This is a genomic window from Streptomyces sp. NRRL WC-3618 (genome assembly GCF_001280005.1).
GTDB lineage: Bacteria > Actinomycetota > Actinomycetes > Streptomycetales > Streptomycetaceae > Streptomyces.
The window spans coordinates 114,171-171,841 of the sequence record NZ_LGDW01000236.1; the positions used below are offsets into that span (position 1 = coordinate 114,171).

Annotated in this window: 46 protein-coding genes (2 of these 46 cut by a window edge); 9 read left to right on the top strand and 37 right to left on the bottom strand. The window is 70.4% G+C overall.

Annotated features, from left to right (window positions below; translation table 11 throughout):
* From ADL01_RS20775 to ADL01_RS20795, 5 genes are all read right to left on the bottom strand, one after another.
* Positions 1-385 carry the 5' portion of a DUF485 domain-containing protein gene (locus ADL01_RS20775; RefSeq protein WP_053743522.1) on the bottom strand. Its footprint begins 182 nt before the window's first position, so only the first 385 of its 567 coding nucleotides appear in the window; it begins with the start codon at positions 383-385; its stop codon lies beyond the left edge, outside the window.
* A gap of 68 nt (positions 386-453) precedes the next feature.
* Positions 454-1,137, bottom strand: coding sequence for a response regulator transcription factor (locus ADL01_RS20780; protein ID WP_053743523.1), 684 nt, complete (start codon positions 1,135-1,137; stop codon positions 454-456).
* The gene (locus ADL01_RS20785) at positions 1,134-2,285 is read right to left on the bottom strand and encodes a sensor histidine kinase (RefSeq protein ID WP_053743524.1); all 1,152 of its coding nucleotides are present in this window, start codon (positions 2,283-2,285) and stop codon (positions 1,134-1,136) included. The genes ADL01_RS20780 and ADL01_RS20785 overlap by 4 nt, the downstream gene beginning before the upstream one ends.
* Positions 2,282-2,845 carry a hypothetical protein gene (locus ADL01_RS20790; protein ID WP_053743525.1) on the bottom strand — a complete coding sequence of 188 codons (564 nt, stop codon included), beginning with the start codon at positions 2,843-2,845 and terminating at the stop codon, positions 2,282-2,284. Before ADL01_RS20790 ends, ADL01_RS20785 begins: the two co-directional genes overlap by 4 nt.
* Positions 2,846-3,042: 197 nt before the next feature.
* Complete coding sequence (locus ADL01_RS20795) at positions 3,043-5,163, bottom strand: DNA gyrase/topoisomerase IV subunit B (protein ID WP_053743526.1); 2,121 nt, start codon at positions 5,161-5,163, stop codon at positions 3,043-3,045.
* Positions 5,164-5,614: 451 nt separating this feature from the next.
* Between ADL01_RS20795 and ADL01_RS20800 the strand changes: the two genes are divergently transcribed.
* Positions 5,615-5,845 carry a DUF7455 domain-containing protein gene (locus ADL01_RS20800; protein ID WP_044471628.1) on the top strand — a complete coding sequence of 77 codons (231 nt, stop codon included), beginning with the start codon at positions 5,615-5,617 and terminating at the stop codon, positions 5,843-5,845.
* Between the two features lie 166 nt (positions 5,846-6,011).
* On the opposite strand, the gene ADL01_RS20805 is transcribed toward ADL01_RS20800, so the two are convergent.
* The 8 genes from ADL01_RS20805 to ADL01_RS20840 all read right to left on the bottom strand — a co-directional run bounded on the left by ADL01_RS20805 (position 6,012) and on the right by ADL01_RS20840 (position 19,895).
* Entirely contained in the window at positions 6,012-6,878 is an 867-nt protein-coding gene (locus ADL01_RS20805; RefSeq protein WP_053743527.1) for a S1 family peptidase, read from the bottom strand.
* Positions 6,879-7,099: 221 nt separating this feature from the next.
* Entirely contained in the window at positions 7,100-8,635 is a 1,536-nt protein-coding gene (locus ADL01_RS20810; RefSeq protein WP_053743578.1) for an RNA polymerase sigma factor, read from the bottom strand.
* 517 nt (positions 8,636-9,152) lie between these two features.
* Positions 9,153-10,040 carry a FadR/GntR family transcriptional regulator gene (locus ADL01_RS20815; protein ID WP_199834880.1) on the bottom strand — a complete coding sequence of 296 codons (888 nt, stop codon included), beginning with the start codon at positions 10,038-10,040 and terminating at the stop codon, positions 9,153-9,155.
* A 162-nt stretch (positions 10,041-10,202) separates the two neighbouring features.
* Entirely contained in the window at positions 10,203-12,176 is a 1,974-nt protein-coding gene (locus ADL01_RS20820) for an ATP-binding cassette domain-containing protein (protein WP_053743529.1), read from the bottom strand.
* A gap of 84 nt (positions 12,177-12,260) precedes the next feature.
* Positions 12,261-13,019 carry an NUDIX hydrolase gene (locus ADL01_RS20825; protein WP_053743530.1) on the bottom strand — a complete coding sequence of 253 codons (759 nt, stop codon included), beginning with the start codon at positions 13,017-13,019 and terminating at the stop codon, positions 12,261-12,263.
* A gap of 129 nt (positions 13,020-13,148) precedes the next feature.
* On the bottom strand, positions 13,149-15,323 hold the full coding sequence (locus ADL01_RS20830) for a glycogen debranching N-terminal domain-containing protein (protein WP_234354733.1): 2,175 nt from the start codon (positions 15,321-15,323) through the stop codon (positions 13,149-13,151).
* Between the two features lie 542 nt (positions 15,324-15,865).
* The gene (locus ADL01_RS20835; protein ID WP_053743531.1) at positions 15,866-17,431 is read right to left on the bottom strand and encodes a DUF4192 domain-containing protein; all 1,566 of its coding nucleotides are present in this window, start codon (positions 17,429-17,431) and stop codon (positions 15,866-15,868) included.
* A gap of 304 nt (positions 17,432-17,735) precedes the next feature.
* On the bottom strand, positions 17,736-19,895 hold the full coding sequence (locus ADL01_RS20840; protein WP_053743532.1) for a RecQ family ATP-dependent DNA helicase: 2,160 nt from the start codon (positions 19,893-19,895) through the stop codon (positions 17,736-17,738).
* Positions 19,896-20,429: 534 nt separating this feature from the next.
* On the opposite strand from ADL01_RS20840, the gene ADL01_RS20845 reads away from it, so the two are divergent.
* Positions 20,430-21,071 (top strand): hypothetical protein, encoded by a 642-nt coding sequence (locus tag ADL01_RS20845; RefSeq protein ID WP_053743533.1) that lies wholly within the window; start codon positions 20,430-20,432, stop codon positions 21,069-21,071.
* Between the two features lie 284 nt (positions 21,072-21,355).
* Here the strand turns inward: ADL01_RS20845 and ADL01_RS20850 are convergent, their stop codons facing one another.
* From ADL01_RS20850 to ADL01_RS20860, 3 genes are all read right to left on the bottom strand, one after another.
* Positions 21,356-22,039 (bottom strand): hypothetical protein, encoded by a 684-nt coding sequence (locus ADL01_RS20850; RefSeq protein WP_078960656.1) that lies wholly within the window; start codon positions 22,037-22,039, stop codon positions 21,356-21,358.
* Positions 22,040-22,107: 68 nt separating this feature from the next.
* Positions 22,108-22,809, bottom strand: a complete 702-nt coding sequence (locus tag ADL01_RS20855) for a ribonuclease HII (RefSeq protein ID WP_053743535.1) — start codon at positions 22,807-22,809, stop codon at positions 22,108-22,110.
* A gap of 60 nt (positions 22,810-22,869) precedes the next feature.
* Positions 22,870-23,493, bottom strand: coding sequence for a TetR/AcrR family transcriptional regulator (locus tag ADL01_RS20860; RefSeq protein WP_078960657.1), 624 nt, complete (start codon positions 23,491-23,493; stop codon positions 22,870-22,872).
* 226 nt (positions 23,494-23,719) lie between these two features.
* On the opposite strand from ADL01_RS20860, the gene ADL01_RS20865 reads away from it, so the two are divergent.
* Entirely contained in the window at positions 23,720-25,276 is a 1,557-nt protein-coding gene (locus ADL01_RS20865) for an MFS transporter (protein WP_053743537.1), read from the top strand.
* 515 nt (positions 25,277-25,791) lie between these two features.
* Here ADL01_RS20865 and ADL01_RS20870 read toward each other — a convergent pair.
* The 3 genes from ADL01_RS20870 to ADL01_RS20880 all read right to left on the bottom strand — a co-directional run bounded on the left by ADL01_RS20870 (position 25,792) and on the right by ADL01_RS20880 (position 28,102).
* Positions 25,792-26,697, bottom strand: a complete 906-nt coding sequence (locus ADL01_RS20870; RefSeq protein ID WP_053743538.1) for an ADP-ribosylglycohydrolase family protein — start codon at positions 26,695-26,697, stop codon at positions 25,792-25,794.
* Positions 26,698-26,709: 12 nt separating this feature from the next.
* The gene (locus tag ADL01_RS20875) at positions 26,710-27,369 is read right to left on the bottom strand and encodes a histidine phosphatase family protein (protein ID WP_053743539.1); all 660 of its coding nucleotides are present in this window, start codon (positions 27,367-27,369) and stop codon (positions 26,710-26,712) included.
* A gap of 127 nt (positions 27,370-27,496) precedes the next feature.
* Entirely contained in the window at positions 27,497-28,102 is a 606-nt protein-coding gene (locus ADL01_RS20880; RefSeq protein ID WP_053743540.1) for a YdbC family protein, read from the bottom strand.
* Between the two features lie 152 nt (positions 28,103-28,254).
* On the opposite strand from ADL01_RS20880, the gene ADL01_RS20885 reads away from it, so the two are divergent.
* Positions 28,255-28,788: a TerD family protein gene (locus tag ADL01_RS20885; RefSeq protein WP_053743541.1), complete on the top strand. Its 534-nt coding sequence runs from the start codon at positions 28,255-28,257 to the stop codon at positions 28,786-28,788.
* Here ADL01_RS20885 and ADL01_RS20890 read toward each other — a convergent pair.
* The 3 genes from ADL01_RS20890 to nrdR form a co-directional block, all read right to left on the bottom strand.
* Positions 28,779-29,594 (bottom strand): DUF2785 domain-containing protein, encoded by an 816-nt coding sequence (locus ADL01_RS20890; protein ID WP_053743542.1) that lies wholly within the window; start codon positions 29,592-29,594, stop codon positions 28,779-28,781. The two genes, ADL01_RS20885 and ADL01_RS20890, sit on opposite strands and share 10 nt — an antisense overlap.
* A 101-nt stretch (positions 29,595-29,695) precedes the next feature.
* Positions 29,696-32,593 carry a vitamin B12-dependent ribonucleotide reductase gene (locus tag ADL01_RS20895; RefSeq protein ID WP_053743543.1) on the bottom strand — a complete coding sequence of 966 codons (2,898 nt, stop codon included), beginning with the start codon at positions 32,591-32,593 and terminating at the stop codon, positions 29,696-29,698.
* A gap of 168 nt (positions 32,594-32,761) precedes the next feature.
* Entirely contained in the window at positions 32,762-33,313 is a 552-nt protein-coding gene (gene nrdR / locus ADL01_RS20900) for a transcriptional regulator NrdR (protein ID WP_053743544.1), read from the bottom strand.
* A 518-nt stretch (positions 33,314-33,831) separates the two neighbouring features.
* On the opposite strand from nrdR, the gene lexA reads away from it, so the two are divergent.
* Positions 33,832-34,611 (top strand): transcriptional repressor LexA, encoded by a 780-nt coding sequence (lexA, locus tag ADL01_RS20905; protein ID WP_053743545.1) that lies wholly within the window; start codon positions 33,832-33,834, stop codon positions 34,609-34,611.
* Positions 34,612-34,756: 145 nt separating this feature from the next.
* On the opposite strand, the gene ADL01_RS20910 is transcribed toward lexA, so the two are convergent.
* From ADL01_RS20910 to ADL01_RS20925, 4 genes are all read right to left on the bottom strand, one after another.
* Positions 34,757-36,769, bottom strand: a complete 2,013-nt coding sequence (locus tag ADL01_RS20910) for an ATP-dependent DNA helicase (protein ID WP_053743546.1) — start codon at positions 36,767-36,769, stop codon at positions 34,757-34,759.
* An 84-nt stretch (positions 36,770-36,853) separates the two neighbouring features.
* Complete coding sequence (locus ADL01_RS20915) at positions 36,854-37,603, bottom strand: GNAT family N-acetyltransferase (protein WP_053743547.1); 750 nt, start codon at positions 37,601-37,603, stop codon at positions 36,854-36,856.
* 80 nt (positions 37,604-37,683) lie between these two features.
* Positions 37,684-39,693, bottom strand: coding sequence for an IucA/IucC family protein (locus ADL01_RS20920; RefSeq protein ID WP_078960658.1), 2,010 nt, complete (start codon positions 39,691-39,693; stop codon positions 37,684-37,686).
* A gap of 76 nt (positions 39,694-39,769) precedes the next feature.
* Positions 39,770-41,284 (bottom strand): diaminobutyrate--2-oxoglutarate transaminase family protein, encoded by a 1,515-nt coding sequence (locus ADL01_RS20925; RefSeq protein ID WP_078960659.1) that lies wholly within the window; start codon positions 41,282-41,284, stop codon positions 39,770-39,772.
* Between the two features lie 347 nt (positions 41,285-41,631).
* Here ADL01_RS20925 and ADL01_RS20930 point away from each other — a divergent pair, with 347 nt between their 5' ends.
* Positions 41,632-42,867 carry a trypsin-like serine peptidase gene (locus tag ADL01_RS20930; RefSeq protein ID WP_053743549.1) on the top strand — a complete coding sequence of 412 codons (1,236 nt, stop codon included), beginning with the start codon at positions 41,632-41,634 and terminating at the stop codon, positions 42,865-42,867.
* A gap of 112 nt (positions 42,868-42,979) precedes the next feature.
* Here the strand turns inward: ADL01_RS20930 and hflX are convergent, their stop codons facing one another.
* The 6 genes from hflX to miaA all read right to left on the bottom strand — a co-directional run bounded on the left by hflX (position 42,980) and on the right by miaA (position 51,129).
* Entirely contained in the window at positions 42,980-44,476 is a 1,497-nt protein-coding gene (gene hflX, locus ADL01_RS20935) for a GTPase HflX (RefSeq protein ID WP_053743550.1), read from the bottom strand.
* A 177-nt stretch (positions 44,477-44,653) separates the two neighbouring features.
* Positions 44,654-46,108: a M1 family metallopeptidase gene (locus ADL01_RS20940; RefSeq protein ID WP_053743551.1), complete on the bottom strand. Its 1,455-nt coding sequence runs from the start codon at positions 46,106-46,108 to the stop codon at positions 44,654-44,656.
* A 69-nt stretch (positions 46,109-46,177) separates the two neighbouring features.
* The gene (locus tag ADL01_RS20945) at positions 46,178-48,400 is read right to left on the bottom strand and encodes a RelA/SpoT family protein (RefSeq protein ID WP_078960660.1); all 2,223 of its coding nucleotides are present in this window, start codon (positions 48,398-48,400) and stop codon (positions 46,178-46,180) included.
* Positions 48,401-48,697: 297 nt separating this feature from the next.
* A complete protein-coding gene (gene dapF, locus ADL01_RS20950) occupies positions 48,698-49,567 on the bottom strand; it encodes a diaminopimelate epimerase (protein ID WP_053743553.1) in 870 nt (289 codons plus the stop codon).
* A 23-nt stretch (positions 49,568-49,590) separates the two neighbouring features.
* Positions 49,591-50,082 carry a hypothetical protein gene (locus tag ADL01_RS20955; RefSeq protein WP_053743554.1) on the bottom strand — a complete coding sequence of 164 codons (492 nt, stop codon included), beginning with the start codon at positions 50,080-50,082 and terminating at the stop codon, positions 49,591-49,593.
* Between the two features lie 108 nt (positions 50,083-50,190).
* Positions 50,191-51,129 (bottom strand): tRNA (adenosine(37)-N6)-dimethylallyltransferase MiaA, encoded by a 939-nt coding sequence (gene miaA / locus ADL01_RS20960; RefSeq protein ID WP_053743555.1) that lies wholly within the window; start codon positions 51,127-51,129, stop codon positions 50,191-50,193.
* Positions 51,130-51,310: 181 nt separating this feature from the next.
* Between miaA and ADL01_RS20965 the strand changes: the two genes are divergently transcribed.
* Both ADL01_RS20965 and ADL01_RS20970 read left to right on the top strand, forming a co-directional pair.
* Positions 51,311-51,586 carry a hypothetical protein gene (locus ADL01_RS20965; RefSeq protein ID WP_053743556.1) on the top strand — a complete coding sequence of 92 codons (276 nt, stop codon included), beginning with the start codon at positions 51,311-51,313 and terminating at the stop codon, positions 51,584-51,586.
* 23 nt (positions 51,587-51,609) lie between these two features.
* Positions 51,610-51,879: an antitoxin gene (locus ADL01_RS20970; RefSeq protein ID WP_053743557.1), complete on the top strand. Its 270-nt coding sequence runs from the start codon at positions 51,610-51,612 to the stop codon at positions 51,877-51,879.
* A 95-nt stretch (positions 51,880-51,974) separates the two neighbouring features.
* Here ADL01_RS20970 and ADL01_RS20975 read toward each other — a convergent pair whose 3' ends face one another.
* The 3 genes from ADL01_RS20975 to ADL01_RS20985 are packed head-to-tail and all read right to left on the bottom strand — an operon-like array spanning position 51,975 to position 54,706.
* A complete protein-coding gene (locus tag ADL01_RS20975) occupies positions 51,975-52,688 on the bottom strand; it encodes a class III extradiol dioxygenase subunit B-like domain-containing protein (RefSeq protein WP_053743558.1) in 714 nt (237 codons plus the stop codon).
* A gap of 25 nt (positions 52,689-52,713) precedes the next feature.
* The gene (miaB, locus tag ADL01_RS20980) at positions 52,714-54,225 is read right to left on the bottom strand and encodes a tRNA (N6-isopentenyl adenosine(37)-C2)-methylthiotransferase MiaB (RefSeq protein WP_078960661.1); all 1,512 of its coding nucleotides are present in this window, start codon (positions 54,223-54,225) and stop codon (positions 52,714-52,716) included.
* A gap of 40 nt (positions 54,226-54,265) precedes the next feature.
* Entirely contained in the window at positions 54,266-54,706 is a 441-nt protein-coding gene (locus ADL01_RS20985) for a MazG nucleotide pyrophosphohydrolase domain-containing protein (RefSeq protein ID WP_053743559.1), read from the bottom strand.
* A gap of 120 nt (positions 54,707-54,826) precedes the next feature.
* On the opposite strand from ADL01_RS20985, the gene ADL01_RS20990 reads away from it, so the two are divergent.
* Positions 54,827-55,822 carry a TAXI family TRAP transporter solute-binding subunit gene (locus ADL01_RS20990; protein WP_053743560.1) on the top strand — a complete coding sequence of 332 codons (996 nt, stop codon included), beginning with the start codon at positions 54,827-54,829 and terminating at the stop codon, positions 55,820-55,822.
* A 25-nt stretch (positions 55,823-55,847) separates the two neighbouring features.
* Here ADL01_RS20990 and ADL01_RS20995 read toward each other — a convergent pair whose 3' ends face one another.
* Together ADL01_RS20995 and ADL01_RS21000 are read right to left on the bottom strand one after the other, a co-directional pair.
* Complete coding sequence (locus tag ADL01_RS20995) at positions 55,848-57,260, bottom strand: sensor histidine kinase (RefSeq protein ID WP_053743561.1); 1,413 nt, start codon at positions 57,258-57,260, stop codon at positions 55,848-55,850.
* 9 nt (positions 57,261-57,269) lie between these two features.
* A protein-coding gene (locus ADL01_RS21000; RefSeq protein WP_053743562.1) for a response regulator transcription factor crosses the window boundary here: on the bottom strand, positions 57,270-57,671 show its 3' portion. The gene runs 285 nt beyond the window's last position; the window shows 402 of its 687 coding nt (coding positions 286-687); its start codon lies off the right edge, out of view; the stop codon is at positions 57,270-57,272.

The following is a 57,671-nucleotide window of genomic DNA, read 5'->3' on the forward strand; positions in this document are numbered from 1 at the left end:
CCATGAATCCGGGCGCCGTGGTCGCGGTCACCACATAGCCCACGTACCAGGAGAAGAAGACCGCGACGCCGGGGATCACGAACCTGCGGTACCGGCGGCGAACCTCCTGGAAGGCCGCGCTGCGCTGCACCTCCAGATAGACGTCGGCCGCGCCACCGCCCCGGCCCTCCTGCTCCCGGCGCATAGGCGGGACAACGGGAGCGGGCGCACCCGTGCCGTCCAACTCGCCCCAGCCAGAGGCGAGCGCGTCGTACCAGGGGTCGTCGAACCGCGTGTCCCCGCCCGCCTCCGCATGGGCGGGGGCGGCGGCATGACCTTCACGGGTCTCGGCCGAACTCTCAGGACCGCCCCCGCGCCTGCGAGGACGACCGGTGCTTGACTGCATGCCCAAGCATGGACAGAACAGGAAGATCCCTGACTCTTCTTCGCCACGCTGTCACCCCATTAGGTGACTCACCCCGTGGGAGGCCGCACCAACCCCTTCCCATAGGCGTAACGCACCGCCTGCGCACGGTCCTTGATTCCCGTCTTCGCGAAGAGGTTGTTGATGTGGGTCTTCACAGTCGCCGTGGAGACATGCAACTTGAACGCGATCTCCTGGTTGCTGAGGCCGTCCGCGATCAGCATCAGTACCTCTGCCTCCCTCGTGGTGAGCCCGTCGGGCGGCTCGGCGGGCGGAGCCGGCTTCTTCTCGGACTCCGTCAGCCGCTCCAGGAGCCGCCGTTGGATACTCGGCGCCAGCCCCGCGTCCCCGGACAGCACGCTGTGCACCGCTCTGACGATGCCGTCGCCGCCCGCGTCCTTGGTCAGGTATCCGCGCGCGCCTGCCCGCAGCGCGCGGAACAACGACTCGTCATCCGCGAACGTCGTGAGCACCACGACCTGAGTGTCGGGGCACTCCGCCCTGATCCGGCGGGTCGCCTCGACACCGTCACAACGCGGCATACGCAGGTCCATCAGCACCACGTCCGGTGCGAGTTCGGCGACGAGCCGCACTGCCTCGTCCCCGTCCCCAGCCGCTCCGACCACCTCGATCCCGGGCAGCAGGCCGAGCAGCATCACGATGCCTTCACGTACGACGGTCTGATCGTCCGCCACCACGACCCGCGCAGGCTCCCGCCCGGCCTCCGCCGTCATGTCGGCACCCTCAGCGTCACCACGAACCCCTTCTCGTCCGGCCCCGCGTCCAGCGAACCGCCCAGCAGCTCGGCGCGCTCCCGCATGCCCAGCAGACCGTACCCGCCGCCCATCCCGGTGAGTTCGCCCACCGACCCGCCCGAGTCCCTTACGTCCAGCGTCACTTGGTGTTCGCTGTAGTCCAGCCGCACCTGGACCTTGGCGCCCGGAGCATGCTTGCGGACGTTGGTCAGCGCCTCCTGGGCCACCCGGCGTACGGCCTGGGACGCCTCCGCCGACAACGGTCTGCGCTCACCCGTAATGGTGACGCCCCCGTCGTCCGTCGCGCCGACGATCTCGCTCAGATAGTCCTCCAGCGGGGACATCTCGCCCCTCAGCGCGGACAGGGCCTGTCTCGTCTCAGCCAGACCGTCGCGGGCCATTCCCCGCGCCGCGACCACCCGTTCGAGTATCCGGTCCCGGTCGGCGCCCCGTTCGATCAGCAGGCGGGCCGCCTCCAGGTGCACCAGTTGCGCCGAGAGGCTGTGCGCGAGTACGTCGTGGATCTCCCGCGCGATCCGGGCGCGCTCCGCGAGCGCCCCCGACTCCGCTTCGGCCGCGCGTGCGGCTCGCTCCTGGGCGAGGAGCCGCTGGGCGTTGCCGCGCGCTTCGGCGTCGAGCCGCAGGACGTATCCGGCGAGTGCGAGACCGACGCTGGTGACGGTCGTGGTGAGCAAGGGGTCGTCATCGACCACCGCGTACGAACCGAGGGCCACCACGCTCATGGGCAGTGCGGCTGACAGGGGCATTCTTTCCAGAGCCGTGATCGCGCACCCGCACCACAGGACGAGTGCCGGTACCCGGAACCCCGCGGCCTGACCTGCGACCGCGAGACCTTGGAGCAGAAGCAGGAGCGCCGCAGAGGGCCACAGTCGGTGCTGAAACGTGGTCCGGTAGAGCGCCCAGGCGAGCAGTGCGGCACACAGGACTCCCCCGACGGCCAGAGCCGAGTCCCAGCCCCGGGGCGGCTCGCTGCTGACGGCTCCCCACAGCAGCATGCCGAGGACGAGCAGCCGGGTGACCCAGGCGAGCCGACGGCGGTTGCGTGAGATTCCCTCGCGGCCGAGCGCCTCCCTGGTTGGCCAGCGCAACCAGTCGTTCTTCGTCACACGCGCTCCTTCCACAGCCGCACGCCGTCACCGTAAGCCGTGGCCTGCCGGTGCGCCGAGGGAGTGGACGCCGGGTGGAGCGAATCCGGGTGCGGGGATGTCATACGCAGGGAGTTCGTTCGCCAGTGCAGGATTCCGGCGCGGACCAGCAGGGTCGCCGCGAGAGCGAGGAGCAGGGCCGAGGTGTCCTGGTGGACGCCGAGCGCCGCGCCCACGGCGAAGAGGCCGACGCGGAGGCCGATCCCTGTGATCCACACGGCGACGCTCGCCTTGGTGCTCCGGCTCCACACCTCGCCGTCCGGCTCCGCCCAGACGCGGGTGGTCCAGGCCCAGCCGGCTCCGGTGGCAAGGCCGATGAACAGTTCGGCCGCGAGCAGGCTGATCGACGCCGCACGGTGGTGGACGTCGATCAGGCCGGGCTCACGCACTGCCACGACCGCCAGGACCACGGGCACGACCCCCCAGCGCCGGCCCGCGTCTATCCGACGTGTGCGGAACTGTCGTACGACCACCAGGGCGACGACGGCGACGATCAGCAAGGCATCAACGAGCCCGGACATCAGGCCTCCGTGGACGAAGAAGGGGAGAGGCCGGCAGCGAGTGCTGTCGACGCCTTCGACGCTACGGAAAACGGCACGTCACAGGATCGGAGCAGGGGTGGACCGAGGGTGGATTCGCAGCGGGCCCGGCGTCCACCCCAGGGTGGAGAAACGGGGTCGGGGCGGCACGTACGAGCGCCGCCCCGACCCCGGACGCATCACGCGTCGATTCGAGACCTGTCCAGCGTCGCCGCCGAGCTGGAGATGAATTCCTTGCGAGGAGCGACGTCGTTGCCCATCAGAAGGTCGAAGACCTGCTCGGCCGACTCCAGGTCGGACAGGTTGATCCGGCGCAGCGTGCGATGGCGTGGATCCATCGTGGTCTCGGCCAGCTGGTCGGCGTCCATCTCACCGAGGCCCTTGTAGCGCTGGATCGAGTCCTTGTAGCGGACACCCTTGCTCTGGAACTCCAGTAGCTTCTCGCGCAGTTCACGGTCCGAGTACGTGTAGACGTACTTGTCCTGGCCCTTCTTCGGCTGGATGAGCTCGACGCGGTGCAACGGCGGCACGGCGGCGAACACCCGGCCCGCTTCGACCATGGGCCGCATGTAGCGGTGGAACAGCGTCAGGAGCAGAGTGCGGATGTGCGAGCCGTCGACGTCGGCGTCGGTCATCATGATGATCTTGCCGTAGCGGGCCGCGTCGATATCGAACGTTCGACCGGACCCGGCCCCTATGACCTGGATGATCGCGCCGCACTCGGCGTTCTTCAGCATGTCGGTCACGGACGACTTCTGGACGTTGAGGATCTTGCCCCGGATCGGCAGCAGGGCCTGGAACTCCGAGTTCCGGGCGAGCTTTGCCGTACCGAGCGCGGAGTCGCCCTCCACGATGAACAGTTCGCTGCGCTCGACGTCGTCGCTGCGGCAGTCGGCGAGCTTGGCGGGCAGCGAGGAGGACTCCAGAGCCGTCTTCCGGCGCTGCGCGTCCTTGTGCTGACGAGCCGCGATGCGCGTGCGCGCGGCGGCCACAGCCTTCTCCATGACGACCCGGGCCTGGGCGGCGGCGTCCCGCTTGGTGGTGGTCAGGAAGTCCTTGAGCTCCTTGGACACCACATTTGTCACGATGCGCCGGGCAGCCGACGTACCGAGCACCTCCTTGGTCTGCCCCTCGAACTGCGGTTCGGCGAGACGCACCGTGACGACCGCGGTGAGGCCCTCAAGGGCGTCGTCCTTGACGATGTCGTCCTCGGCCACGCGCAGCAGCTTCTTGGTGCGCAGCACCTCGTTCATCGTCTTCGCGACAGCCTGTTCGAAGCCCGCGACGTGGGTGCCACCCTTGGGCGTGGCGATGATGTTCACAAACGACTTGAGGTTCGTGTCATAGCCCGTCCCCCAGCGCAGAGCCACGTCGACAGCCAGCTCGCGCGTGACCTCGGTGGGTGTCATCTGGCCGTGGTCGTCCAGGACCGGAACCGTCTCTTTGAAGACGCCCTGTCCGGAGAAACGGAGGACGTCGCAGACCGGCTTGTCGGTCGCCAGGTACTCGCAGAACTCACTGATGCCGCCGTCGAAGCGGAACGACTCCTCGCCCTTGCTGCCGCCCTCGCCGAGCCCGAACTCGTCACGCACGACGATGGTGAGGCCGGGCACCAGGAAGGCGGTCTGCCGGGCACGCTGATGGAGGTTCTCCAAGGACAGCTTGGCGTCCTTGAGGAAGATCTGGCGGTCGGCCCAGTACCGCACGCGCGTACCGGTGCGCGTTTTGGGGATCCGCTTGGTCTTGCGCAGGCCCCCCGTCTCGAACGTGGCGTCCGGACCGACGGCGGCGAAGGAGCCGGGCACGCCGCGCCGGAAGCTGATCGCGTGAGTACTCCCCACGCGGTCGACCTCGACGTCCAGGCGGGCCGAGAGGGCGTTCACCACGGACGCGCCCACGCCGTGCAGGCCGCCGGAAGCGGCGTACGAGCCACCGCCGAACTTGCCGCCGGCGTGCAGCTTGGTCATGACGACCTCGACCCCGGAAAGGCCGGTCTTGGGCTCGACATCCACCGGGATGCCGCGGCCGTTGTCCCGCACCTCTACGGAGCCGTCATCGTGCAGGATGACGTCGATGTGGTCGCAGTAGCCCCCAAGGGCCTCGTCCACGGAGTTGTCGATGATCTCCCAGAGGCAGTGCATCAGGCCACGACTGTCGGTCGACCCGATGTACATGCCCGGACGCTTGCGCACTGCCTCGAGCCCCTCGAGGACGAGCAGGTGCCGCGCGGTGTAGTTGGAACCGTCCCGGTCTGCTCCTGCCAGCAGCGCTGTGGACGGCACGGACTTATCGGCGGTCACGCGGTTCGCTCCTCGCTGAATTTCAGTTGTGGTCCTGGTGGGTAAGGACCCGGCTTCGGTCGCCGCTCAGAGGGTACCGAGGCCTGGTAGAGCCGATGTAACGCCACCCTCGTCTGAAACTCAGACTAAACCAGGGTCGCATACTTGTTCGATCCCTCGAAGGAGTGAAGTACATATCACGTTCCCTTCCAGGCATGAACCATTTAGGCTCCGGGCACGTCCTCAAGAACAACCGGCAACCCAGCCGGGAGGACCGACACCCCTACAGACGACAGACAGCGCGAACCCGTACAGACACATAGACACGCAATACGGCACATTCGCCGCCAACCGGCAGCACACAGCCGTCTCGAAAAGATTTTTTCGAGGAAGAGCCTCGAGCGGGAACGTTTTCGGCCTGGTTGGATGTTGACCCTGGTACGACAGCTCGTCGAGCTAGAGAAGAGGCGACGTGACTACTGTTCTGACCCCCGCGAGCCCGCTGACGGCCGCGGATCGCTGCGACCGCTGCGGCGCCCAGGCATACCTTCGCGTTGTCTTGGCGAGCGGCGGAGAACTGCTCTTCTGCGCCCACCACGGTCGCAAGTTCGAGCCGGAACTCAAGAAGATCGCCGCTGAGATACAGGACGAGACGGAGCGACTGACGACCGTTCCGGCCAGCTCCACCGAAGAAGACCGCTGATACCGCGCTTCGACGACGAGCCAACCCCGGCACAGGCCGGTTGATTCGGGCGGCCACTCCTGCACTCAGGAGTGGCCGCCCGCTTCACAGACCGTTCACGAGCCGTCGGGCGCCACTACCGGGCCCGCCCCCTCGTAAAACCCCTCAGGAAGCTACCCACGGCCCCTCAGCCGCCGTTCCCGGTAGCAGCGGGCACATCCCACCCCATCGTGCGTACGACGCTCGAGAGGCGCGTATAAACGCCCGGGCTGCCGGGCCGCCCGCAGCCGCTCCCCCAGGACACGAGCCCGACCAGCCGCCCCTGGGCGACCAGCGGCCCTCCACTGTCCCCCTGGCAGGCGTCCGGGCCCCCGGCTGCCTCACCGGCGCACAGCATGCTGTCGGCTCGGTACGTCCCGTCGGCACTGCCGGGATAGGCGCGCTCACAGAGCGCGTCGGACAGCACGTGCACGCGTGCGGCCCGCAGACCGCGCGCGTAGTCGCCGCCGCCCGTGACATCGCCCCAGCCGTAGACCGTCGCGCTCGTACCGGGTTGGTAGGCCGGGTCACCGGCAGCCGCCATCCCGATGACCGAGCTCTGCGGGAGGGCCTCCGCGAGGGTGAGCACGGCGAAGTCCCCGGCGTTGCTGATCTGGTCGTAGCCGGGATTGACCCAGGTGTCGCGGACGGCGATCTCCTTGCCCTGGGGCGACGTCAGGTCGGTGCGCCCCGTGATGACCTTCAGGTCCTGAGCGCGATGGGGTGGCGCTCCCAGGACGTCCTCACCCATGCAGTGGGCCGCAGTCAGCACGGCGGTCGGGCCGACGGCCACGCCGCCGCAGAACTCACCCGCCCGGGTACCCCCGAACCGGTCGCGGCTGGACAGCGCCACCGCCCACGGGCCTTCGGACACTTCGACCGGGAATCCACCGACGACGACGCCCTCGGCAGCCACAGGGGTGGCGGACGCCAGCGGTATCACGGCTGCCGCGGCCGCCGACACCAGCGACCGGGTCAGCGCCCGGGACAGGGCCCGGACAAAGGGGTGACGCATGCGCGCTCCTCACTCTGGGGTGGTCACGAGAAACCCAGAGTGATCCAACAGGCTCCGCCCCGCACGCGCGGGCCACGAAAGAGGGACGCCGCCGACTGGAGCACCTCACGCCGCGCACGCCGGGCCGCACTCCCGCACGCCGGTGCCAAAACCCGCCGTCGCTCAGCACGAAGGCCCGGTCCCCTGAGGGAGCCGGGCCTTCCGTGTCGTACGACCGCGACCTAGTCGAGGTAGTCGCGCAGCACCTGTGAACGCGACGGGTGACGCAGCTTCGACATGGTCTTGGACTCGATCTGGCGGATGCGCTCGCGGGTGACGCCGTACACCTTGCCGATCTCGTCGAGGGTCTTCGGCTGACCGTCGGTGAGACCGAAGCGCATCGAGACGACGCCCGCCTCGCGCTCGGAGAGGGTGTCGAGGACCGAGTGCAGCTGCTCCTGAAGGAGCGTGAAGCTGACCGCGTCGGCCGGGACGACCGCCTCGGAGTCCTCGATGAGGTCACCGAACTCGCTGTCGCCGTCCTCACCCAGGGGGGTGTGGAGGGAGATCGGCTCGCGGCCGTACTTCTGGACCTCGATGACCTTCTCCGGGGTCATGTCGAGTTCCTTGGCCAGCTCCTCCGGGGTGGGCTCGCGGCCCAGGTCCTGGAGCATCTGGCGCTGCACGCGCGCGAGCTTGTTGATGACCTCGACCATGTGCACCGGGATACGGATGGTGCGGGCCTGGTCGGCCATGGCCCGGGTGATCGCCTGACGGATCCACCAGGTGGCGTAGGTCGAGAACTTGTAGCCCTTGGTGTAGTCGAACTTCTCGACCGCGCGGATCAGACCGAGGTTGCCCTCCTGGATCAGGTCCAGGAAGAGCATGCCGCGGCCGGTGTAACGCTTGGCCAGGGAGACCACCAGACGGAGGTTGGCCTCCAGGAGGTGGTTCTTGGCGCGGCGGCCGTCCTCGGCGATGATCTCCAGCTCGCGCTTGAGCTTCGGGGCCAGCTTGTCGGCGTTCGCCAGCTTGTCCTCGGCGAACAGACCCGCCTCGATGCGCTTGGCGAGCTCGACCTCCTGCTCGGCGTTGAGCAGCGGGACCTTGCCGATCTGCTTGAGGTAGTCCTTGACCGGGTCGGCGGTGGCACCGGCCACGGCGACCTGCTGGGCCGGCGCGTCGTCCTCGTCGTCGTCGGAGAGGACGAAGCCCTTGTTCTCGGCCCCCTCCTCTTCCTCTTCGCCGGGCTTGACGTCCTCGAGGACCTCGTCCTCGATGCCTTCGGCGTCGTCCTTGCCCGCGGTCGTCTTCTTGGCGACGGTCTTCTTCGCAACCGTCTTCTTCGCGACCGTCTTCTTCGCGGTCGTCGTCTTCTTGGCGGCGGTCTTCTTCACGGGTGCGTCGTCCTCGGCGGAGGACTCGGCGACGGGCGCCGCCGGGGTGGCGGTGGCGGTGGCCTTCTTCGTGGTCACCGTCTTCGCCGCGACCGTCTTGGTGGCGGTGCGCTTGGCGGGACTCTTCGCTGCGACGCTCTTTCGGGTGCGCTTGGGCTCCGCGGCACTGACCATCAGCGTCACACCCTCTTCCTCGAGGATCTGGTTGAGGCTGCGCAGTACGTTCTTCCACTGAGTGGCCGGAATCTGGTCAGCTTCGAAGGCCCGACGCACGTCGTCGCCGGCGATCTGCCCCTCGGCCTTTCCCCGCTCGATGAGCGCCATGACAGAGACGGACTCGGCGATCTCGGGCGGGAGCGTACGGGATGTGCTGGCCGACACGAACAACCTCTCGGAACGTTGGAAAACGGCTTCCGGCCCCGTCCACTACAGACAGGGGCCGACGACCGCCGACTGGGGATGGGCCGACGGCGCGGGCAAAGGGCCGGGAAGATGCACAGCGCCTAGAACGGCGTCCGTATTCCTTCCGCGGCTGTCACCTCTTAGGTCATCGCGCTGCTTCCGCGAGCGTTACGCCCAATCTGCGTGGCCCGAGTCACACCCCGTAAGCACTCAAAAGCGATCAGACATGACTAAAGGCGGTCAGCCCTGGTCACGACCAGGCCATCCCGACTGCTCCGCGCCCGCGCCGGCAACTATTTTCACGGCCAGGGCAGACACGTGAAGAGGTTCGCAGCCTCTCCGTCCCACCGCTGCTCACCGCGTGATCGCCCGGTCTCACCGCCGGACCCCACCGAGTCCTCTCGGGATCCGGCAGGGCCCGGCAGTGACAGTTCGCGAGCGAACGATGCATCCGGGGAGTGACAGAGCCCCCGATGGCGCCGCCCTCGGCGCGCGGTCAGTGCTCGCGCGGGGCCGGGACCACGCGCTCCACCTCGGGGTGCACGATGAGAAGCTGCCGCATGGCCGCCTCCGCCGCCGCGCCGTCGCCCGCCCCGAGAGCGTCGACGATGCGGGCGTGGTGCGCCAAGGATGCCTCAGTGGGCCGGTCACAACCGGTGATCGGACCACCGGATACCTGGAGGGCGGCGGACACGATCCCGGAAAGGTGCTCGAGCATGCGGTTGCCGGCGAGCTGGATGAGCAGCGAGTGGTACTCGGCGTCGGCGCGGGAGAAAGTCAGCGCGTCACCCTGACTCATGGCGTGGCCCATGATCTCGACCATGTCGACGAGCCTCTGCTGAACCTCCTCGCGTCCGTGCCCGGCTGCCAGGCGAGCGGCGAGCGGCTCGATCGTCCAGCGCAGCTCGCTGAGCTCGCGGCGCTGGTCGTCGCGCTGCGGCCCGAAGGCCCGCCACTCGATGATGTCGGGGTCGAGGAGGTTCCAGTCGCTGACGGGACGCACGCGCGTGCCCACGTTCGGCCGGGCGCTCACCAGGCCCTTGGCCTCCAGGACGCGGAGCGACTCACGGACGACGGTGCGGGAGACCTCGAAACGCTGGCCGATCTCCTCGGGCACGAGGGGACGGTCCGCGCCCAGGTCGCCGGAGACGATCATCTGGCCCAGTTGCTGGACGAGTTGACCGTGCAGCCCGCGACCGCGGCTGCCCGCGGTGCGGCGGCCTACGCGGCCCAGCTCCGGGTCCGCGGCGTCCCAGGAAGGGACTCCCACGCGGCCGGCGCCGGGGGCCTCGGCGTAGGGGTAGCGGTCGAGCCCGCCCGGGCCGACGAGACCGGAGTCTGCGGAGCGGGCGGCGGTCATCATGGTGTGCGCAAGGGTACTCACGGATCCTTTGTCGGCTCCGCCTTCAACTCCCTTGAGGTCTTTGGTGAAAAGCACACGAAAGGGTGATCGCTCACCTCGTCGCAATTGACGCCTTATCGGAAAGAAACGGGCGTTCTCCGGGGAGTTGTGCGCAGGGCAGGACTGGAAGGGTACGGACGATCGTCATCGGACCCGGCTGCGCAGAGTCGTGAGCAGATACGCACACAGCAGAGCAGCCAGTGACAACGCCAGCGCGCCACCCACGGGTTGGGCGATCACGCGCGCTCCGGCGGCCAGATACCGCTCGCCCCCGAACGGCCACTGCGCCAGGAACAGTTCCCGCAGCCGCACGGAGAACCCGGCCGCGCTGCGCACGGACGGGCCCCCCAATGTCTGCTGTACGAGGGGCACCACGAGGACCGGTACCGCGACCACCGCCGCCAGCCCGGCTGTGGTGGACCGGAAGATGCCCGCGGCCAGCACCCCGGCCCACGCACAGCCGATCACGAGGCCGGTCCAGCTCGCGGTCAGTGCGAGCCAGTCCGCGGGAACCTTCGCGAGCTCCGGTCCGTAGACGAGGTAGAGGACTTCGGCGTCGCAGCCCACGGTGAGGAAGGCGAGCAGCAGCCCGGTGGTCGCGGCGACGAACAGCTTGGCGGCGAGCAGTCCCAGCCGGCGGGGCACGGTGCCGCGGTCCACGGCCAGGGCGGGATGGCGGAACTCGTCTCCGAAGGCGATGGCGCCGAGCAGTCCGGCGCCGAGTGCCGCGGGCGGCAGCGGCAGCTCCTGCGGCCAGGCGGCCAGCAGACGGTGCTGTGGAGTGTGACCGATGCGGGCCAGGAGTACGGCGACGAGCGCGGACGTGACGAGCACGACGGCCCCGGCCAGAAACCCGGTGCCGACACCGCCGGCGCGACGCAGCTCGTAGCGGAGAGGACGCAGTGGACTCGGAGCGGGGCGGACGGAGATGGGCGGTGGAAGCGGAGGCAGGCTGTCGGAGGTGAGGGCGTCCGAGGGGCGCGGTCGGGCGCCCTGGGGGCTCGCGAGCGCGGATGTCGCCGACGTGCGATCGGCGGTCGGCTCTGAACCCCGGGCGGCCGTCGGCAGGCCGCTGGGGATCCCGATCGGCGCGGGGGGACTGGCCGCCAGGGCTGCCTCGGTTGACGCCGAGGTTGCAGAACCCTCGCGCACATCAGCGTCCTCGGGCGTGGCCCCATCGGCCACCGACCCCTCGCCGGGTGTCCCGGGCGGCTGCACCTCTCGGCGGGCCGAGGCGGCGCCGGGCCCCATGTCACCGACTTCGTCGGCGAGTTGGTGTACGAGGATGCCGTGCCGGAACGCGGTCTCGCCGATGTCCGGGCAGGTACTGCCGTACACGGAAAGCCGGTTGTCGGCCTCCTGCACGACCTCCACGGAGCGCTGCGTCGTTCGGGCCTCTTTGGCCAGCAGTGCCGCGAGACGGGTGGCGTGCGGGCTGCGGACGACGACACGTGGGCGCAGCCGGGTGCGGGAGAAGTCGGCGACCGCCTGGTCGGCGACGAGTCGTCCCCCTTCCAGGGTGATGATCCGGTCGGCGGTGCGAGCCGCCTCCTTGGGATCGGTGGTGGTGCACAGGACGGTGCCGCCCTGGGCGGCGTGGGCGCGCAGCAGGCCGTGCAGCCAGTGGCGTTCACGGACGGACAGCCCGTCGGTGAGGCCGTCGAGCACAAGGGTGTGCGGGTCCGCCAGCAGGGCGCAGGCCAGGCCGAGCCGGCGGTCCATGCCACGCGCCAGGGTGCCCAGGCGTTCGCCGCGCAGGCTGACCATGCCGACCACCTCGAGGACTTCGTCGGCTCGGCGGACCGGGACGCCTGCGGCCGCGCACAGCATGCGGAGTTGGCCTCGGACGGTGCGCGCGGGGTGCCCCGGTACATCACCCAGAAGGACACCGACCTCCCGTGACGGATGGGCGATGCGGTGCAGAGGGCGGCCTCTGAAGTAGGTGAGTCCGCGGCCCTGTTGGAGTTCGAGCATGAGCCTGAGCACCGTTGTCTTGCCGGCGCCCGGGGTGCCGAGGAGCGTGGTGACGCAGCCCGCGCGTGCCTCGAAGGAGACATCGTCGACGGCGGGGGGAAGCTCCTTGCGAGGGTTGCTGGTCAGTCCGAAGGCCTGGATCACCCGTAGCAAGATAGCGCGTTATGTCCGTTTTATCGGGTGTGGCGGGCCCACTGAAAGACAGGCGTTGTCCCAGCGGGGGCGGTGTCAGACCTCGGGACGCAGCATCGGAGGGTTGAGCAGGGTGGCGCCTCCGGCTCGGAAGAGCTGGGCCGGGCGACCGCCCTGCCGGGTGGTGGTGCCTCCAGTGGGGACGAGGAAGCCCGGGGTGCCCGTGACCTTGCGGTGGAAGTTGCGCGGGTCGAGGGCGACGCCCCACACCGCCTCGTACACCCGGCGCAACTCGCCGACGGTGAACTCGGTCGGGCAGAACGCCGTGGCCAGCGACGAGTACTCGATCTTGGAGCGGGCGCGCTCCACCCCGTCCGACAGGATCTGCGCGTGGTCGAAGGCCAGTGGTGCCGCCTGTTCACCGTCGCGGCCGTAGCCGCCCTGCTGCAGCAGTTCCTCGACGGGTGCCCAGCGCGCGCTGTTGGCGTCGCCGCCCGCCCGGGGAGCGGGCAGGTCGGGGGCTAGCGCGAGATGGGCGACGCTGACCACCCGCATCCGGGGGTCGCGCTCGGGGTCACCGTAGGTGGCGAGTTGTTCCAGGTGAGCCCCGTTGTCCTGCGCCGGGGCAATCGGGTCGTGGGCGTGCAGGCCGGTCTCCTCGGCCAGTTCCCGCGCTGCGGCCTGCGACAGGTTCTCGTCGGCCCGCACGAAGCCACCGGGGAGCGCCCAGCGGCCCTGGAAGGGCGGCTCACCCCTGCGTACCGCCAGCGCGCACAGGGCATGACGACGCACGGTCAGCACGACCAGGTCCACGGTGACGGCGAAGGGCGGGAAGGCTGACGGGTCGTAGGGCATGGCGCGATCATAGTCGTCTGCCTGACGATAAACACTCCTCTCTCCGGTCGCGCCCATGGCTGATCCACGCTGGTCGGGCACGCGTGCCACCGGCCGCTTCCGATCGTCTCCCGGGACCTGTCGACGAGGTCACGCTCCCAATTGCAGTCCTGCGGCAGCCTCCTCGACCATGGCGACGCCGAGACGGCCGACCCGTACGGAGAAGGGCGCACCCGCCATCCGCAGCCCGGTCAGGCTGATCTCGCCCAGGGGCACGCTGCGTACCGGTCGGAGCATGACCGTGCTCGCCGGGGCGTCCGGACGGATGCCGGCCAGGGCGGCGAGCAGCAGCACCCCCGAGGCCGCGGCGGTCGCCGACGGCCGGCAGGCCGCCGGGTGGGGCAGCGGAGCGCCGGTGTCCGTGCGCTGCTCTCCCGCGTACATCTCCGGCAACCGGTACTGGAACGCCTCGGCTGCCGCGAGGAGGCCGCGCAGCAGCGCACTCGCCTCCTTCTCGTACCCGGCGGTGGCCAGGCCCGCGACGGCCACCGCGGTCTCCTGGACCCGCACCGCACCGCTCCGGTGGCCGAACGGGTTGTACCCCGCCTCCTTGACGCCCAGGCCGCGCAGTCCCCAGCCGGAGTCCATGGCCGGGCCGCCGAACAGCCGGGCGAGCTGTTCGGTCTGCACCTTGTCGAGCAGCCCGGGGGCCGGCTCGCCCGCACCCAGCAGACCGGTGTCGAGGAGATGGGCGGCGATCGCACCGAAGTGCGGCACAGTACGCCCGTCCGGAGTGCGGGCAGCAGTGGGTCTGCCACCGCTCCGGTCGTCGAGCCAGAAGTCGGACCGGAACGCGGTGCGCAACCCCTGGGCCCATTGCCGCAGCCCGGCTCCGCCCGGTCGGCCGTACGCGTCGAGGAGGTCGGCGCCAAGCAGGGCGGCGCGGTGTGCGTGGGCCTGCGTCTCGCAGCGCAGCGGGCCGCCCGGTTGCGGATCGGGCAGGTAGGTGCCGTCGCCCACGGTCGCGCGTAGCCAGGTCAGACAGCGCTCGGCGGTCGGCAGCAGTTCCTCCGTCGTCTGTTCCGGGAGCCCCCAGCGACGGGCCTCGGCGAGGAGCACGGGGAAGAGCAGTGTGGCCTCCGTACCCGTGCAGCCCGGTGGCAGGTGTGGGCCGGCGTCCCTGCGGGGGCCGGGGAGCATGCCGGATCTCGGGCCCGGCCCCGGGAGCTGGGTGCGGGCGAGGGTTCGCAGCGTGCCCGCCGCGAGCCCGGTGCCCAGGGGCAGGGTCATGCGGGCGGCGGCGAGGGCCTCAGCCGGGGCCATGCCGCAGCGCCACGGCGCCCCTGCCGCGAGATGGGTGTCGGAGGGATGCGCCGGGTCTCGCAGGAGCAGGGCCTGCAAGTCGTCGATGCTGGTCCTGAGGAGCACTGCGACGCGTGGATCGTCGCCGTGGGCCCGTGCCGACGCGAGAGGGCTGGTCGCCGCGCGACCCACGGCTCGGACGGGTCCCGCCCCGTCCTGTCGTATGCGCAGCTCCAGGGTCATGGAGCCGCCAGGAGGCAGTTCGAGTTCCCAGCGCAGCAGGCCGGCGGAGGCCAGCGCGTCGGCGGGTGGCGGGTCCGCCGTGACGGCGGCGCCGCCGGTGGCACAGGACCAGCGCAGCCCGGAGGCGTGGACGCTGGCGGGCAGTTCGGGGCCTGCGGTGCCGGAGGCGATGGTGCCCAGGTCCGCCAGGTCGGTACCGAGTGACACCTCGACCGGCAGGCGCAGTGGGCGCGGCGCCGAGCTGTACAGGGTGATCCGCTCTGTGCCGTCCGCGTGCCGGATACGCTCGACGACCACATCGGGGTCCGGCCCGCCGTCCGGCGACGCACGTAACGTCCCCACGAATCGGGCGCGGTCGGCGGCGGTCATCCGAGCCTGTACCGGGAGCGGTTCGCGTCCGGCCACCCGAACCTGGCACCGGGCGAGCACACGCCTGCCTCCCCGATAGAAGCCCTCCAGCCCGCGTCCGGTGAGCTGCCCCTGGTCCGTGGAGATCGCGAGCCCGGGGAGGGCGACGCAGATCAGGGTGGTGTGGGTCGGGGGCAGTTGGGCGGGACGGCGGGCCGCAGGTGCTGCCGCGGACGGTGTTCGTGAAGGGGGAGACGGCGCGCCCCTCGGCAGGGGTGCGGAAGGGGGCCCGCTGCCCAGGAAACGTTGCGAGCCGCGTGGGTCCCCTGCGCTGCCGGGCACTGCGCCGCCACCTCCTCGCACGGGCGGCGTGAGTGAGCTTGCGGCCCGCCGGTCGTCGTCGGCGGCCGCGGGCGGGGGCGGCGGATGCATGGGCGGCTTCTTCTGCTCTCGGGGCGCCGAGGGCGCGCTCTGCGCCTGACGGGGGACTTCGGCGGGACGGGGGTGATGCGGCGGCTCGGCCCGTCCAGGGTTTCCGCCACTCAGGTGAACGGACCAGGGCTTCCCCGAGTCACGCCTTCGGCGGGACAAGCCGACCGAATGGCGGTGAGGCGGAGCATGCGTCCGGCCAGTGCCGGGACGACCGCACCGGCTGTCCACTGCGGTCGGGGCGATGAGGTGTCCGTGAGCCGTCCTGGCATCGGTCAGTTGTACGTGGGAGGTACTGACGCTGCTCAATCGCCGATGTCGTGTTCCACCGTGGCCGGACCGGCCGTCCACCGGCGCCCGACCGGCCGGGCGCCAGGCAGCCGTCCCGTCACCGGCCGGTCGCTGCTCAGGTGTCCCGCCGCCGCACAGCCGTGGGCCGCCCGTCCCCTCGTCGTACGCACCCCCGTCGGCTGTCCCGCCCCTGTCGATCCACCCGCCCGGCGCCCGCGTCCCGCCCGGGCGCCCGTGAACTGCCCCGCCCCTGTTCACGCATCGTTCCCCTTCGTCCGGCCGCGGCGAAGAGCAGCTCCTTCCGTGTCGGCGCTACGCCGACGTACGACGGGCCTGCCCGAGATCTGGGGACGAGTGCCGCCCGTCCCTCCGGCGCGGGGGCGGTTCTCGGCTCCGTCTGTCGGGCCCACCCGACGTCGACGCCTCGTAGCCGACCCCAGCGCCCGGGTGGCGCCACTGACCGATGTCGAGCAGGACGGGGGACCCGCGACGTCGGACGGCGTGGCGCGTTCGGTGCCGTCGATCCGGCCGTCGCTGTCGATCACCTGCGCGCGATCGGCCCCGCCCGTTCCTCCGAACCGTTCCATGGCCTCGAACCCTTCCGGGTCCTCATCCCAGTCCAAGCCCGTGTCCTCGCCCGCGTCACCCGTCCCCGTCCGCTCGATGGGTGGCGTCGTCCGGGGCCGTCCGGCGTCCACGTGTGCTCGGCCGCCGCGCTCCGCGCGCAGACAGCGACGGATCGACTCCGGGTCCAAGCCCTCGTTGCAGGCCTGGTGCAGCAGTCGGGCGAACAGGTAATCCGGGTCCGCGCCGAGCGCCATGGCCAGGGCTTCCCTGGCCTCCAGATCGTCACCGGTCGACCAGGCGACCCAGCCGGCGAGCGTCAGCGGTGCCGCGGCGTGCTCGCGGTACGGCCCGACGCAGCGGCGGGCGAGTGCCCTCCAGAGACGCAGGGCGGGTGCCGCCTCGTCGCCCTCCATCCACTCCGCCGCCCGATCGCGGGTCGTACGATCCTGCAGGCCCAGAATCAGCGTGGCGGCCTCGCTGTGTGTGAGCAGTTCGTCGTCGCGGAGGTCCGCCAGAAGCGTGCCGGACACGGTGGGCGCGTCGGCGAATCGGTTCCTCATCCGGTGTGCCTGTCGCAGGGTCTCGTCGGCCACGGCCGCGCGGCTCGCCGTGTCGAGGATTCGTGGGACCAGGCGGGCGTTCGCGGTATCCAGCGCGCGTTCCTGTTCCAGCGCCGCAGCGGTCTCCCAGGGATGGAACCTGGCCCGCAACTCGCTCAGTGTGCCCCGCACTTGCAGGCCGGCATAGGTCGCGGCGGCAGCCAGCACCGAGGTTCCTGGCAGGCCCATGGGCACCCCGTCGTCCGGACAGCAGTCGGGCGTCACACAGCAGTAGGACCAGAAGCGGTTGTCGGCGATGCACAGCGCCTCGACCACGGGAACGTCGAGACGACCGCACTCGGTGCGCAGCAACTGGGCGAGCGGGCGCAGCCGTTCCCGCACCTGATGCCGCGCTTCGCCCTGCGCCGGTTCCTGGCAGAGGTACACCACCATGCTCTCGGGCCGTGCACCTCTGCGCTCGCTGCCGGTCACCAGACCGCGCGTCAGTTGCTGTGCGACGGCGGGCCAGTCGTCCGGGTTCGCGGGAATTCCGAGCCGGGCGCGGCCCCCGAACCGGCCGCGGCCCTCCCTGTCGTGCAGCGCGACCAGGACGATGCTGTCCTCGGGGTGGTAGCCGAGCAAATAGGGCAGGGCGTCGGCCAGTTCGGCCGGGGTTCGGAGGGTGACCTGATGCGTTTCGCCGTGATTCGTCATGCCGTGACGATCTCGCGGATTTCCAGATTCCGCTTGAGCCTGTGGATAACTCCCGCCAGGGGCACGTCAAAAGCAGCTCCGGTGGGAGAACACCGCCGCTCCCGCCGCCCTGGGACCTCGACGACCGGGTGTTGCGCATCGCAGCCGACGACAGCCACGGCGGCCTCAGCGCAGCGGCGGTCTCCGGCGGCCTGCGCGAGCACGGGCCGCGCCCGAAAGCCGCCCTTTTCCGGCGGATACGGCGAGCCGTGCGGCCCCCACCGCCGCCAGGGCAAGCTCCCCCACCCGGCCAGGGCAAGCTCCCTCAGCCGGCCAGGGCCAGAGTGAGCGGGAGCACCTGGTCGGCGCCGTTCTGGCGCAGCAGGCGGGCTCCTACGGCCAGGGTCCAGCCGGAGTCCGTGTAGTCGTCGACGAGCAGGACCGGGCCGGGGGTGGCGGCCAGGGCGGCGGCAAGATCGTCGGGCACGGTGAACGAGGCGGCCAGGGCGCGCAGTCGCTGGGCCGAGTTGCTGCGGTGTGCCGCGTGCTCGTCGGCCTGCGCGGTGTAGGCGAGGCTGCCCAGCAGCGGGAGTCTGCCGACCCGGGCCAGGCCCCCGGCCAGGGAGGCGATCAGCTGAGGGCGAGTGCGGGAGGGCATGGCGACGATCCCCACCGGTCGCGCCATCGCGTCGGGGGAGCCGCCGGCCCAGCCGCCCGGCGAGCGGGCCCAGTCGGTCACCACCGTCACCACGGCGGCCAGCACGTCGTCGGGAACCGGCCCGTCCGGGGCCTGCGCCGACAGCAGCGGCCGCAGGCGGTTGCCCCAGCCGATGTCCGAGAGGCGGCCCAGCGCGCGCCCGGTGGCCGCCTGCTGGCCCACGGGAATACGGCCTTTGACGTCGACCCCCACCGCTGGCATACCCGACGGCCACATCCGGCGCGGCTCGACCTCCACCCCCGGACGGTCGAGCTCGCCGGTCGCCGCGGCGAGGGCACCCGGCGAAACGGCGGGGTCGAACCAGGGCCCGGCGCAGGTGTCGCAGCGACCGCACGGGACCGCCTTCTCGTCATCGAGCTGCCTCTGCAGGAACTCCATCCGGCACCCGTCGGTCGCCACGTAGTCCCGCATGGCCTGCTGCTCGGAGGCCCGCTGTTTGGCGACCCAGGCGTAGCGCTCGGCGTCGTACGCCCACGGCTGCCCTGTCGCGGTCCAGCCCCCCTTCACGCGCTTGACGGCCCCGTCCACGTCCAGGACCTTCAGCATCGTCTCCAGCCGTGAGCGGCGAAGATCCACCAGTGGTTCCAGCGCCGGCAGCGACAGCGGGCGCCCCGCCTCCTCGAGAACCGTCAGCGTGCGCCGCACCTGCTCCTCAGGAGGGAAGCCCACCGATGCGAAGTACGCCCAGATCGCCTCGTCCTCCCGCCCGGGCAGCAGCAGCACATCCGCATGATCCACACCACGCCCCGCGCGCCCCACCTGCTGGTAGTAGGCGATCGGGGACGAGGGGGATCCCAGATGCACCACGAATCCCAGGTCCGGCTTGTCGAAGCCCATCCCGAGCGCCGACGTCGCCACCAGAGCCTTCACCCGGTTCGCCAGCAGGTCCTCCTCCGCCTGCAACCGGTCGGCGTTCTCCGTCTTCCCCGTGTACGAGGCCACCGGATAACCCCGCTGCCGCAAGGAGGCCGCGACCTCCTCCGCCGCCGCCACCGTCAGCGTGTAGATGATCCCCGAACCCGGCAGATCCCCCAGCCGCTCCCCCAGCCACGCCAGCCGATGCGCCGCGTCCGGCAGGGTCAGCACCCCCAGCCGCAGACTCTCCCGGTCGAGCGGTCCCCGCAGCACGAGGGCGTCCCCCGCGCCCGTGCCCAGCTGCTCGGCCACGTCCGCCGTCACCCGCGCGTTCGCGGTCGCCGTCGTGGCCAGTACGGGCACCCCGGCCGGCAACTCCGCCAGCATGGTGCGCAGCCTCCGGTAGTCGGGTCGGAAGTCATGGCCCCAGTCGGAGATGCAGTGCGCCTCGTCGACCACCAGGAGGCCGGTCGTGGCCGCGAGTCTGGGCAACACCTGATCACGGAAATCCACGGAATTGAGGCGTTCCGGACTGACGAGGAGAACGTCGGTCTCACCGCGCTCGACCTCCCCGTAGATGGTGTCCCACTCCTCCGGGTTGGCCGAGTTGATGGTGCGTGCCCGGATCCCGGCCCGCGCCGCCGACTCGACCTGGTTGCGCATCAGCGCCAGCAGCGGCGAGATGATCACCGTCGGGCCGGAGCCCCGCCTGCGCAGCAGGGCCGTGGCGACGAAGTACACCGCCGACTTGCCCCAACCGGTGCGCTGCACCACCAGCGCACGCCGGCGCTCCTCCACCAGGGCCGCCACCGCCTGCCACTGGTCCTCCCGCAACCGCGCCGGCCCTCCCGGGGCACCGACCAGCTCGGCGAGGATGGCGTCGGCTTCGGCACGCAGCTCCTGGTTGCTCATGCCCCCATGCAACCCCACAGCACCGGCAACGGCCCAATCGCCCGACCGTCCCGACCGGGACGAAACACGCACGACGGGTCGCGGGACTCGTCAACCGGTCAGCCGCAGTGACGCGAAGGGACGTATTCCGGCCGGTTAACAGAGCTCCACGGGACACCCATTGGGCCGCCTGCCCGGCAGCAGCGGCCGACGGCCGAGCGCCCGCGTCGGCACGCGGGCGGTGTTACCACTGGTCGTCGCCCCACAGGACTGATGACGGGAACATGAACCAAGCCGAACAAGAGGACTAACGGGATGTTCCAGGCCGCCCCAGGCATCTACAAATGACACACCTGGCAGGGATATAATCCACAGATCACCAGAAGCCGGTCGGTGGCCCCATTTGCTCGTTGCCGCAACCCAGTTCGCCAGCAAGAATTGGAGTCCGCTCCCCGCACGGCCTGTCCGTGGTCCGGCAGGGCTCCGCCGCGGTGTGCGCTCCCCCAAGTCCGATCTCCCGCCCGCCAGTGTGGGCGCGTAGCCGAAGGGAGGACCGTGACCTTCGGATTCGCTCCATCCCCCGCGACATCCATGTCGACGTCTGCCGACCTGTCCGCCGCTTCCACCAACTCAGCAACCCGCATGCTCGAACCTGCGGAGTGGGCCGCAGCCGGGATTCCCCTGCTGCGCAATCCTCGCGATGTCGTCAGCGGCCTGCACGCCCGGCACCGCCCAGGGCCCGCGACCGCGATCGTCGCCGTCCTCGATCCGGACGAGCGGCTGCTGGCGAGTGCCTCGTTCACCCGACGCTCAGCTCCGGCCGACGGATGGATGTTCCGCAACTCGCTGCTCGCGCAGCTGCGCCGGGTCATCCCCCACGACCTGCGTCGTCGTACACCGGTGCGCACGGCCGTCCTGCTCTACTGCCGTGACGGCGACACCCGTTGGACGCAGGAGGACGGCGCGTGGATGTGGGGACTGCGTGACGCCTGCACACTGCACGGGCTGCGCTGCGGCGCGTACATCACACTGACCCGTGACGGCTGGCAGGTACTCGGCGAGGGCCGCGGTGGGCGCCGCCCGAACACGGATTCGCAGCCGGAGCCCTTCGCCATGTCCGAGGCACCACCGTCACTGCCGATGCCCCGCACCGGAGGCGCCGCCTCCGACATCCTGCGCCGCGCGGCAGCCCGCTGACCGTCGTACACAGAACGTCACCGCGGACAACGGCGCCCGCCGGTCGACGTACGACAGGGACAACCCGCGCGCGGGCGCACGACTACGTGCCGGACGGCAACCGACGCGCACGACGGCAGCACGCGCACGCGTGCTTTCACCGCCACGACGTGCCCGTGTGAGGGAACGCCGAAGCGCCCACCGTGCGTTACCGCTTCAGCGGCCCGCCCTGAACCGGTCCGGTGTCGCTGGACCGGTCGCCCCCGGGACGGTTCCCGGGGCCGCTCGGACGAACCGGAACGGGCTCAGACCCTCGTGCCCAGCACCGAGTTGATCTGCTGCGGGTCACCGCAGACGATCATCAGGGCGCCGGCTCGGCCGAGGGCCAGGGGAAGAGCCGCAGCGGTCGCGTCGGCACCGCCGTTGGCGGCGACGACGACCACGGGACGGGAGGCGGCACGGCTCAGAGCGGCGGCGTCGGCGTAGAAGACGTCGTCGCCCGCGTCGTGCTGCGCCCAGTACGGCGCCTCGCCGAAGGACAGCTCGTGCGCGGCCCACGGATGCGGATCACCGGTGGTGACCACCAGCACCTCGCCGGGGGCGCGTCCCGACTCCAGGAGCAGGTCGACGGCTTCCTCGGCAGCGTCCAGCGCGCCCTCGGCCGAAGCCGGGATCAGCTGGACCTGCGGGGTCGCCGAGGCTTTGGAGGCAGGCGCAGGAGGGGCGGAAGGGACAGGAGCGGCCGGAGCCGCGGACGGCCCGGGCTTGACCGCGCCCGCGGTCGAGGCCACGGCCGCAGGCGCGTCGTGCGGTGCGCGCTGGGCCGGCGCCGTGGGCCGGAAGGGCCCCGGACGGCCGGGACGCGGCGAAGCCGCAGGGCGGGGACCGGGTACGGGACGAGGGGTCTGCGCGGTACGGCCACTGGCCGGAACCGCGCGGGGACCCTGGGCACTCTCGTGAATCTGAGGCTCCTCGGGAATGAGAGGCATGACCTGATATTTATCAAACGCCGGTGCGACTCGCGTCGGCGGGTGGCACATGGGTGCGGACGGAACCGTCAGAAGTCGAAGCCGAGCTGGCCCTCGATCTCCGGAACGTTCCCGGTCGCCCAGCTGCGCGCCTTCTTGAGGTGCCGCCACTGGGGCAGCGCATCAAGATACGCCCACGACAGCCGGTGGTACGGGGTGGGCCCCCGCTCCTCCAGCGCGGCCTTGTGCACGGGCGACGGGTACCCGGCGTTGGCCGCAAAACCGAAGTCTCCATGGTCGATACCCAGTTCGGCCATCATTTTGTCGCGCTGAACCTTGGCGATCACGGACGCCGCCGCGACCGCCACGCACGACTGGTCACCCTTGATCACCGTGCGGACCTGCCACGGCGACCCGAGATAGTCGTGCTTCCCGTCGAGGATGACCGCGTCGGGGCGGACCGGCAAGGCATCCAGGGCGCGCTCCGCGGCGAGCCGCAGTGCCGCCGTCATCCCCAGGTCGTCAATCTCCTCCGGAGAGGCGTGTCCCAACGCGTACGACGTGACCCATTCCCGCAGCACTTCCGCGAGTTGGGTACGCCGCTTGACCGCGAGGAGCTTGGAGTCGGTGAGTCCCTCGGGGGGCCGCCGGAGACCGGTGACCGCCGCGCAGACGGTGACGGGACCGGCCCACGCGCCCCGCCCGACCTCGTCGACGCCGGCGATGACCTTCGCTCCGGTCGTGGCGCGCAGGGAGCGCTCGACGGTGTGGGTGGGTGCTTCGTACGGCATGGCGGTCTTAGCCTACGCCGCCCGGAACCCCGCTCGACACCCCGGTTCCCGCAAGCGACTTCAGGCTCTTGCCGCCCGGAGCAGCGGAACCATCAGCTGGTCGACCATCTCCTCGATGTCCCGCTCCCCCCATTCGCTCGCGCACACCTTCGTGCGGTACATCATCATCGCCGGAATGGCGTCGAACACGTAGCCGTTCGCAGCGTCGGGACGCGTCTCCCCCCGCTCGATTCCCCGGTCGATGATCTCCCCCAGGAGCCTGACCGTCGGCTCGACGACCCCTCCGAAGATCAGGCTCTGAAAGCGTTCCACCTGCGGGCTGTCGCATTCGTGAATCACCGAGCGCAGCGCGAATCCGGGGCGCGAGAACATCGCCGCCCGCACCTGCCGGCACAGCTCGACAAGGTCGTCCCGAACGTTCCCGAGGTCGGGCGCCCGGTCGAAGCGCGGCAGCCCGGCCTGGAGCGCGTCCGCGACGAGGTCCTCCTTCGAGGGCCAGCGCCGGTAGACCGCGGCCTTGCCGGTCTGCGCTCCGGCGGCGACACCCTCCATCGTGAGCCCGTTCCAGCCGACGGTACTGAGTTGTTCCAGCGCGGCATCGAGGATCGCCGCTTCGAGCACGGCGCCGCGCCGGCGGGGGGAGGCCGGCCGAGCGGATGCGGCCGTCCAGCGCGAAGTAACCATCTGAGTGTCTCCAGCGAGCAAGGGGGAGCGACGAGTGCGAGGATTATCAGGATTGTCGGAATTGCCATGATCACCGACGCGGTGAATCGCCGAGATTACCCGGGCGACCGCCATGCGAGCCGACAAACGAGTTCAGTGAACGCTTGCGTTCACTGTCGGGGACTCACTACCGTTTGACGCGACAGTGAACGCAAGCGTTCACTAGTGCTCTTATGGGGGACCCATAGTGACTACCTCTTCGCTGATGAAGGACCAGAAACCAGGTGCGGCCCGCCGGGAGGGGCATCCCGGCATAGCACTCACCGTCATCGCGGCCTGCCAACTCATGGTGGTACTCGACGCGACGATTGTGAATATCGCCCTGCCACACATTCAAGGCGCCCTCGAGTTCAGCACCACCGACCTCACGTGGGTGGTCAGCGCGTACACCCTCACCTTCGGCGGCCTGCTGCTGCTCGGCGGCCGGGCCGGTGACATCCTCGGCCGCCGCCGCGTGTTCATGACCGGCATCCTGCTGTTCATCGCCGCCTCCTTGCTGGGCGGACTCGCCCAGGAGCCTTGGCAGTTGCTGGCCGCGCGGGCCCTGCAGGGCGTGGGTGGCGCGATCGCCTCGCCCACAGCGCTGGCGCTCATCACCACGACGTTCGCCGAAGGCCCGGCGCGGAACCGGGCGTTCGGGGTCTTCGCCGCCGTCTCGGCCGGCGGCGGCGCCGTCGGCCTGCTCGCCGGCGGCATGCTCACGGAGTGGCTCAACTGGCGCTGGGTGCTCTTCGTCAACGTACCGATCGGCATTCTGATCGCCGTGCTCACGCCGGTGTACATCGGCGAGTCCGCACGTCATCCGGGCCGCTTCGACCTCATGGGCGCGCTGACCTCGACACTGGGCATGGCGTCCCTCGTGTACGGCTTCATCCGCGCGGCGGAGGACGGCTGGCGGGACAGCCTGACCCTGGCGGCCTTCGGCACGGCGATGGTCCTGCTGGCCACCTTCGTCTTCGTGGAGATGCGCGCCGCGGAGCCGATCACCCCGCTGAAGATGTTCGCCGACCGCAACCGCTCGGGCACGTACGTGATCATGCTGAGCCTGGCCGCCGCGATGTTCGGCATGTTCTTCTTCATCGTTCTGTTCGTCCAGAACGTCCTGCTGTACACGCCGATCGAGGCGGGCCTCGCCTTCCTGCCGGTGACCTTCGCGATCGCCATTGGCGCGGGCCTGTCGCAGCGTTTCCTGCCGATCTTCGGGCCCAAACCGTTCATGGTGACCGGATCGACGCTGGTCACGCTCGGGCTCGCCTGGCAGACGTTCATCACCCCCGACAGCTCCTACGTCGGCGGGGTGCTCGGCCCGATGCTGGTGTTCGGCTTCGGCATGGGCCTGAACTTCGTGACACTGACCCTGACGGCGGTCTCCGGGGTCGCCCCGCACGAGGCGGGCGCCGCGTCCGGGCTGCTCAACACCACGCAGCAGGTGGGTGGTTCGCTCGGTCTCTCCATCCTGACGACGGTGTTCAGCGCGGCCAGCCGTAACGAGGCGGTGGAACAGGTGTCCAAGTTCCTCGCCGTGGCCACGCCGGAGCAGAAGGCGGAGTTCGCCAGGACCAAGCAACTCCCCGCCCCTTGGAGCCACGAGGTGCTCGCCCACGGCATCGCCACGGCCTTCATCCCGGCCGCCGCGATGGCCCTGGTGGCCCTCGCCACCGCCTGCTTCGTGATCCGCGTCCGCAAGAGCGACCTGGAGGCCCTGGCAGGCACGGCGAGCACCGCGGGTCCGGCGGGCGGCTGATCTCCCGGCAGCGGACCCACAGACGCTGCTGACGGCCCCACGAGTCAGGGGTGCGTCCCTCCGACGCCCTGAGCGACGCATCCCTGCTTCGCGGAACCACGCAGGCCACGGCTGACGTCACTTCCCCGGCGCCCCGGGTCCGCACCCGCCGGCGGCCATGTCACCGCGAACGCCGCACCGCCACATACAGCGGCCGACACGCAAGCCACGGTCGGCGCCACTCCCCCGGGCACCCCCGGCCCGCAAGCACAGCCCCGACGGAACCTCGTCCGCCAAGGCGGCGCTACACCTCACGTAGAACTCCGGGACCGCATACAGCGGCCGCGTGCGCGTGCATTCGACAGCTGACGCCACTCACCACCCCGCGCCCCCGGAGGGCCGCGCATGGGCGAGATCCGGCCGCTGGCTCCACTCCCCGGCGACCTGTACCGACGGCGTTCGCGGCGGCCCCGCCGACGTACGCCCTCTCCACGCGCGCGTACCTCGACGGCTGCTCCGGTGGCTCACCGCGCGCGCTACGCCCCCGAGGGCGCCCACTCCGGCAGTTCTTCCGTCCGTTGCAGCCACGCCGTCGGCGGTGTCCCGGCCTTTCCCGCGGCGAGTACGCCGCCCACGATGGCGCAGTTCGTGTCCACGTCGCCGCCCACCTGGGCCGTCGCCCAGAACGCCTGTTCGTAGTCACCCAGGGCACGCGCCGCCGACCAGAGCGCGAACGGCACCGTGTCGTGCGCCGACGTACGCCGGCCACAGCCCAGTACGGCCGCGACGGTCCCGGCGTCGGCGTAGTCGAGCATGTCTCGGGCGCGCCGCAGCCCGACGGACACGGCACTTCTCGGGACGAGCGCGATCACACCGTCGAGAAGCTCACCGGGGCTCGGCGGGCCGCCCGTGGCGGCCACCAGGGCGGCGCCCGCGGCGACCGCCATGGCGCCGACGACGGCCTCGCGGTGCTGGTGCGTGGGATAGGCGGAGATCTCCGCCTGATGGGTGGCCTGCTCGGGGTCGTCCGCGTACCAGGCGCCCAGAGGGGCGATGCGCATGGCCGCGCCGTTGCCCCACGACCCCTGGCCGTTGAACAGGGTGGACGCCAGTTCGCGCCAGTCGCCGCCCTCCCGGACCAGCCGCAGGAGCCGGTTCACCGCGGGGCCGTACCCGCGGTCGAAGTCGTGGTGCTGCGCGAAGGAGCGGGCCAGGGCGTCCTGGTCGACGCGGTGGTGCGCGGCCAGCACGGCCACCACGGAACACGCCATCTCCGTGTCGTCCGTCCACTGCCAGGGGCCGGGCGGCAGCTCGCGGAGCTTGAGCAGGGGGTGATTCACGGGCACGAAGAACTGCGACCCCAGCGCATCCCCCACCGCAAGCCCGCGGAGGCTTGCCAGGGCGCGCTCCAGGCGCTCGTGGGAAGAGGAATCAGCAGTCATCGCCCTGTCACTCTATCCGGTGACTCCATACGATTCCGGCTCACGCCAACGCTCGAACGGCCGGTCAAGGGTGTACCTGCCGTCACTCCCGAGAACGAGCATCCGCATCTCCGCGTTCCCGGGATTGGACAGCGACTCGAACTCCGCGACCGTCCAGTGGAACCAGCGCATGCAGAACAGCCGCATGGCCAGCCCGTGGGTCACCAGCAGCACGTTCGGCGGATGGTCGGGAGCCTCGAAGCTGCGGTACAGGCTCTCCAGGAAGCCACCGACCCGGTCGTACACATCGGCCCCGGACTCCCCCTGGGCGAAGCGGTAGAAGAAGTGCCCGTACGCGTCCCGGTATGCCTTCTGCAGCCGTACGTCGTCCCGGTCCTGCCAGTTGCCCCAGTCCTGCTCGCGGAGGCGGGGCTCCTCTCGCACACGTATGTGGTCGGGGTTCAGGCTGAACGCGCGCAGGGTCTCGTGCGTACGACGGTAGGGGGAGACGTACACGCTGACCTGCTCCTGCCCGAACACCTCGCGCAGGCGCTTGCCCGTCTCCTCCGCCTGTCGCCAGCCGCGTTCGGTGAGGGCGAGGGCGTGGTCCGGCTCGCGCTCGTAGACGGTGTCATCGGCATTGCCCATTGACTCGCCGTGCCGGACAAGGACGATGCGCCGTGGTCTTACCATGCCAAAACCCTAGATCGGGTCGGCGCCGACCGGGCACTCGCGCGGCCTCTATACGGCGTATGTCGCACATGTCGTGCGCGCCGGAGCACACAGCGTTCCGATCTCGGGCTGTCCAAGCGGGCCGATCTCAGACTGTCCAGGTGGGTTCCAGCTCGACTATGTCACCGGCGAGAGCCGCGACATCCGCCTCCAGTTGCGCCCGCAGCGCCAGCCGCTCCACCCGCTCGGCCCGGTACTTGCCGTGCTCGGCGGCCGACCGCCACATCGACATGATCAGGAACTCGTGCCCCGGCGCCTCGCCGAACAGCCCGCGCACCATGCCGGGCGAACCCGCCATCGCCGGATTCCAGACCTTCTCCTGCATCAGCGCGAAGTGCTCGGCACGCTCCTCGTGGACACGGCAGTACGCCACCCTTACCAGGTCGGAGTCCGTGAAGCGCGGCTCGAAGCCGGTCTTCACGTCGAAACGGTGGTCGAAGAGCTTGACCTGCTGGTCCTTGAAGGTGCCCGACTGAGCGGTGGCGAGCCGGTCATGGGACCGGGCCATGAAGGAGTCGTAGAAGGCGCGGCTCTCCCAGAAAGCGAAGACGTGTGCCACGCCGGGACGCCCCCGGCTCCAGCCCCCGCCCTGCCCCCGGAATCCCGGCTCCCCCAGAAGTCCCGCCCACTTTCGCTGCCCCCGTTCGAAACCGCGGCGGTCCACCACGGTGCAGCGAATCCACTTGACCAGCACCGCGCCATCGTAAGGGCTCGGAGCGTGGCGCCGGTCACGCTCCGGCGGAGTGCGACCGCGCGAGCGCCCCCGCGCGCGTGGCACGATGGACAACCAGCTGTGCTGTACCGGCAGTTGGAGCGAGCACACGGCGAACGGGGAAGGGAAGTCTGGTGAAGGCCCTCAACAAGGGGATCCGCAAGGTCGAAGTCTCACTGAAGTGGGACCCGAGTCCGACGGGCGAGCCGCCCACCGATCTCGACATCGTCGCCGCGACCTACCCGGCGACCGATCCGTACGGCGATCCCGCCTACGTGGTGCATTTCGACAGCCGCTCCCCGGACGGCACGATCACCCTCAACCGGGACAGCAAGGACGGCAAGGGCTTCGGCTGGGACGAGGTCATGACGCTGGAGTTCGACCGGCTGGCCGCCGAGTACGCGCGCGTCGTAGTCGGCGTCATCATCCAACAGCGTTCCACGCACCGGACGTTCGTCGGTGTCCGGGGACCGGGCCTGCGCATCCGCGAGGGCTACACCGTCCTCGCCGAGGACGACTTCGGCGGCGTTCTGGGGTCCACGGCGGCCACGGTCGGAGAGTTCGTCCGCGACGAGAGTGGGTCGTGGGACTTCCACTCCGGCGTCCAGGGCTTCGAGGAGGACCCCTCGACGTTCACCAGGGAGATGGGCCGCTCACGTCAGAGCTGATCCCTCCCCGAAAGGGAAGGCAGGCCGGGGGTGACGATCGCGAGGGTGGCGGCCAGCGCGTCGAGTACGGCCTCCCGATGGGTGACCGTACTAGGCGGGCCGTCCCCTGTCGGCGTCAGCAGTCCGCGGTCAACCAGTAGGTACAGCGTGCGCAGTGTGCGCATGGTGTTGGAGGCCCACGGGGGAACCGGCCCCGGCTCCCCCGTCCGGAACGCCGCAGCGACGGCTTCCAGCCATCCCACCGACTCGTCGGCACTCAGCCCGGGCCGGCACAGGATCCGGGCCAGCGCACGAGCGATCCGGTCGTCCTCCTGGGCGTCGAAGACCTGCTCGGTGCCGGCCAGCAGCCGCGCGACGGCCAGTTCGAACAGCGGCGCGGGTTCCTGCTGCGGGCGCCGCGCGAGGGCCCCGAGCAGATCAGCCCCGTGCGCGGCGGCATGCACCCAGCCCAGCACAGGGTCGTACCCGCGCAGATCGGTCTCGCCGGGATACCACCCGGCGAACGCCTCCCACCACTCCTGCCGCCAGTCCCCCGCGTCGACGATCCGGGCGAGGACAAGCGGGGCGAACGCGCGCGCCTGAACACCGGGATCGTCGAACAGCCCGGCCATACGATCCCCGAACCACCCTCGCTCCGCCGCGTCGAGGCCGGGTATCCAGCGGACAGCCGCGCCGTACGCCCCCTCGTCACGGACCACGGGATCCGGGGAACGGAGATCCGCGACCAGCGCCTCGAGCGCGGCGGCCCGGGCAGCCGCGGAGAGTTCACCGATGTCACCGTCGTGGCGTCGCAACGTGTCGTCCATGGGCGGAGGTTACGCGGCCCACGACACGACGAAGGAGGGGCACCGGCACATGGCCGGCGCCCCTCCTCCTTCACTCACCGGTCAGGGAGCGTCCGTCGAGGTCAGCTGCAACCGCTGGTCGACCCGCATCCCTCGCAGATGTAGCAGGACCCGGCCCGCTGCATCTTCGTACCGCAGGAGAAGCACAGCGGGGCGTCCGCCTGGATGCCCAACTGCATCTCGACCAGTTCGGCACTGGTGTGGACCTGCTGCAGCGCGGGCTCCGGCACCTCCGCGACGACCGCCTTCGGGGCCGCGACGGCCTTCAGTTCCTGGGTGCGGGGCGCCGACTGCGCCAGGCCCTCGATGTCGACCTCTTCGTCGGTCGGCTCGTAGGACCCCGTCTCCAGGTGACGCTGGCGCTCGTCGGCGGAGTGGATGCCGAGGGCGGAACGCGTCTCGAAGGGGAGGAAGTCCAGCGCGAGGCGGCGGAAGATGTAGTCGACGATCGACTGGGCCATACGGACATCGGGGTCGTCCGTCATACCGGCCGGCTCGAAGCGCATGTTCGTGAACTTCGAGACGTACGTCTCCAGCGGCACGCCGTACTGCAGACCCACCGAGATGGCGATCGAGAAGGCGTCCATCATGCCCGCGAGGGTGGAACCCTGCTTGGACATCTTCAGGAAGACCTCGCCGAGACCGTCGTCCGGGTAGGAGTTGGCGGTCATGTAGCCCTCGGCGCCGCCGACCGTGAAGGACGTGGTGATACCGGGACGGCCCTTGGGGAGGCGCTTGCGGACCGGGCGGTACTCGACGACCTTCTCGACGGCCTCACGGATCGTCGCCTCGGTCTTCTCGGTCACCGCGGCCTTCTCGTCCTCCTTCTTCTTGACGGAGAGCGGCTGGCCGACCTTGCAGTTGTCGCGGTAGATCGCGAGCGCCTTGACGCCCATCTTCCAGGCCTCGAAGTAGATCTCCTCGACCTCCTCGACGGTCGCCGACTCCGGCATGTTGACCGTCTTGGACAGGGCGCCGGAGATCCAGGGCTGGATCGCGGCCATCATCCGGACGTGGCCCATCGCGGAGATGGTCCGCTCGCCCATGGCGCAGTCGAACACCTCGTAGTGCTCGTGCTTGAGGCCCGGGGCGTCGATCACATGGCCGTGCTCGGCGATGTGGGCGACGACCGCCTCGATCTGCTCCTCCTGGTAGCCCAGGCGGCGCAGGGCCTGCGGGACCGTGCCGTTGACGATCTGCATCGAGCCGCCGCCGACGAGCTTCTTGAACTTGACCAGCGCGAGGTCGGGCTCAAGACCCGTGGTGTCGCAGGACATCGCGAGACCGATGGTGCCGGTCGGGGCGATGACGGACGCCTGCGCGTTACGGAAGCCGTTCTTCTCGCCGATACGGACGACGTCCTGCCAGGCCTCCGTGGCGGCGGCCCAGATCGGGGTGTCCAGGTCGTCCATGCGGACAGCCTTGTCGTTCTCGTCGGCGTGCTGCTTCATGACCCGCAGGTGCGGCTGCGCGTTGCGGGCGTAGCCGTCGTACGGGCCGACGACCGCGGCGAGTTCGGCGGAGCGGCGGTACGAGGTGCCGGTCATCAGGGAGGTGATGGCGCCGGCCAGGGCGCGGCCGCCCTGGGAGTCGTACGCGTGACCGGTCGCCATCAGCAGGGCGCCGAGGTTGGCGTAGCCGATGCCGAGCTGGCGGAACGCGCGCGTGTTCTCGCCGATCTTCTGGGTGGGGAAGTCGGCGAAGCAGATGGAGATGTCCATCGCGGTGATGACGAGCTCGACGACCTTCGCGAAGCGGTCGATCTCGAAGGACTGGCGGCCCTTGCCGTCGTCCTTGAGGAACTTCATCAGGTTCAGCGAGGCGAGGTTGCAGGACGTGTTGTCCAGGTGCATGTACTCGCTGCACGGGTTCGAGCCGTTGATACGGCCGGACTCCGGGCACGTGTGCCAGCGGTTGATCGTGTCGTCGTACTGGATGCCCGGGTCGGCACAGGCCCAGGCCGCCACCGCCATCTTGCGGAAGAGCGCCTTGGCGTCGACCTCCTCGATGACCTCGCCGGTCATCCGGGAGGTGAGCCCGAACTTGCCGCCCGCCTCGACCGCCTTCATGAACGTGTCGTTCACGCGGACGGAGTTGTTGGCGTTCTGGTACTGGACGGACGTGATGTCGTCGCCGCCCAGGTCCATGTCGAAGCCCGCGTCACGCAGGGCGCGGATCTTCTCCTCTTCCTTCACCTTGGTCTCGATGAAGTCCTCGATGTCGGGGTGGTCGACGTCGAGGATGACCATCTTGGCCGCGCGGCGGGTGGCGCCGCCCGACTTGATCGTTCCGGCCGACGCGTCTGCGCCGCGCATGAAGGAGACCGGGCCGGAGGCGTTGCCGCCCGAGGAGAGCAGTTCCTTGGAGGAACGGATCCGGGACAGGTTCAGGCCGGCGCCCGAGCCGCCCTTGAAGATCATGCCCTCTTCCTTGTACCAGTCGAGGATCGACTCCATGGAGTCGTCGACGGACAGGATGAAGCAGGCCGAGACCTGCTGGGGCTGCGGGGTCCCGACGTTGAACCAGACCGGGCTGTTGAAGCTGAAGATCTGGTGCAGCAGGGCGTACGCCAGCTCGTGCTCGAAGATCTCGGCGTCGGCCGGGGAGGCGAAGTACTTATAGTCCTCGCCCGCCTTCGTGTACGTCTTCACGATGCGGTCGATGAGCTGCTTGAGGCTCACCTCGCGCTGCGGGGTGCCGACAGCACCGCGGAAGTACTTGCTGGTGACGATGTTGACCGCGTTCACCGACCAGAAGTCGGGGAACTCGACGCCACGCTGCTCGAAGTTGATCGAGCCGTCGCGCCAGTTGGTCATGACGACGTCACGGCTCGCCCACTCGACCTCGTCGTACGGGTGCACGCCGGGGGTGGTGTGGATCCGCTCGATGCGCAGGCCCTTGGCCACCTTCGTCCCCTTTGCGCGGGAACTCCGTGCCGGACCGCTCGCCGTCTCTGTCATGCCGCCTCCCTGTATCGGGCAAAACGCCCAGAAGTGTCACGTTGTTCCCATGACACGGTGTTGTTCCTGGCGCTGCGGGCACCCTCTTGATGCCGCCCGCAGCAGGTCTTCGGCTCGCCGTCGTTCCGGGGCCGGGTCCGAACGCGCTGTCCGGGACCGGCCCGCCGGTCAGTCGGCGGCGTTGGCGGGCACGGGGACCTGAGCAGTCCCCCCGGACCCGCGATCGTCTTCCTGGCGCCCCACATCCGGGTCTTCGTCGTCCACGGCGGGGCGGCGCGATGCTTCCCTGAGCTCCGCGATGGCGGCCTCGAAGTCGTCCAGCGAGTCGAACGCCCGGTAGACGGACGCGAATCGCAGGTAGGCGACAAGGTCGAGTTCCTGCAACGGACCGAGCATGGCCAGCCCCACGTCGTGGGTGGTCAGCTCGGCGCTGCCGGTGGCGCGCACCGCTTCCTCGACCCGCTGGCCGAGTTGGGCGAGCGCGTCTTCGGTGACGGGCCGTCCCTGACATGCCTTGCGCACGCCATTGATGACCTTCGTGCGACTGAAGGGCTCGGTGACTCCGGACCGCTTGACCACCATGAGCGAGCACGTCTCGACGGTCGTGAACCGACGGGAGCAGTCAGGACACTGGCGGCGCCTGCGGATCGACGTGCCGTCGTCGGTCGTACGACTGTCGACGACGCGGCTGTCGGGGTGCCTGCAGAAGGGGCAGTGCATGATCTCCAACCCTCCCTCACAGCAGACTCAATAGCCTCGTAAGGGCCCTTGAGCCCCTCGAAGCAGCCCCCAGCATAGGTGATGCCCGAGGGGTCGAAGACCCGGGGGACCACAACTTCTGGGCTACCGCCGTAATCCAACCACTAGATGTGGGGATTGGCCCGTACATCCGCACGCACACGCGTGTCGCACCGGTATTGGCATGTGCCGCACGGCCATACCCCCAGGGAACATGCGGAGATACGGTGAGAACCGCGCGCGAGGGGGGTCGATTCCCGGCTGGCGGGGTTCCGGATGGCAGACTTGAGCACCGGCCCACGAGGTCTCCACTCCGGCGGTGAAGGGTACGACAATCAACCCCTTCACCCCCTGCGCCCACCCGGCACAGCATGAGCCATACACCCAGAAATCTGATCGCGGCAGGCCAACCGCAATTTTTCACTCGAACGTGTGTTTGGCGCAACCTTTCGAAAGCAACTACCGTTGCACTGCACGGGAGACCATCGAGAGGGGCCGACGTGACCACCACCGCAGACAGTGCCACCATCACCGCCCAGGACCGCTCCCAGGGCCGACTCGAGCCGGTGCATGCGATGAACGAAGCCACGAATCCTGAGGGACACAAGCGGTCCCTCCCTGGACGACCTCCAGGAATCCGAGCGGACAGCTCGGGACTCACAGACCGACAACGGCGCGTGATCGAGGTCATCAGGGACTCCGTGCAACGACGCGGTTACCCGCCGTCGATGCGCGAGATCGGGCAGGCAGTCGGCCTCTCCAGTACTTCATCGGTCGCACACCAGCTCATGGCCCTGGAGCGCAAGGGATTCCTGCGGCGCGATCCGCATCGCCCGCGCGCCTATGAAGTACGCGGTTCCGACCAAGGGGCTTCCGTGCAGCCCACGGACACCGCGGGCAAGCCCGCCGCGTCGTACGTCCCGCTTGTGGGCCGTATCGCCGCCGGCGGTCCCATCCTCGCCGAGGAATCGGTCGAGGACGTGTTCCCGCTCCCCCGCCAACTGGTGGGTGACGGAGAGCTCTTCGTCCTGAAGGTCGTCGGTGACTCGATGATCGAGGCCGCGATCTGTGACGGCGACTGGGTGACGGTCCGCCGCCAGCCGGTGGCCGAGAACGGCGACATCGTGGCCGCGATGCTGGAGGGCGAGGCCACGGTCAAGCGCTTCAAGCGCGAGGACGGCCATGTCTGGCTCCTCCCGCACAACTCCGCGTACCAGCCGATCCCCGGCGACGAGGCGACGATCCTCGGCAAGGTGGTGGCTGTTCTCCGCCGCGTGTGAGAGCTGCGGGAGGCGGGCCGTACGGCCCGCGCCCCTGACCGGGCCCCGGAACCACTGCGCCGGTTCCGGGGCCCTGCTTTGTCCCGTGTTCGGGTGCGCCAATGTGCGGGCCACCGACTGAAGTCGGTGGCCCGCACATTGGCGTCTACGCTTCCGCCGCCCGCTCGGCTTCCTCGGCCGCCGACGCGTCCTCCGCCTGTCGTGCCGTGGCGTCGATCGCGGCCAGCGAGCGCCGGACAACACCGCCGTCCGTGGTGTACCAGAAGTCCGGCAGGGAGGCCTTCAGATAGCTGCCGTAGCGGGCCGTGGCCAGCCGCTGGTCCAGTACGGCGACCACACCGCGGTCCCCCGTCGCCCGTACGAGACGGCCGGCGCCCTGAGCCATGAGCAGCGCCGCGTGGGTGGCCGCGACGGCCATGAAGCCGTTGCCTCCGGCGTCCTCTACGGCTTTCTGGCGCGCGCTCATCAAGGGGTCGTCCGGGCGCGGGAACGGGATCTTGTCCATGACGACCAGCTGGCAGCTGGCGCCCGGCACGTCGACGCCCTGCCAGAGCGACAGCGTGCCGAACAGACAGGTCTTCGGGTCGGCCGCGAAGTTCTTGATCAGCTCGCCGAGCGTCTCCTCGCCCTGGAGGAGGATCGGGAACTCGGGGATACGGGAACGCAGTTCCTCCGCGGCGAGCTGGGCCGCCCGCATCGACGAGAACAGGCCGAGGGTCCGGCCACCCGCCGCCTGGATCAGCTCCGTGAGCTCGTCGAGCATGTCGCCGCGGTCGCCGTCACGCGCGGGGCGCGACAGGTGCTTGGCGACGTACAGGATGCCCTGCTTGGGGTATTCGAAGGGCGAGCCGACGTCGACGCCCTTCCACTGCGGAAGGTCATCGCCCGTCGTGCCCTCGGGTGCGAGGCCCAGGGAGGCCCCGACGCCGTTGAAGTCGCCGCCCAGCTTGAGCGTCGCCGAGGTCAGGACCACGGAGCGGTCCGTGAAGAGTTTCTCCCTGAGGAGGCCCGACACCGACATGGGGGCGACGCGCAGTGAGGCACCGAAGCGGTCGTGCCGCTCGTACCAGACGACGTCCCACTCGGAGCCGTTCGCGATCCGCTCCGCGACGTCGTGCACGGACTCCACCGAGGCCAGCGCCTGCTTGCGGACCGCGTCCTCGTCCTGGACCGACTTGTCGCGGGTCGCACCGATCGCGGAGATCACCGTACGGGCGGCGTCCCTCAGTGCCATCAGCGCGTACCCGAGGTCTTCCGGGACCTCCTCGAGGCGGCCCGGCAGGGCCAGCTCCATCACCCGCTCGAAGCCCTCGGCCGCCGTCTGGAGCTGGTCGGCGGCCTTCTCGTTGACGAGCTTCGCCGCCCGGCGCACGGCACGGTTGACCTGGCCGGGGGTGAGCTCGCCGGTGGCCACTCCGGTGACCCGTGAGACCAGTTCGTGCGCCTCGTCGACGATCAGCACTTCGTGCTGGGGCAGGACGGGCGCGCCCTCGATGGCGTCGATCGCGAGCAGCGCGTGGTTCGTGACGATCACCTCGGCGAGTTTGGCGCGCTCGCGGGCCATCTCGGCGAAGCACTCGGCGCCGTACGCGCACTTCGAGGCGCCCAGGCACTCGCGGGAGGAGACGGAGACCTGTGCCCAGGCCCGGTCGGAGACGCCGGGGGTGAGGCCGTCGCGGTCGCCGGTCTCGGTCTCGTCCGACCAGTCGCGCAGGCGCATCAGGTCCTGGCCCAGCTTGCTGGTGGGGGCGGCCGCCTCGAACTGGTCGAAGAGACCTTCGTCCTCCTCCTGCGGCACGCCTTCGTGGAGGCGGTGCAGGCACAGGTAGTTCGATCTCCCCTTGAGCATCGCGAACTCGGGGCGGCGGCGCAGGACCGGATGCAGCGCGTCGACCGTGCGCGGCAGGTCGCGCTCCACGAGCTGGCGCTGCAGCGCGAGCGTCGCGGTCGCGACCACGACCCGCTCGCCGTGCGCGAGCGCGGGTACGAGGTAACCGAGCGACTTTCCGGTGCCGGTACCTGCCTGGATCAGCAGATGGGAACCGTCGTCGATCGCCTCTGCGACGGCTTCGGCCATGGTCACCTGGCCGGGGCGCTCCGTGCCGCCGACAGCGGTGACGGCAGCGTGCAGGAGTTCGGGGAGTGAGGGCTTCGTCATAGCCCGACCACCCTACGGGGCGCCACTGACAATCGGGCGATCAAGACGGGAGCGCACGGTGGGGTCAGGTGGGGCGCGGGGGGTTTACAGCACATCGCGCAGGCCCCGGTCCCGGACCATGAGGGCGGCCCGTTTGGCGGGCAGGTCCACCTCGGCGGAGAACCGGAAACCGGCGCTCAGAAAGGCCGAGACGGAGGGAATGTTGCGCAGATCCGGTTCCGCGACGACGCGGGTACAGGACGGACGGTTGTCGAGTACGAGGTCGGCGACGGCTCTGAGCAGGATGCTGCCCAGTCCGCGCCCGCGATCGGCGACACCGCCGAGCAGGAGGTGCACTCCGGTGTCGTGGGGGCGTGCGGGGTAGTGCCGGGCCAGTGGGTCGAGGTCGGCGCGGTAGATCTCCCAGTAGCTCATGGGGGTGCCCTCCAGCATGCCGAGACAAGGGACGCTGCGTCCGTCACCGTCGAGCTGGGACCGCAGATGGGCCTCGGTCACGCATTCGGTGCCGGCGAGCTCCCAGAAGGTGGCGACGGTGGGGTCGTTTATCCAGCGGCCGATCAGGGACAGGTCGCGCTCGACCCGTACGGGGACGAGGTGGAACGAGCCCGCGGGCGTGCGGGTCGGCCCCCAGTCCCCGATGCGGTCGAGGAGATCGTCGTCGGTCGCCGGGGCGACGGTGTCCGCCGCCCCGCTGCCGCCGGCGAACAGCGCGACGAACTCGTCGGGCAGGCGCAGCTCCAACGTGTCCTCGCTGTCGCCGCCGGTGGGGAATTCGGCGTAGCTCTCGGCGATCGGGGCGGTACGGGCGTCGGTGCTCGCGTCGGCGGGTGGCACGGGACGCTCCTCTCAGGAGATGGGGTGTGTCGCGTTCCTCGGGGTGAAAGGGAGTTGGTGCGGTCGGGGCGCCGGAGGTGTCATGGATGAAGGGGGTTGGCGATGGTGACGTAGACGGACTGGGTGTCGACCGGCCCGACGAGCTCGTCGAGACCGTGCAGCCGGGTGAGCAGATTGGCCTTGCAGCGCAGGACGGGTGAGTCGAGCAGCGAGCCGGGCAGGGACGTACGCAGTCGGGCGGGACCCGAGGCGACGTCTTTGAGGAAGCGCCGGAAGGCGGCGAGCAGAAGCTGCTCGTCGGCGAGGCGCTGTGAGCCGAACGCGCCGATGAGGCCCAGTACGTTGTTGATGCCGAGGTAGTAGGCGAAGCGTTCGTCGGTGACCTCGTCGGAGACGAACGTGTCGCTCTGTTCGCCGATGCCGGGCAGCCGGGCGTCGAGTTCGGCACGCCGGGACTCTCGGAAGTAGTACCCCTGGTTGTCGCGGTAGCGGCCTCCCCGGGGCCAGCCGTCGCCGTCCAGCAGGAGCAGGGTGTTCTGCTGGTGCGCCTCCAGGGCGATGCCTGCCTCGCTGTCCAGCCAGAGCACGGGCCGTACGACGTGCTCCAGGTACCGCAGGAACCACTCGGCGGCGACGGCTCCGCGCGGGCGGCCGGTCCGTCCGGCGAGCCGTGTGACGACCTCGGCCAGCCGGGACCGCAGGACCGGGCCCTCCGGTCGCGGGTCGGCCGTGCCGCCCAGGTGGGCGCGGGGGCGAGGTGAGACGAGTCCGGCGATGCAGGAGACGTCGTCCGCCGGATGGAACGGGTTGTGCCGGATCATCACGTCGAGGCCGGGGACGGGGTGGCCGTCCGGGTCGTCGACGGCGAGCCAGGCCGGGTCGCGGACGATGTCGAAGGCCGGGTGCGTGGTCTGCCACTGCTTGGCCAGTCCGCCGCGCAGCAGCCGGTGCACCTCGACACCTCGGTGGAGTTCCTTGCGGAGGTTCTCACGCCGGGAGTTGGTGATGCGCAGTCCCAGCGAGAGCTTCAGCATCGCGGGGGCGCCCGAGCGGTGGACGGTGCGTACGGAGGAGGTGGGGTGCCAGGGGGAGCCGTGGGTGCACAGGTCGCGGAGCAGACCGGCTTCGAACAGGGCTGCGATCTGGGGGCGGTGCCGGGTCTCGCGGATCTGCCAGGGGTGGAGCGGGAGGGCCGCGTAGCCGTCGGGGAGCGGCACGGCGGTGCCGATGAGCTGCGCGGTGAGCTGTTCGGCGCGGATGGGACGGCCGCGTTCGGTCCAGGCGGAGTCCGTGGCGAGCACGGAGGGGGCCACCGCCAGCCAGTGCAGCGGGAAGGAGCCGCGCAGTTCCGGGGAGTAGAGCCGGGCTTCGGCCTCGGCGAGCCCTTCGCGGCTCTTCGGGGTCGGATGCAGGGGGTGGCCGAGCAGCAGCGCCTGCTCGGCGGTGAGGAACAGGTCGGGGCCGTCGGCCGGCTGGGCACGACGGTCGCTGATGAAGGTGGCGGTCCGGCGCACGGAGTCGGCCACCCGTGCGACCAGGTCGACGGCGTCGCGGGGCAGGACGGAGGGAACGGGCGTTGGCGAGGCCTGCCCGTCGGGCGCTGCCGGGGTGCCGTCCGCGTCGGCCGAGGGCGCCCCGGACCCCGCGTCGGTGTCCGTTCCGGCCGGCTTCGGTCCGGCGTACGCCTCCCTCGCGAGCAGGGTCGCGACGGTGACCGCGTCGGCGGCCGGGGCTCCCGAGGGGGCGTCGGCCAGGTGGGGGAGGCCGAAACGGTGCCAGCCGGTCGGGGACCAGTAGTGGACCGGGGCCAGCAGGGCGGTGCCGCTGGTGGGGAGGGGGATACGGAGGGTGCCGTCTCCGGGGGCGGTGAGGTCGTTCTCCCGTACCCAGCAGCGCAGCAGGTTCTCGGTGGCGGCGGCCTGGGCCGCGGTGTGGGGGTCGAGGTGTTCGAGGAGGTCGGCCGTGGCACCGCGCGACCGCTCGGCCCCGCCGGACGCCCCCTTCTGCCGGGGCACCGTTTCCCTCCCGGACCCGGCATCTCGCGCGGGGGTGGGGTGGGAACGGCCTTCGGGTACGGGGGTGCTGTTCAAGACGGTTCCTCGTGAGGTTGTTCGAGTGCACGTGCGGGGGTGAGCCGGGGTGGTACGGGCGGACAGGGGGCCTGGACTACCCCGCTCGCTCGGAGGGGGTGGCGTGCGGGCTGCCGGAGTCGGTGTGGCCGCGGGCGACCGCCGCTACGGCGTCGGCCAGCCGGTCGACCACCGCGGCGGCCTGTTCGTCGCTGATGGTCAGCGGAGGCAGCAGTCGGACGACGCTCGCCCGACGCCCGCCGAGTTCGACGATCAGCCCCCGGCGCAGGCACTCTCGCTGTACGGAGGCTGCCAGTTCGGGCGCTGCGGGACGCGGCCCACCGCCGACAGGCCCGGGAAAGATCTCCGGATCGGTGCCTGGATCACCGTAGGCGACATCCGGAGCGCCCCCCGCGCCCCGCTCATCCCCCGGTTCGACCAGTTCGACCCCGATCATCAGGCCCCGGCCGCGCACATCGCCGATCATCGGGAACTCCGCTGCCAGCTGCCGGAGTTGGGCGAGCATGCAGGCCCCCAGGGTGGCAGCGCGGTCGGCGAGGCCGTGCTCGCGGACATACGTCAGGGTGGCCGTGCCGGCCGCCATGGCGAGCTGGTTGCCGCGGAAGGTGCCCGCGTGGGCGCCGGGTTCCCAGACGTCGAGGTCGTCGCGGTAGACCACGACCGCCAGCGGCAGGCTGCCTCCGATCGCCTTGGACATGACCATCACATCGGGGGTGACCCCGCTGTGCTCCACCGCCCAGAACATGCCGGTGCGGCCCACTCCCGTCTGGATCTCGTCGGCGATCAGCGGGATCGAGCGGGACTCGGTGATCCGCCGCATGCGCCGCAGCCAGGCGTCCGGCGCGGGAATCACCCCGCCTTCGCCCTGGACGGGTTCGAGGATCATCCCGGCCGGCAGCGGCACACCCGACTTGGTGTCGTCGAGAAGGGACTCGGTCCAGCGGGCGGCGAGTTCGGCGCCCCGCTCGCCGCCCATCCCGAAGGGGCAGCGGTAGTCATGGGGGAAGGGCAGCCGGGTGACCCGGACGTCGGTCGCGTGACCGGAGGCACCGAGCGAACCGGCGGTCATCCCGTGATAGGCGCCCGTGAAGGCGAGCATGCCGGCGCGGCCGGTCGCGGCGCGCACGAGCTTGAAGGCGGCCTCCACCGCGTCCGTCCCGGCCGGCCCGCAGAACTGCACGCGCGCGCGGTCGGCGAGCCCGGGCGGAAGGGTACGGAACAGCTCGGTGATGAAGGCGTCCTTGACGGGGGTCGCCAGGTCGAGGACGTGCAGCGGCGCCCCCGAGTCGAGGACCTTGCGGATCGCCTCCAGCACGACGGGGTGGTTGTGCCCGAGGGCCAGTGTCCCCGCGCCCGAGAGGCAGTCGAGATAGCGGCGGCCGTCGGCGCCCTCGATCGTCATCCCGCGTGCCCGTACGGGAACGATCGGCAGGGCGCGCGCGTAGGTGCGCGCCGCCGATTCACGCGCCGACTGGCGCCGCAGAATCCCCTCCTGCGCCCGGCGCGAGCTCGCGCGCGCGTCGATCTCCGCTTCCGTTTCGGTGGACGCCCGGGATTCCTCCCGCTCTCCCGTGCACTCCCCCGTCTCCATGGACTCCCGCAACCCCAATTTCCCGACTCCCCACTGCTCCGCCGACCCGCCAACCACCAACTCGCCGATACACCCCTCCCGTTACCAACACCCGGCGCGCCACAGGAGTCACGGGTCGGTTCAAGATCCTTGCGGCGAGGGCGCCGTCGCGTCAGCACGACGGAAAACAGCACTCCCGAAACAGTGATGACAAGGCGTCACATGAACGGTCCACGGGCCGGTCATGAGACCGCGGAGCCCGTAGCGAAACCGTTGCCGTTCCGCCGGTGGGTCCCGGCGGCGACCGCATAATGTGTGGTGCCGTGCGGGGACAGCACACGGTTCGACCAGCCAGGGGGAGTCAGATCATGCGACCCATTCGCCCACCCTTCGTCGCCCGCCGAGGCAGGGGAGCGCGCCGCAAACCCTCCCCCGTCCGGGCCGCCGTCGGCCTCGCCATAGCGCTCGCGCTCACCGCCACGGCCTGTGGCTCCGGCTCCGGCTCCGGAAACTCCGACGCGAGCGGACAGCCCTCCTCCTCCGCGACCGACGACGGGGCCGGAAAGATCACGATCCCGGACGGGCTCAAGGACAAGCTCAAAGAGCACGGGATCGACATCGACAAGTGGAAGAACGGCGCCTGGAAGAACTGGGACAAGGACGACTGGCTGCGCGAGGCCGAGGACTACGTCAACCCGATCATCGAGGGCCTCTGGGACACGGACCGGATGCGGGGCGCCGACGACCCGCAGAAGAGCGTCGACGGAGACGACCTGTCGGACGACCAGGGCGTGACCGACCCGACGCCGAGGGCGGTGAAAGCCAGGGCCGTGCCACCCGCCTACCACGCCAACGCGCCCGAGGCGGGCAAGGTGTTCTTCGACGGCCCCCAGGGCACGATGGTCTGCTCGGCGACGGTGGTGGCGGACCCCGCCCACCCCGGGAAGTCGAACCTCGTCTGGACCGCGGGCCACTGTGTGCACGCCGGAAAGAAGGGCGGCTGGTACCGCAACCTCGCCTTCGTCCCGTCGTACAACAACGCGGGCAGGTCGAGCGCCGAGGTGGAGAACACTCCCCGCGCGGAGATCGCTCCCTACGGCGTCTGGTGGGCCGACTGGGTGCGGACCTCGGACCAGTGGATCGCACAGGGCGGTTCGACGGGCGGTGACGGAGCTCCGTACGACTTCGCGGTCATGCATGTGACGCCGGAGAAGGGCGGCAGCGGCAAGTCGCTGGAGGAGACGGTCGGTTCGGCCCTGCCGGTGGACTTCGCCGCGCCTGCCGTGTCGCGGGTGGAGAGCATCACGGCGACCGGGTATCCGGCGGCGGCTCCGTTCGACGGCGAGACGATGTACCAGTGCCAGGACGCGCCGGGCCGGCTGTCGATCGTCAGGTCCGACCCGACGATGTACCGGATCGGATGCACCATGACCGGCGGTTCCTCAGGCGGCGGCTGGGTCGCCACCGGCTCGGACGGCGAGCCGGCCCTGGTCTCCAACACCTCGATCGGCCCGGTGAAGGCAGGCTGGCTGGCGGGCCCGCGCCTGGGCAAGGTGGCCAAGGGCGTGTACGAGGAGATGAGCGGGAAGTTCGCCGCCCAGTAACGCTGTAAGTCCCCCCATGCCGAAGGCAATGGGGGGACTTACAACGGGCGCGGGGAACTGCGCGACCAGCCACAACGAACCCGCAGCCGAAAACGCACCCGCCCGGCGGAGCCTAGAGCGCCGCTGCCGACGGCACGTACGGCGCCAGTTCCGCCGCCAGTTCCTCGTGCACACGCGCCTTGAGCAGCGTGCCCTCCGCGGTGTGCTCCTCGGAGATCACCTCGCCCTCGGTGTGGGCACGGGCGACCAGCTTGCCGTGGGTGTACGGCACGAGTGCCTCGATCTCGACCGAGGGCCGGGGCAGCTCGTTGTCGATCAGCGCGAGCAGTTCGTCGATGCCCTGACCGGTGCGGGCGGACACCGCGATGGAACGCGTCTCCATCCGCATCAGTCGCTGGAGCGTCAGCGGGTCCGCCGCGTCCGCCTTGTTGATCACGACGATCTCGGGTACGCCGGTGGCGCCGACGTCCCTGATCACCTCGCGCACGGCGGCCAGCTGCTCCTCCGGGTCCGGATGCGAACCGTCCACCACGTGCAGGATCAGGTCGGCGTCGCCGACCTCCTCCATCGTGGAGCGGAACGCCTCGACCAGGTGGTGCGGCAGGTGCCGTACAAAACCGACCGTGTCGGTCAGCGTGTGCAGCCGTCCGCTCGGGGTCTCGGCCCGGCGCACGGTCGGGTCGAGGGTCGCGAACAGGGAGTTCTCGACCAGCACGCCCGCACCCGTGAGGCGGTTGAGCAGCGAGGACTTGCCGGCGTTGGTGTAACCGGCGATGGCGACCGAGGGCACCTTGTTGCGGCGGCGCTCCTGGCGCTTGATCTCGCGGCCGGTCTTCATCTCCGCGATCTCCCGGCGCATCTTCGCCATCTTCTCGCGGATCCGGCGCCGGTCCGTCTCGATCTTGGTCTCACCGGGACCACGGGTGGCGAGGCCACCGCCCTTGCCACCGCCCATCTGACGGGACAGCGACTGACCCCAGCCGCGGAGCCTCGGCAGCATGTACTGCATCTGCGCGAGCGCGACCTGTGCCTTGCCCTCTCGGGACTTGGCGTGCTGGGCGAAGATGTCGAGGATCAGGGCCGTACGGTCGATGACCTTGACCTTGACGACGTCTTCGAGGTGGATCAGCTGGCCCGGGCTCAGCTCACCGTCGCAGATGACGGTGTCCGCGCCCGTTTCGATGACGATGTCCCGCAGCTCGTTGGCCTTGCCGGAGCCGATGTAGGTGGCCGCGTCGGGCTTGTCACGGCGCTGGACGACGCCGTCGAGCACCAGCGCGCCCGCGGTCTCCGCGAGAGCGGCGAGTTCGGCGAGGGAGTTGTCCGCGTCCCGAATGGTCCCCGTGGTCCACACGCCGACGAGCACGACCCGCTCCAGGCGGAGCTGGCGGTACTCGACCTCGGTGACGTCCTCGAGCTCGGTGGAGAGGCCCGCCACGCGGCGCAGGGCCGCGCGCTCGGAGCGGTCGAACTGGTCGCCGTCCCGCTCTCCGTCGATCTCGTGGCTCCAGGCGACGTCCTCTTCCATCAGGGCATCGGCCCGAAGACCTTCGGGGTAGGTGTGCGCGAGGCGCTCAGTGTCCTGGGAAGGGGAAGAAGAGGAGGTCATTGGGTCCTTACGTCGATGGGGTTCGTGTGCGGTGACGGAGCGAGCCCCGTCACAGGTCACAACGCACGAGCGTCCCGGGAGATTCCCGGAAGCCGTCTGGTGGGCCGGGGGCAGCGCCGCCGACCTGAAGATGGTCGCACGGCACGCCCCGTCTCGTCACGGTGTTATTTCGCGGGGCTATGCCGTGGGCGCGACGGGCTTCCAGTCCGGGTGCCCGGGCATCGGCGGCGTCTTCTGCCCGTACAGCCAGGCCTGGAAGAACGCGCCCAGGTCCCGCCCGGCGATGTCCGAGGCGAGGCGCTCGAAGTCGGCGGTACCCGCGACGCCGTCCTGGTGGAGGCCGACCCAGGCCTTCTCCAGCCGTTCGAACGCCGGGCGGCCGATCTCCTGGCGCAGGGCGAAGAGGGCGAGGGCGGCGCCGTCGTAGACGTTCGGGCGGAAGATGCCGATCTTCTGGCCGGGCTTGGGCGGCTTGGGAGCGGCCGGCGGTCCCCCGGAGGCCCGCCAGCGGTCGGAGGCGCCGTACGCGGCCTTCATCCGGTCCACCAGCTTCCGGCCGGCCTTCTCCTCCGCGTACAGGGCCTCGTACCAGGTGGCGTGTCCTTCGTTGAGCCACAGGTCGGACCATGTGCGGGGGCTGACGCTGTCGCCGAACCACTGGTGGGACAGTTCGTGCACCATGATCGAGTCGACGTACCACTCGGGGTACGCGGGCTCGGTGAACAGACCTCTCTCGAAGAGAGAGAGGGTTTGTGTCTCCAGTTCGAAGCCGGTCGATGCCTCCGCCATGAGCAGCCCGTACGTCTCGAACGGATAGCGGCCGACCTTGCTCTCCAGCCACTCGATCTGCGCGGGCGTCTTCTTCAGCCACGGCTCCAGCACCGCGCGGTCCTTGGTGGGCACCACATCGCGGACCGGCAGCCCGTGCGGCCCGGCGCGGTGGACCACGGTGGAGCGGCCGATGGACACCTGGGCCAGTTCGGTGGCCATGGGGTGCTGGGTGCGGTACGTCCAGGTCGTGGCCCCGCCGACCCGGTCGGCGCCGGTGGGCAGACCGTTGGCCACCGCCGTATAGCCGTTCGGGGCGGTGACCCTGATGGTGAACATCGCCTTGTCGGACGGGTGGTCGTTGCACGGAAACACCAGGTGCGCGACATCGGCCTGGTTGGCCATCGCGAGCCCGTCGTCGGTGCGCACCCAGCCGCCGTCACGGCCGGGCGCGGACACGGGGTCGCTGGTGTGCCGCACGGTGATGCGCATCCAGCTCCCGGCGGGCAGCGGTTCCGGGGGCGTCACCACCAGGTCCTCGCCCGCACTGGTGAACGACGCCGGCTCACCGTCGACCTCGACCGACCCGACGGTGCCGTGGGAGAAGTCGAGGTTGATCTGTTCGAGTGCGGTGGTGGTCCAGGCGTCGATGGTGGTGACGGCGGACAGCGGCTTGGAGTTGGTGCCGGGGTAGCTGAAGGCCAGGTCGTACGACGCCACGTCGTACCCGGGGTTGCCCAGGTGCGGGAAGAGGCGGTCGCCGACGCCCAAGGGGGCCGCGGGGGCGCTCGCGGCGACGAGGCAGACGGAGACGGCGGAGGCGAGCAGCGCCGACGTGAACCGGGTGCGGGGGTTGAGCAGCATGCACCACCGCTACCAGCGCTCGCCCGCCGGACGGCGGCGACTCGCACCAGGCCCACCCGAACGGGTGCCTCAGGGAACCGCCACGTGATGCTGCGCCCGGCTCACGTCGTACACGCCCGGCACGTTGCGCATGGCCCGCATGAGTGCCGGAAGGTGCGCGGCGTCGGGGAGTTGGAGCGTGTAGGTGTGACGTACGCGCTGCTGGCTGGGCGGTTCGACGGTCGCCGAGACGATCGCGACGCCCTCCAGGGCGATGGCCTCGGTGAGGTCGGCCAGCAGATGGGGCCGTCCGAACGATTCGGCGACCAGGGTGACGCGTGCCTCGGTGGTGTCGCCCCAGTGCACGCCGACCTCCGCGCGCCCCGTGCTCTTCATGTGCGCCACCCCGGTGCACTCCACCCGGTGCACGGTCACCACTCCCCCGCGCACGGCGAAGCCGGTGACCTCGTCGGGCGGTACGGGCGTACAGCAACCGGCGAGTCGTACCGTCGCGCCGGGCTGGTCGACGACGGCGGTCGCGGCGGCCGGGGACGCGTCCGAGCCGTCCTGGGCGGGGCGGGCCTCGGCTGCCGCGCGGGCGGCCTCGGCCTCGGAGGGGTCACCGGAGGAGTCGGGCTCGGGCACCGGATCGTCGTGTGTCGGGTGGGCGGCCAGCCAGCGCTGGATGGCGATCCTGGCGACGGGCGTGTGTGCGTGCTCCAGCCACTGCCTGGAGGGCTCGGAGGCCGGGTCCTGCCCCATGAGGAGCTGGACCGTGTCGCCGTCCCGCAGAACGGTGCTCAGCGTCGCCAGCCGGCCGTTGACCCGCGCGCCGATGCACGCGTGCGCGTCCTCGCCGTACTGCGCGTACGCCGCGTCCACGCAACTCGCGCCCTCCGGAAGCCCCAACGAGCCCCCGTCGGCCCGGAAGACGGTGATCTCACGGTCCTGGGCCAGGTCCTCGCGCAGAGTCGACCAGAAGGTGTCGGGGTCGGGCGCGGCCTCCTGCCAGTCGAGGAGACGGGACAGCCAGCCGGGCCGGGTGGGGTCGATGCGCTCGCCGTCGGGTTCGGCCCGCGCCCTGTCGCTGTCGCCGTCGGACTGCTCCTCCGAAGGAGGAGCGTAGGGATTGCCGAGCGCGATGACACCGGCCTCCGCGGCCTTGTGCATCTGGTGGGTACGGATGAGGACTTCGGCGACCTGGCCGTCCGCACGGGCGACGGCGGTGTGCAGCGACTGGTAGAGGTTGAACTTGGGAACGGCGATGAAGTCCTTGAACTCCGAGACGACGGGCGTCATACAGGTGTGGAGCTCGCCCAGTACGCCGTAGCAGTCGGCGTCCTCGTTGACGAGCACCAGGACCCGCCCGAAGTCGGAGCCGCGCAGCCGGCCGCGTTTGCGCGACGCCCGGTGCAGGGACACGAAGTGCCGTGGCCGGATGAGGACTTCGGCCTGGATCCCCGAGTCCCGCAGGACCCCGCGTACCTCGTCGGCGATCTCGGCGAGCGGGTCGTCCGCGCGGGACGCGTTGTCGACGATCAGCTCCCGGGTGTGCTGGTACTCCTCGGGGTGCAGGATCGCGAAGACCAGGTCTTCCAGTTCGGTCTTGAGCGCCTGGACACCGAGCCGTTCGGCGAGCGGGATGAGCACGTCCCGGGTCACCTTGGCGATGCGTTCCTGCTTCTCGGGGCGCATCACGCCCAGCGTGCGCATGTTGTGCAGGCGGTCGGCGAGTTTGATCGACATCACGCGGACGTCGTTCCCGGTGGCGACCAGCATCTTGCGGAAGGTCTCGGGCTCGGCGGCGGTCCCGTAGTCGACCTTCTCCAGCTTGGTGACGCCGTCGACGATGTAGCGGACCTCGGCGCCGAACTCCTCGCCGACCTGATCCAGCGTCACATCGGTGTCCTCGACGGTGTCGTGGAGCAGAGACGCCGTCAAGGTCGTGGTCTCCGCGCCGAGTTCGGCGAGGATCAGGGTCACCGCGAGCGGGTGCGTGATGTAGGGCTCGCCGCTCTTGCGCATCTGACCGCGGTGCGAGGACTCGGCCAGGACGTAGGCGCGGCGCAGCGGTTCGAGGTCGGCGTCGGGGTGGTGGGCGCGGTGCGCCTCGACGACATGGCCGATGGCGTCGGGCAACCGGTCGCGGGTCGCGGAGCCGAGGAACGCCGCTCTGCCCAGTCGGCGCAGGTCGATCCGGGGGCGGGTCCGCCTGCGGGGCGACGGGGGCCCGTCCTGTTCTGGCGAGGCCCCGAGCTCGGGCGAGGACGTCACAGCACCTGGGCTCGCGGGATTCGTGGCCTCCGCACTCATGGGCACCTCCGGCTACCTGGACCGGCGGACGGGATGCCCCATGGCGGACGACGGCTCAGGGGATGGCGTTGTTCCCCCGTCCGGGCCGGTGCTTGATGCTACCGAGCCCATCACGCGCGGCTGACCACCTCCCGTCGAGCGTGAAACGGATCACCCATTCGAGCGACGGTTCGGTGGTCTGTGTATTCGAGCCAGCCAGTACGCGATCAGCTCTGTTCTCAAGCCAGGCTAGGCCCAACGGATACGTTTCCGCACTCGATCGGACCTCCAGGCTGCGGTATCCAGCCATCGATCACGTCAGCCCCGCGCGGATTCCAGCCACTCCGCGTCGATCTCGCCCTCGGCGACGATCACTGCGGGCCCCGTCATCTCGATCTCACCGTCGGCCCTCTCGGTGATCACCAGGCGCCCGCCGGGCACATCGACCGTGTACGTCACCGGTACCCCGGTCACGGCCGGATCGGCGCCGTCACGCCTGGCGGCGGCCACGGCGACGGCACACGCGCCCGTGCCGCACGATCGGGTCTCACCGGCCCCGCGCTCATGGACGCGCAGCGCGACGTGTCGCGGGCCCCTGTCGACGACGAACTCGACGTTGACACCGTCCGGATAGACGCCGGCCGGACTGAACGGCGGCGGGGCGAACAGGTTCCCCGCGTGCGCGAGATCGTCCACGAAGGCGACCGCGTGCGGGTTGCCCATGTTCACGTTCCGCGCGGGCCAGCTGCGCTCGTCGACGCGCACAGTGACCTCCCCTTCGGGAAGGAGCGCCCTGCCCATCCCGACGGTGACGTCACCGTCCTTGGCGAGGTGCACGCGCTTCACGCCCCCACGGGTGGCGACGGTGATGTCCCCCTCGGTCACCTGTCCGGCCCGCTGGAGGTAGCGCGCGAAGACCCGCACCCCGTTGCCGCACATCTCCGCGATCGAGCCGTCGCCGTTGCGGTAGTCCATGAACCACTCCGCCTCGGCCGCCATGCCCCTGGCCTCGGGATGCGCGGCGGACCGCACGACGTGCAGCAGCCCGTCACCCCCGATGCCCGCACGCCGGTCGCACAGGGCGGCGACAGTGGTCGGGGGGAGGTCGATGACGTTCTCGGGGTCGGGGACGATCACAAAGTCGTTCTCGGTCCCGTGGCCCTTGAGGAAGGCGATCCGCGTGCTCATTCCCCGATCGTACGGCGTCGGCCCTAGCGCAGCCGGGCCACTCTCAGGACGGCGAGCGCGATGACGACGGCCACCGTCACGACGTATGCCAGTACGACGCGCCAGTCCCGTCGGCGATCCTCGCCGAGCCCTGGTGCCGTGTAGCCGACCCGGCGGGCGGCCATCATGCCCCACCCGGCGGCGCAGGAGCAGATGAGCAGCCCCAGCATGGCGATGACGGCTCCGCTGTCGCCGAAGTCGAACGCGAGCGGGAAGGCGAACATCAGGGAGCCGAGCGCGCCCAGGACCACGATCGGGGCGAGCTGCCAGATACGCAGCCGACGCTGCGGTCGGAGCTCCACCTCGACCTCGGGCTCGAGAAACATCTCCTCCGGGTCGGGACCGTCGGCGGTCACGCCACCGTGCGTCTCGTCTGGCCCGTCCGGGCTCAGACTGTCCTCGCCCTGTTCCGCTTCGCCACCGTCACCGGTGACGGGTCCCGCGCCTTGTGCGGTGTCGCGAGGGCCGGCCTCCATCGCCACGCGCCCTCCCAACTCGGACTCCACTTGGTCGATCGAAGCTCGATGATGGCACGGCGCCGGATGCCTGGATGACGGCCTGAGCGTCCCGATGCCATGACGTGATCAGGCTGTGACCGGTCGTTCGACCAACGCCAGTGCGAGGTGCGGAAGTTCTGTGAGATCCGCCGCAGCCCCGCTCAACCAGTGCACCCGGGGGTCGCGCCTGAACCACGAATCCTGACGGCGCGCGAAGCGCTTGGTGGCGCGTACGGTCTCGGCGCGCGCGTCGTCCTCACCGCACTCCCCGGCAAGGACGGCGAGCACCTGCTGGTAGCCCAGCGCGCGCGATGCCGTGAGCCCCTCGCGCAGGCCGTGCGCCTCCAGCGCGCGCACCTCGTCCACGAGCCCCGCCGCCCACATCCGGTCGACCCGGCGGGCGATGCGCTCGTCCAGCTCGGGGCGGGACACGTCGACGCCGATCTGCACGGTGTCGTACACGGAGTCGTGGCCCGGAAGGTTGGCGGTGAAGGGCTTACCGGTGATCTCGATGACCTCCAGGGCCCGGACGATACGGCGGCCGTTGCTGGGCAGGATCGCCTGCGCGGCCTCGGGGTCGGCGACGGCCAGCCGGGCGTGCAGGGCCCCGGAGCCGCGCAGGCCGAGCTCCTCTTCGAGGCGGGCCCTGACCTCGGGATCGGTGCCGGGGAACTGGAGGTTGTCGACGGCTCCACGGACGTACAGACCGGAGCCGCCGACCAGGACCGGCCAGCGCCCCTCGGCGAGCAGCGCGTCGATCCGCTCGCGCGCGAGGCGCTGGTATTCGGCGACGCTCGCCGCGACGGTCACGTCCCAGATGTCCAGGAGGTGGTGCGGGATGCCGCCGCGCTCCTCGGGCGTCAACTTGGCGGTGCCGATATCCATCCCCCGGTAGAGCTGCATCGAGTCGGCGTTGACGACTTCTCCTCCGAGACGCTGAGCCAGAAAGACGCCCAGATCGGACTTTCCGGCTGCGGTGGGGCCGACGACGGCGATGACTCGGGGGGTGGAGGGTGCGCTGCTCACCGCCCCAGTCTCGCAAACCCGGAACCCCTCCTCGAACGAGTTACGTGACGGCGAGGGCCCGGGGTCGTTGCCAGTTGCGAGGTTCGCGCCGCCCGATTCGGGAGGCGGCGACGGGGGCGACGCAAACGGACGCACCGGGCTACGCGGGATTTCGCCCGCACGAGTAACGTATGGAGTGGATATGGGCGTTTTTGCATGGCTTCTCGGACGGTCGAAGACCACGGAGGAGACGTCGACCGCCGACGAGCAGTCCGTCACCGTGACGGACGAGCCCGTGGCGGAGGAGACGGAAGCGGCGAAGGGTTCGCCCGAGGCCGACAGCGGTGCCGAGACGGAGATCACGGCGGAGAAGACGGAAGCCGTGGCCGTGCCCGCCGCAGAGGGCGTCGAGATCCCCAAGCAGCAGTCCGCCGAGGAGGCCGCCGACAGCGAGGCCGGTGAGGGCGCCCGCAAGTAACCGCCCGCGAGGGAAGGCGAAAAATGGGTCTGCTGGACAGTCTGAAGGCAAAGCTCGCCCCGGCCAAAGGGAAGGTCGCGCACTTCGCGCACGAGCACGAGGGCCAGATCGACCGGGGTCTCGACAAGGCCGCGAAGGTGGTCGACGAGAAGACCAGGGGCAAGTACAGCGACAAGATCCATACGGGCACCGACAAGGCGAAGGGCGCCGTGGACCGGCTCGCGCACCAGGATGGTGCCACGCGGGACGACACATTCACGCCACCGCCGGACGGGCCGCCACCGGCTTCCTGACGGGCGCGGGCAACAGCGCGGCACATCGACGGACGGCTGCGGAGCACAGGCTCCCGGCCGTCCGCCGTGTCACGGCGCCGACGGCGGCACCACGGCTACGACCAGGCCGCGACCACGTACCCCACGCCGTACGGCGCCTCCTCATACAGCAGCGCGCCTCCGAGGTCGGCGCCCTCGGCCGCGCCCGCGAGGACCTGCCAGGGCGCCCGGCCCGAGGCCTTCAGCTCGTACGCCAGTTCCGCGTCCAGCGCCTGGAGCGCCGCCACGTCCGCCGCCCCCAGCGCCCGGCCGACCTCCTCGTCGAACCCCGCCGCCCGCTCGTCCAGGTAGCCCGGCGCCTTGAGCGTGCGACACGCGCTGGCGTCGCCCATCACCAGCAGCGCGACCCGCTCCGCCCGCCCGCCGATCTCCCTGCCGACCGCGACGCAGCGCTCGGGGGCCAGGGGTTCCCCCACGCCGAGACCCTCCACGGGCGCGTGGGACCAGCCGGTCCGCTCCAGCAGCCACGCGGCGACGGCCAGCGACGGCGGAAGGTCCCGTTCCGCCGCTCCACCGTCTCCGGTGCCCAGGCGTACGTCGAGGTCCACCCCGAAACCCCGGAACGAGCCCCGTGCGCCCTCCGGGTGCGGTCCGCGCCCACCCTGTCCGGCGGGGCCGACGACCAGCAGCCGGTCGGGGCGGGAGGCCGCGAGCACGCCCAGCGCGTCCGTACAGGCGGCGCGCGCCGCCTCCAGTTCGGGTGCGGCGCCCGCGGCCACCTCGGGCACGAGGAGCGGCGGGCAGGGGCAGACGGCGGCGGCGACAAGCATGATCGGGAGCGTAGCCGCCAGGACGTCAGTCGCAGCCGCTGCCCGCAGCCACCGGAAGCGGTGCGGGAACGCCGATCTTCGGCAGTCCGAGCATCACGCCCGCGGTCTTCGCGGCCTCCGCGGTGTTGCGCTTCTCCCAGGCGTCACCCGCGCGCGTGGGACGCACGCCGAGCACGGCGCCCTCGGCGAGGAGGTGGTGCGGGGCGGCGTACGTGATCTCGACCGTGACCACGTCACCGGGGCGCACCGCGGTGTCCGGTTTGGTGAAGTGGACCAGGCGGTTGTCGGGGGCGCGGCCGGAGAGGCGGTGGGTGGCGCCGTCCTTGCGGCCCTCGCCCTCGGCGACCATCAGCTCCACTGTGCGGCCGATCTGCTTCTTGTTCTCGCCCCAGGAGATCTCCTCCTGGAGGGCGGCGAGACGCAGGTAACGCGCCTGGACGACCTCCTTGGGGATCTGGTTCTCCATGGTGGCGGCCGGCGTGCCGGGCCGCTTGGAGTACTGGAAGGTGAACGCCTGCGCGAACCGCGCCTCGCGCACCGCGTGCATCGTCTGCTCGAAGTCCTCCTCGGTCTCCCCGGGGAAGCCCACGATGATGTCGCTGGTGATCGCCGCGTGCGGGATGGCCGCGCGCACCTTCTCGATGATCCCCAGGTAACGCTCCTGGCGGTACGAGCGGCGCATCGCCTTCAGGATGGTGTCCGAGCCGGACTGCATGGGCATGTGGAGCTGCGGCATCACGTTCGGTGTCTCGGCCATGGCGGCGATGACGTCGTCGGTGAAGTCGCGTGGGTGCGGAGAGGTGAAGCGGACGCGCTCCAGGCCGTCGATCTTGCCGCAGGCCCGCAGCAGCTTGCTGAATGCCTCCCGGTCGCCGATGTCGGAGCCGTACGCGTTGACGTTCTGCCCGAGCAGGGTGATCTCGGAGACGCCCTCGCCGACCAGCGCCTCGATCTCGGCGAGGATGTCGCCGGTACGGCGGTCCTTCTCCTTGCCGCGCAGAGCCGGGACGATGCAGAAGGTGCACGTGTTGTTGCAGCCGACGGAGATCGACACCCAGGCCGCGTACGCGCTCTCGCGGCGCGTCGGCAGCGTCGACGGGAACGCCTCCAGCGACTCGGCGATCTCGACCTGCGCCTCTTCCTGCACGCGCGCGCGTTCCAGCAGGACGGGCAGCTTGCCGATGTTGTGCGTGCCGAAGACGACGTCCACCCAGGGCGCCCGCTTCACGATGGTGTCGCGGTCCTTCTGAGCGAGGCAGCCGCCCACGGCGATCTGCATCCCGGGGCGCTTCGTCTTCATCGGGGCGAGCCGGCCGAGGTTGCCGTACAGCTTGTTGTCGGCGTTCTCGCGCACGGCGCAGGTGTTGAAGACGACGACGTCCGCGTCACCGTCGGCACCCTCGGGCGCGCGCACATAACCGGCGTTTTCGAGCAGTCCGGACAATCGCTCGGAATCATGGACGTTCATCTGGCACCCGTAGGTGCGCACTTCGTATGTCTTGACGTCCACGGCCTGACTCCGGTCACTGCTGCTCATGCGACAAGGGTAGGCGGTGCGCGACGCGGGGCCGTACGGGTTACCGCTCGCCCGCCTGCCACCCCTGGCCGCGCAGGACGGCGCCGACGTCGGGGGCGCGGTAGTGGTCGCCCTTGAGCACCTTGCCGTCGGCCCTGCGGGCGACCAGGCCGTCGGGGCCCAACTTCGTCATGTTGGCGCGGTGGATCTCCGCGATCACCGCGTCGAGGTCGATGCCGTGGACCAGGGCCGTGCCGTACGCGACGTACACGACGTCCGCCAGTTCGTGCGCCAGCCGGTCCAGCGGACCCGTGACCGCGACCTCGGCGACCTCCGCCGCCTCCTCCACGAGCAGCTCGCCCCGGTGCGCCGCGAGCTGCGGGGAGACCTCGCCAGGCGTACTGCGGGTGTCGAGTCCGAAGGCCAAATGGAATTCCCGGACGAGGCCGGCGGGCGAGGCGGCGGCGGACGGAGTGGCGGAAGCGGAGGTACCGGGGCGCATGCGGTGACTCTAGCTATCTCGCGACGGCTCCACGGGGACAGCTGCGATCGTCGTACCGCAGGCGCCCGCTCCCCCTTTTTTCCTGGCCAGCACGGGTCCCGTACTGGCAGGATCTCGCCCATGCTCAAGGTGTTCCGGATCCGCAGGCGACACGCCCTCATGGGCTCGGCCGCCGGTTTCGTGGTCTTCGGGCTGCTGCTGTGGTGGCTGCTGCCGCTGGAGGAGGCACCACCGGGCGGGACGATCACGTTCAGTACCGGGACACCCGCCGGCGTCTACCAGCAGTACGGATCGGGGCTCGGTTCGGCCTTCGCGAAGGACATGCCGAACCTGGACGTACGGATGCTGACCAGCCAGGGGTCCCAGGAGAACGTCAGGCGGGTGGCGACGGGCAAGGCGGACTTCACCATCGCGGCGGCCGACGCCGTGGAGACGTACAAACTGCAACGGCTGCCCGGGGCCGACAGACTGCGCGGGGTCGCGCGTCTGTACGACGACTACATGCAACTCGTCGTGCCGCGTGATTCGAAGATCAGCAGCGTGGGGGATCTGCGGGGCAAGCGCGTCTCCATAGGGCCGGAGAGTTCGGGCGTACGGCTGATCGCCGACAAGATGCTCACCGCCGCCGGCCTCGACCCCACCAAGGACATCACGCCCTTCGCCGACGGCATCAGCACCGGACCCGGGCGGCTCCAGCGGGGCCAGATCGACGCCTTTTTCTGGTCGGGCGGGCTGCCCACGAACGGTCTGGTGCAGCTGGCGAAGACCTTCCCCTTCCGCTTCGTCCCGATCGACGCCGACCTGGTCACCAAACTGCACGAACAGGGCGGAGCATCCCGCTACTACCGGGCCACGAACATGCCCGAGTCGGCCTACCCGTCCATCCAGGACGGCTCGACCGTGGCGACCCTCGCGGTGTCCAACCTGCTCATGACACGTGAGGACGTGGACCCGCGGCTCACCGAGTGGCTGACCCGGTCGGTGATCAACAGCCGGGACCGCATCGGCGCCCACGTCCACTCGGCGCAGCTCGTGGACCTGCGGACCGCCATCTACACCGACCCGCTGACCCTGCACGACGGCGCCCGGCGCTACTACCGCTCGGTCAAGCCGTAGGGCCCGTAGTCACGCACGCGGCCCCTCAGGACGCCGGGCCCGACCTCGGCACCCGCACCGTCACCTTCAGACCGTGCGGCTCGTGATGGCCGTACGAGATCGTGCCGCCGCCCGCCGCCAGCAGGACCCGGGAGATGGACAGGCCGAGGCCCGAGCCCTTGACGTTCTGATGCCGACCGCTGCGCCAGAACCTGTCGCCGATCCGGACGAGTTCCTCGTCGGTGAGGCCCGGGCCGCCGTCGGTGACGACGACCATCGAGGTCTCGCCGTTCGACGCGACCGACACGCGTACGCACTCGTCCTCGGGCGTGAACTTCACCGCGTTGTCGATCACCGCGTCCAGGGCGCTGGACAGCGTGACCGGGTCGGCCCACGCGGTGGTGGCCGGGCACTCGCCGACCAGACGCACCCCCTTGGCTTCGGCGAGCGGGGCCCAGGCGGCGACGCGCTCGGCCGTCAGCGCGCCGATATCGGTGAGTACGAGGTCCGCCTCGGCGTGCTCGGCCAGCGCCAGGTCGAGGAGGTCGTCCAGGACCTCGGCCAGGCGCTTGCCCTCGGTGCGGACCGACGCGATCTCCTCGTTTCCCTCCGGCAGTTCGAGTGCGAGCAGTTCGATGCGCAGCAGCAGCGCGGAGAGCGGGTTGCGCAGCTGGTGCGAGGCGTCGGCGACGAAGGCACGCTGCTGCTCCAGCACGTCCTCGACGTTGTCCGCCATTTCATTGAACGACCGGGCCAGCCGTCTGAGTTCCGGCGGCCCGCCGGCCACCGCGACCCGGGACTTCAGGCTGCCGGTCGCGATGTGGTGCGTGGTGGCGTCGAGGACGCGTACGGGCTTGAGCACCCAGCCGGTGAGGCGCAGCGCGGCCCCTACGGCGAGCAGCATCGCGGCGATCTCGCCGGCGCCGACGATGAGCCAGCCGTGCAGCGTCCGCGAACGCATCTGCCCGGTGGGCGAGTCGGTGACCACGACGGCCACGACGTCGCCGTCCCGGATGACGGGTGACGCGACGATGAGCCGGTCCCGCTGCCAGGGCCAGACCTGTTTCGGGTCGTGGCTGCGGCGCGAGAGGAGCGCTTCGGCGAACGCTTCGCGCACCTCGCCCGTTTCCGGCAGATACCAGTCCGTCGGCGCGTTGGCCATGGGTGCGTCGTTGCGGTAGAAGACCCCGGCACGGATGCCGTAGACGTCGTAGTAGCTCTCGAGTTCGCGTTGGAGGGTCTCGCCGCGCTCGTCGGTGACGGCGTCCTTGACGCGGGACCCGGTGGGCCGGTCGGTGACGAACTGGGCGAGCGCCGCGAAGCGGGCGGTGTCGTCGATCCGGTCGACGACGACCGTCTGTTGCTGGACGCCGGCCACGCTGACGGCGAGTGGGATGCCGAGCGCGAGCAGGACGGCGGCCATCAGGACGATGAGCAGCGGAAGGAGACGTGTGCGCACCCGTACCCGCTACTGCGTCGGGGCGACGAGCCGGTAGCCCACGCCGCGGACGGTCTCGATCAGCGTCGGCATGTGCAACTTGGAGCGCAGGGACGCGACATGCACTTCCAGAGTGCGGCCGGTCCCCTCCCAACTGGTGCGCCAGACCTCGCTGATGATCTGTTCGCGGCGGAACACCACTCCGGGACGCTGCGCGAGGAGGGCGAGCAGATCGAACTCCTTGCGGGTCAGCTGGACAACCGAATCCTCCACGAGGACCTGCCGGGTGGACAGTTCGAGCCGCAAGGACCCCAGGTGCAGCGTGTCCTCACCGGCATCGGCGCTGTCCTCATGCACGTTGCGCCGGCTGACGGCGTGGATCCGGGCGAGCAGCTCGCCGGTGTCGTACGGCTTCACCACGTAGTCGTCGGC

Excerpts from the sequence above, each read along its gene's own strand:
- ADL01_RS20780 (WP_053743523.1), bottom strand. The coding sequence starts at position 1,137 with ATGACGGCGGAGGCCGGGCGGGAGCCTGCGCGGGTCGTGGTGGCGGAC.
- ADL01_RS20790 (WP_053743525.1), bottom strand. The coding sequence starts at position 2,845 with ATGTCCGGGCTCGTTGATGCCTTGCTGATCGTCGCCGTCGTCGCCCTG.
- ADL01_RS20805 (WP_053743527.1), bottom strand. The coding sequence starts at position 6,878 with ATGCGTCACCCCTTTGTCCGGGCCCTGTCCCGGGCGCTGACCCGGTCG.
- ADL01_RS20825 (WP_053743530.1), bottom strand. The coding sequence starts at position 13,019 with ATGCCCTACGACCCGTCAGCCTTCCCGCCCTTCGCCGTCACCGTGGAC.
- ADL01_RS20830 (WP_234354733.1), bottom strand. The coding sequence starts at position 15,323 with ATGCATCCGCCGCCCCCGCCCGCGGCCGCCGACGACGACCGGCGGGCC.
- ADL01_RS20835 (WP_053743531.1), bottom strand. The coding sequence starts at position 17,431 with ATGACGAATCACGGCGAAACGCATCAGGTCACCCTCCGAACCCCGGCC.
- ADL01_RS20840 (WP_053743532.1), bottom strand. The coding sequence starts at position 19,895 with ATGAGCAACCAGGAGCTGCGTGCCGAAGCCGACGCCATCCTCGCCGAG.
- ADL01_RS20850 (WP_078960656.1), bottom strand. The coding sequence starts at position 22,039 with ATGCCTCTCATTCCCGAGGAGCCTCAGATTCACGAGAGTGCCCAGGGT.
- ADL01_RS20855 (WP_053743535.1), bottom strand. The coding sequence starts at position 22,809 with ATGCCGTACGAAGCACCCACCCACACCGTCGAGCGCTCCCTGCGCGCC.
- ADL01_RS20860 (WP_078960657.1), bottom strand. The coding sequence starts at position 23,493 with ATGGTTACTTCGCGCTGGACGGCCGCATCCGCTCGGCCGGCCTCCCCC.
- ADL01_RS20870 (WP_053743538.1), bottom strand. The coding sequence starts at position 26,697 with ATGACTGCTGATTCCTCTTCCCACGAGCGCCTGGAGCGCGCCCTGGCA.
- ADL01_RS20875 (WP_053743539.1), bottom strand. The coding sequence starts at position 27,369 with ATGGTAAGACCACGGCGCATCGTCCTTGTCCGGCACGGCGAGTCAATG.
- ADL01_RS20890 (WP_053743542.1), bottom strand. The coding sequence starts at position 29,594 with ATGGACGACACGTTGCGACGCCACGACGGTGACATCGGTGAACTCTCC.
- ADL01_RS20895 (WP_053743543.1), bottom strand. The coding sequence starts at position 32,593 with ATGACAGAGACGGCGAGCGGTCCGGCACGGAGTTCCCGCGCAAAGGGG.
- nrdR (WP_053743544.1), bottom strand. The coding sequence starts at position 33,313 with ATGCACTGCCCCTTCTGCAGGCACCCCGACAGCCGCGTCGTCGACAGT.
- ADL01_RS20910 (WP_053743546.1), bottom strand. The coding sequence starts at position 36,769 with ATGACGAAGCCCTCACTCCCCGAACTCCTGCACGCTGCCGTCACCGCT.
- ADL01_RS20925 (WP_078960659.1), bottom strand. The coding sequence starts at position 41,284 with ATGGAGACGGGGGAGTGCACGGGAGAGCGGGAGGAATCCCGGGCGTCC.
- ADL01_RS20930 (WP_053743549.1), top strand. The coding sequence starts at position 41,632 with ATGCGACCCATTCGCCCACCCTTCGTCGCCCGCCGAGGCAGGGGAGCG.
- hflX (WP_053743550.1), bottom strand. The coding sequence starts at position 44,476 with ATGACCTCCTCTTCTTCCCCTTCCCAGGACACTGAGCGCCTCGCGCAC.
- ADL01_RS20940 (WP_053743551.1), bottom strand. The coding sequence starts at position 46,108 with ATGCTGCTCAACCCCCGCACCCGGTTCACGTCGGCGCTGCTCGCCTCC.
- ADL01_RS20945 (WP_078960660.1), bottom strand. The coding sequence starts at position 48,400 with ATGAGTGCGGAGGCCACGAATCCCGCGAGCCCAGGTGCTGTGACGTCC.
- dapF (WP_053743553.1), bottom strand. The coding sequence starts at position 49,567 with ATGAGCACGCGGATCGCCTTCCTCAAGGGCCACGGGACCGAGAACGAC.
- ADL01_RS20955 (WP_053743554.1), bottom strand. The coding sequence starts at position 50,082 with ATGGAGGCCGGCCCTCGCGACACCGCACAAGGCGCGGGACCCGTCACC.
- ADL01_RS20965 (WP_053743556.1), top strand. The coding sequence starts at position 51,311 with ATGGGCGTTTTTGCATGGCTTCTCGGACGGTCGAAGACCACGGAGGAG.
- ADL01_RS20970 (WP_053743557.1), top strand. The coding sequence starts at position 51,610 with ATGGGTCTGCTGGACAGTCTGAAGGCAAAGCTCGCCCCGGCCAAAGGG.
- ADL01_RS20975 (WP_053743558.1), bottom strand. The coding sequence starts at position 52,688 with ATGCTTGTCGCCGCCGCCGTCTGCCCCTGCCCGCCGCTCCTCGTGCCC.
- miaB (WP_078960661.1), bottom strand. The coding sequence starts at position 54,225 with ATGAGCAGCAGTGACCGGAGTCAGGCCGTGGACGTCAAGACATACGAA.
- ADL01_RS20985 (WP_053743559.1), bottom strand. The coding sequence starts at position 54,706 with ATGCGCCCCGGTACCTCCGCTTCCGCCACTCCGTCCGCCGCCGCCTCG.
- ADL01_RS20990 (WP_053743560.1), top strand. The coding sequence starts at position 54,827 with ATGCTCAAGGTGTTCCGGATCCGCAGGCGACACGCCCTCATGGGCTCG.